Here is a 47,237-nt window from a genome sequence, read left to right as displayed (position 1 = left end):
GGAGATGGCGTTGCACACCGCGATCACCGAGGCGACCGGGCTGCCGATCTACTTTGCCGACCCGCACAGCCCCTGGCAGCGAGGCAGCAACGAGAACACCAACGGCCTGCTGCGCCAGTACTTCCCCAAGGGAACCGACCTGTCGTTTCACGGGCCGGGGATCCTGGCCAACGTGGCCGCCGAACTCAATGGCCGGCCCCGCAAACGACACGGTTGGCGCAGCCCCGCCTACAAACTCGACGAACTACTACGATCAGGACCAACCGATCCCGCTGTTGCAGCGACCGGTTGAATCCGCCTGGCGCTTCCGCAGGGTCCGGGCGCTCCTCAGGGAGCGGATAGGTGGCGCTTCCGCAGGGTCCGGGCGCTCCTCAGTGTCTGCGGCGTGGCGGACGTCGTGGCCCATGAGAGCACCGCGCGCGAGTGCGAGTGGCCGAGTTCTCGGCTCCCTGAGGGTGGCTGGATACTTCGGGTCGGTGAGCAGAGGGGCCGGCGGGTCTGTGGTTCTCTCGGATCAGAAGCGCCGTCAGTGTTCCGCGACGCGCCGGACCACGGCGGCCGCGAATTCCGCGGTGGTGGCGTCACCGCCGAGATCACGAGTTGCGGTGTGCGCGAGCGTGTCGGCGACCGCGGCGTCGATCCGGGCGCCGGCCGCGACGAGTGCCGCGTCGTCGGTCATCTGACCGTGGCGCCGGAATCCCATTGCCACCGAGGCGATCATCGCGACGGGGTTCGCGATACCGCGCCCGGCGATGTCGGGCGCCGCACCGTGGGTCGCCTGCGCCATCACCCGTGATTCCGAGCTGTTGACCGAACCGGCGATGCCCAGCGAACCGGCGAGCTCTCCGGCGAGGTCGGAGAGTACGTCGCCGAAGAGGTTCTCGGTGACGAGGACGTCGAAGTCGGCGGGACGCCGAACCAGCAGGGCCGCCATGGCATCGACGTGTTGCTCGGACACCTCGATCTCGGGGAACTCGGCGGCGACGTCCCGGCACGCGTCCCGGAACAGGCCGGTCGTCATGCGCAGCACGTTCGCCTTGTGCACGATCGTCAATTGTGGCCGGCGGCCGGAACCCGCCCGTTCGATCGCCGCGGCGCACGCGACCCGCGCGATTCGCTCCGACGCAGCGCGTGTGACGAGCCCGACCGCGAGCGCAACGTCGGGCGTCGGCATGAATTCTCCACTGCCGGCCGCCATGTTGCGATCGGCGTAGAAGCCCTCGGTGTTCTCCCGCACGATCAGTACGTCGATGTCCGGCCGGAGCGCCGGGACTCCTGTGAAGGCCCGGGCCGGACGGAGATTCGCGAACAGCTCGTAGCGTGTCCGGAGCGTCGCTCCCGGCGTCCGATCGCCGTGACCCGGCGGGTAGGCGGCCGAGTCGTGGGGTCCGACGATCCAGAATCCGAGCCCGTCGAGAGCCGACAACGTCTGCGCGGGCACCGGGTCGCCGTGGGAGGCGATGGCCGATAACCCGAAAGGCAGTTCCTGCCAGTCGATCTGGATCAACTCCGCGGCGGCGGCCGCGTCCGCGATCGCGACGGCCGCGGGCACGATCTCCGGTCCGATCCCGTCGCCGGTGAGGACGCCGAATCTTCTCTCGGACACACCCATCAGTGCGCTGCGTCGTCCCACGACCGACCGAAGCCGACCGAGACCTCCAGCGGGACCGACAGGGTGATGGCGTTGCCCATCTCTTCGCGCACAACCGCTTCGACGGCGTCCCGCTCGCCGGCGGCGACCTCGATCACGAGTTCGTCGTGGACCTGGAGAAGGGTTCGCGATGTGAGACCTTCGGCGGCGAGACGCTTGTGGACGTTGATCATCGCGACCTTGATGATGTCCGCAGCGGTGCCCTGGATGGGCGCGTTGAGCGCCATGCGCTCCGCGGACTGTCGACGCTGCCAGTTGTCGCTGTTCAGGTCGGGCAGGTAGCGACGCCTGCCGAACAGGGTCGCGGTGTACTCGTTGCGGCGGGCCTCGGCGACGACGTCGTGCAGGTAGTCGCGCACTCCGCCGAACCGAGCGAAATACGCCTCCATCTGCTCCTTGGCCTCATCGCGACTGATCTTGAGCTGGGCCGCGAGCCCGAAGGCACTGAGGCCGTAGGCGAGTCCGTACGACATGGCCTTCACGCGGTGCCGCATCTCGGTGGTGACCTCGTCGATCGGCACCCCGAAGGCGCGCGACCCGACGAAGTTGTGGAGATCCTCACCGGTGTTGAACGCCTCGATCAGGCCCGCATCCTCCGACAGATGGGCCATGATCCGCATCTCGATCTGGCTGTAGTCGGCAGTCATGAGGCAGTCGTAGGGAACACCGGTAGCGGTGTCGGCGCCGACGACGAAGCCGCGCCGGATCTCGCGACCCGCCTCCGTGCGCACCGGGATGTTCTGCAGATTCGGCTCGGTGGACGAGAGTCGCCCGGTCGCGGCGATCGTCTGATTGAACGTCGTGTGGATTCGCCCGTCGTCGGCGACCGACTTCAGCAAGCCGTCGACGGTGACCTTCAACCGTGTCGCATCGCGATGCTCGAGAAGGTGTGCGAGGAAAGGGTGTTCGGTCTTCTCGTAGAGAGACTGCAGTGCGTCGGCGTCGGTGGTGTAACCGGTCTTGGTCTTCTTCGTCTTCGGCATGTCCAGCTTGTCGAAGAGGACGGTCTGCAACTGCTTGGGTGAGCCGAGGTTGATCTGCTCCCCGATGACCTCGTACGCCGCTTCCGCCGCGGCGCGGATCCGGTCGGCGAACATCCGCTCGAGGGCGCCGAAGTGATCGACGTCGACCGCGATACCCGCCGCCTCGGCGTCGGCCAGCACGAACGACAGCGGCAACTCCATCTCGGTCAGCAGGGGCTTGGAGTCGATCCGGTCCAGTTCCGTGTCCAGCGTGTCGGCGAGCTCCTGGACCGCACGTGCCTCGAGCATGTGCTGTTCGGCGACGCGGCCGTCGGAATCGTCGTCGAGCAGGGACATCTGGCCGTCGCCCGGGCCGCCGTCGGCGCGCAGTTCGCGACGCAGGTATCGCAGGGCGAGGTCGTCGAGGTTGAAGGTGCGCTGTCCGGGCCGGACGAGGTAGGCCGCGAGCGAGGTGTCACTGGTGACACCGTCGAGCTTCCACCCGCGCGAGCGGAGTGCGTGCACGGCCCACTTCGCCTCGTGGACCGCCTTGAGTGCCGATGGGTCGGCAAACCACTCTCCCAGTGCCGCCTCGTCTTCCGGGCTCAGCGCGGTGACGTCGACATAGGCCGACGATCCGTCGGCCGCCGCGATCGCCACGCCCGTCGGGTCGGACCCGACGACGACGTGCGGCGCGGTCACGGCGAGACCGACGCGTCCGGTGCGGGCGTGGTCGGTGAGCCAACCGGCGACCTCGCCGGCGCCCAGGACCGCACCGTCGAGGTCGAAACCCGCTTCCGCCTCGGGCTCAACGGAACTCAGCGTCGAGAAGAGCCGATCCCGGAGGACCCGGAACTCCAGGTCGTCGAAGAGCTGATGGATGCGGTCGCGGTCCCACCCCACCATCGCCAGGTCGTCGGGAGACGCCGGCAGCTGCATGTCCCGGACGAGCTCGGTGAGCTGCCGATTGGTCTGCACCGACGCCAGATGCGCGCGCAACGCGTCGCCCACCTTGCCCTTGACCTCGTCGACATGGTCGACGAGCGCGGCGAGCGATCCGTATTCGCGGATCCACTTGGAGGCGGTCTTCTCGCCGACTCCGGGAATCCCGGGCAGGTTGTCGCTGGGGTCGCCGCGCAACGCCGCGTAGTCGGGGTACTGGGTGGGGGTGAGACCGTACTTCTTCTCGACCTCCTCGGGCGTGAAGCGCGTGAGGTCGGAGACTCCCTTGCGCGGGTAGAGCACGGTCGTCGAGGAATCGACGAGTTGCAGTGAGTCGCGGTCCCCGGTGACGATCAGGACCTTGTATCCGTCCTCACGCGCCCGGGTCGCCAGGGTCGCGATGATGTCGTCGGCCTCGTAGCCCTCGATGGCCAGCACCGAGACACCCAGCGCATCCAGGACCTCCTTGGTGAGATCGACCTGGCCGTTGAACTCGTCGGGCGACTTCGATCGCTGCGCCTTGTACTCGGGATACATCTCCGACCGGAAGGTCTTCCGTGAGACGTCGAAGGCGGCGGCGATATGCGTGGGCTCCTCGTCGCGCAGCAGGTTGATCAGCATCGAGGTGAAGCCGTAGACGGCGTTGGTCGTCTGGCCGGAATGCGTCTTGAAGTTCTCCGCGGGTAGCGCGAAGAACGCCCGGTAGGCGAGGGAGTGCCCGTCGAGCAGCATCAACACCGGCTGCTTGGTCTTGCCCTTGGCGCGGGGTGTCGGTGCACCCGTCGATCCGGGTGCCGTGGCGGGGGTCGTTGCCGGGGAACTCTGCGCTGGACTCACAGTCGCCGAGTCTAGTGACCGCATCCGACACGCCTGGGGCGACTCCTCACAGTCGGCCGCTCACCTGAGGGGCCGGTACATGGCCCACACCTTGGGACCGTCGAGCGGGAGCTCGAACTCCTCGGTCACCGTGAATCCGAAACGCTCGTAGAGCGGCACGTTGCGGACGTTCGAGCACTCGAGATACACGGGACCGTCGATCTGCTCGAGCCGATGACCCAGGAGCGAGGTGCCCACCCCGACCCCATGGACCGGCGCACCGATCTGGCCCAGGTACCAGTGCGGCTCTTTGGGCCGTCGCTTGCCGAACTCTTCCTCGAGCTTCATCCCGCGACTCATCCGCGACCCCATCGCCCGGAAGAACCCGACCATCGACACGACCTGCGCCGCGGCCGACACCTTGTGTCCCGGGGGATCCCATGCGGCCGCACCGACAGGTTGCCCGTCGCGCGTCGCGAGATCGAGGGTCGCGTTCGGGCCGTGGCTGTACTTGAGCAGCGTGCGGAACATGATGAGGTGTCGCGAGGTGTCCGGTTGCATCCACACCGTCACCGGGTCGTCGGCGAAGGCCTGCGCCAGGAGCGCTGCGGCGAGTTCGACGTCGGTGGTTGGCGACACGCTGACCGGGACCATCGGACCAGCGTACGACCCGGATCGGGTCTCCGACAGCACATCGCGACTTCTCGGTGTGGTCGGGCGGCGCGAGAAGTTACCTCCGGGAAACGTCGTTGTCGCCACGTGGTGACGACGCTGGCGCTAATGTCCCGCAGGATGACATCGCAACGCGCCGGCACCTCTCCGCAGACGCCGCCACGATGCGCTCTCGACGAGGGTTCCGATCTCGAGAGCCATCCCCCCGCGCCCCCTCCGTCGATGCGACGCCCGGCGATCGCGATGCTGCTGCTACTCGCCGCGTCGATCCTGTGCGGGCTGTTCGGTGCCTCCCCCGCCGTAGCCGCACCGGAGGACTCGGTTCGCGTCTTCGGGGTGTTGCGCAACGGTGCGGAGAAGGTCGAGGGTGTCGAGCTCGAGGCGAAAGACGCGTCGGGGACCGTTGTCGGCACGGCGACGTCGTCGCCCACGGGCGCGTGGTCCATCAACGTCCCGCCCGGTCAGTACACGATCGTGATCGACACCGACTCACTCCCCGACGGCGTCGAGGTCCAGAAGTCGCAGCTGCCCGTCGACGTCAGCGGGGGTACGGCGCGACCGGTCATCTTCTCCTTCGGCGATGTCCGGACCGGCACCGAGGTGTCCCCGGTCGCCGAGCTGACGCGGCTGACCATCGACGGGATCCGGTTCGGGCTGATCATCGCCATCACCGGTGTGGGTCTCAGCCTCATCTTCGGCACGACCGGACTGACCAACTTCGCCCATGGCGAGCTGGTCACCCTCGGCGCGGTGATCGCGTGGGTCATCAACGTCAAGCTCGGCGTGCAGCTCATCCCGGCGACGATCCTGGCGGTGATCGTCGGGGTCGGCATCGGGATCCTCAACGAACTCGGTCTGTGGAGACCGTTGCGACGGCGACGAACCGGGCTGATCGCCATGCTCGTCGTGTCGATCGGCCTGTCGCTGGTGCTCCGCTACCTGATCCTGATCTTCTTCTCCGACCGGGCCGAACCGTTCGACGACTATCAGGCGCAGACCCAGATCGGGTCGGGTCCGTTCGCGATCACACCGGTGAACCTCGCCTGCATCGTCATCAGCATCGTGGTCCTGCTCGGGGTCGCGCTGCTGTTGCAGCGCACCAGGATCGGCAAGGCGATGCGTGCGGTCGCCGACAACAAGGACCTCGCCGAGTCGTCGGGTATCGACGTCGACCGCGTCATCCTGTTCGTGTGGGCACTCGCCGGCGGCCTGGCGACGCTCGGCGGTGTGATGTTCGCGCTGTCCGAACTCGGCGGCCGGGTGCAGTGGGAGATGGGTTTCAAACTCCTGCTGCTGATGTTCGCGGGCATCACCCTCGGCGGACTCGGCACGGCCTACGGCGCACTGCTCGGTTGTCTCATCGTCGGCCTGCTGGTCCAGTTGTCGACCTACATCCTCAGTCCCGACCTGAAGTACATCGGCGGCCTGCTGATCCTGATCATCATCCTGACCATCCGGCCCCAGGGCATTCTCGGATCTCGAGCGAGGATCGGCTGACCCATGGACATCATCTCAGCGCTCCAGATCGCGATCGCGCAGCTGATCGGCCCGTCGGCGATCTTCTACGCCCTGCTGGCCATCGGCCTGAATCTCCACTTCGGCTACGCCGGACTGCTCAACTTCGGCCAGATCGCCTTCGCTCTGCTCGGTGGGTACGGCGTCGGCATCATGGCCGTGAACTACGACCAGCCGCTGTGGCTCGGCGCGATCATCGGCATCGCCGCGGCCGGGATGCTCGCGGTGGTGCTGGGCCTTCCGACACTGCGCCTGCGGGCGGACTACCTGGCGATCGTCACCATCGCGGCGTCAGAGATCCTCCGACTGGTCTTCCGGTCGACCTCGACCGACGACTTCACCCATTCCACCAACGGCATCTACGCATACGCGGGCAGCTTCTTCTCCATCAGCCCGTTCGACAACGGCAAGCAGTACTCGTTCTTCGGGGTGAAGTTCCTCGGCGGCGACCTGTGGTCGATGGTGGTCGGCTGGATCGTCGTCGGCCTCCTGTGCGTGATGGTCTACCTGCTCGTCCGCAGTCCGTGGGGCCGGGTGCTCAAGGCGGTCCGCGAAGACGAGGACGCCGCGCGCTCGCTGGGCAAGAACGCCTACTTCTACAAGATGCAGGCCCTCGTGCTCGGCGGCTGCATCGGCGGGCTGGCCGGTGTGTTCAATGCCTTTGCCACCCAGTCGATCAACCCCGACTTCTACTCGACCGCACAGACGTTCTTCGCGTACGGCGCCCTGATCCTCGGCGGCGCGGCGACGGTGTTCGGCCCAGTTCTCGGCGCCATGCTGTTCTGGTTCCTGCTCGCCGTTCCCGACGCGCTGCTGCGGCAGGCCACATCCGGCGACGATCCCCTGCTGCACCTGTCGGCGCAGCAGGTCGGCGCATTCCGCTACGTACTGCTCGGTCTGGCGATCATCCTGATGATGGTGTTCAGACCGCAAGGACTGCTCGGAAACAAGAGGGAGGTGCAGCTCGATGCCTGACGACTCCACACCGCGTCCGGGCCGGCATTCCGCCCCCGACGGCGACCCGGCCCCCTCTGCTGGCCGAGCAGCGTCGTCCGAGCGTGGCGAGGCCGCCGCGTCCGTCGAGGTCACCGCGTCCGTCGAGGTCACCGCCGGGCCCTCGAGCGACACAATGACCGTCCGGGCGACCCGCCGGGACCTCACCGCGCTCTCCGCGTCGGATCGGTCCCGGTTGTTCGCCGGGGTCACCGCCGAACCCGGATCACCCAAGCCCGATCCGATCATCGTGGTGGACAACATCTCCCGGACCTTCGGCGGCATCAAGGCCGTACAGGTCGATCATCTCGAGGTGCAGCGTGGCGCCATCACCGGCCTCATCGGACCCAACGGCGCGGGCAAGACCACCTTCTTCAACCTGATCACCGGGTTCGACAAACCCGACTCGGGCACGTGGTCGCTGAACGGGGACCCCCTGGGCCGGATGGTTCCCCACCAGGTGGCCCGTCGCGGCATGGTGCGCACCTTCCAGCTCACCAAGGCGCTCGCGAAACTCACCGTGCTCGACAACGTCCGGCTCGGGGCCGCCGGGCAGCGGGGCGAGCACTTCCTCGCCGCCCTCGCGCCCTGGGTGTGGCGAAAGCAGGAAGCCGAGATCACCGACCGCGCACACGAACTGCTCCGGCGCTTCAAGCTCGACGCCAAGGCCGGCGACTTCGCCGGATCGCTGTCTGGCGGGCAGCGCAAGTTGTTGGAGATGGCTCGCGCGCTGATGACCGACCCCGAGATCGTGATGCTCGACGAGCCGATGGCCGGCGTCAACCCGGCACTGACCCAGAGCCTGCTCGAGCACATCAAATCGCTGCGCGACGAAGGGGTCACGGTCGTCTTCGTCGAACACGACATGGACGTCATCCGCGACATCAGCGACTGGGTGGTCGTGATGGCCCAGGGCCAGGTCATCGCCGAGTCACTCCCGGATCGGTTGGGCGACAACGAGGCCGTCGTCGACGCGTACCTCGGCGGCCATCACGATCAGGCACTCGAGTTCGACGACCAGGGGCGCCCGGTCGGCGCCACCGCGGTACTCGCGGAGAAGGTCGAGGCGGCGATCGAGGCGACGCTCGAGGAAGGCGGTGACCTCTCGGAGGTCACCGAGTTGCCGCCGTCGGCGCCGGAGACCAAGGAGAGCGGACGATGAGCACCGAGCCCGAATCCGGCGAGCTGACACCGGCGCAGCTCGCCGCCACCGCCGAGGAACATCGCAGACTGGCCGGAAACGCACTGCTGCGAGCCGACGACATCACCGCGGGCTACCTCCCCGGCATCAACATCCTCGAGGACTGCAACTTCTACCTCGGTGACGGCGAGATCGTCGGGATCATCGGCCCCAACGGGGCCGGCAAGTCGACCCTCCTGAAGACGCTGTTCGGACTGATCCCCGTGCGCGAGGGTTCGGTCACGCTCCGCGGCGACGACATCACCTCGGCGAAGGCGCACGTCCTCGTCGACAAGGGGGTCGGTTATGTACCGCAGACGCAGAACGTCTTCCCCGCGTTGACCATCGAAGAGAATCTGGAGATGGGCGTCTATCTGCGCCCCAAGACCTTCGCCACGAGGTTCGAGTTCGTCTCGGAGCTCTTCCCGCTGCTCTCCGAACGGCGAAAGGTGAAGGCCGGCGCACTCTCCGGTGGTGAGCGACAGATGGTGGCCATGGGACGCGCCCTGATGATGGACCCCGCGGTACTGCTGCTCGACGAGCCGTCGGCGGGTCTGTCCCCGATGTTCCAGGACGAGGTGTTCATCCGCTGCAAGGCGATCAACGCCACCGGCGTCTCGATCATCATGGTCGAACAGAACGCCCGTCGCTGCCTGCAGATCTGCGACCGTGGTTACGTGCTCGATCAGGGCCGCAATGCCTACACCGACACCGGCCGCAACCTCGCCAACGACCCCAAGATCATCGAGCTGTACCTCGGCACGCTCGCAGGCAGTTCCGAGAAGAAGTGAGCCGTTCACCGGTGCCGTGACCGCTCGCGCCCGCACGGTGCGACAACGGCATGTGTGGTCGGAAACTTCTCAGCGACAACACGACCCCCGGCCGAAGCCGGGGGTCGTCTTGTCGTGGGTGGATCTACTGCGCCGCCACCGAGACGTACTTGCGCGTCGGGGTGAGCAGTGCGTTGCTGTCGTCGAATTCGAGGATGCCGTACGAACCCACGCTGGGTTCACCGGCGGCATTGAACGCCAGGTTGCCGGTCTTGCCGACGTAGGCGATCGTCTTGCCTCCGTTCAGCAATTCCAGGCAGGCCTGGTACGAATCGCAGTTCTCGTCGCCGTTGGTCACGCCGATGATGTTGGCCGCGATCGTCCGACCGTCGGTCGACTTGGCGGCCGTGGCAGCCAGTGCGCTCAACACGGCGGCGTCGTAACTCTCACCCGAGTAGTTGAAGTCGATGAGGTCGCCGTCCAGCTCCTTCAGAGCCGCCTGGAACTCACCGCTGGTCTGGGTGAGCGGCGTCGTGCCCTTCATACCCGCGAGTAGACCTGGGCCGACCGCCTCACCCAGTGCGTTGCCCATGTTGCCGTCGACGCCGTAGACCAGTTTGCCGTCACTGGGGCCGATGCCGACCTCGTGCATACGCGTGATGATCTTGGCGCTCTCCTCGAACCCGATGATCGCGATGCCGTCCGGGTCGAAGTTCTTCACCTGGTCGATCTCGGCGTTGAACGACTGGGCGTTCGGGTCGTAGATGATCTTCTGGATCTGATCGGCCGGGACGCCGGCTGCCTCGAGATCGCGAACGGTGTTGTCGGCCAGCCCTGTTCCGTACGGGTCGTTGAGCGCGAGGATCGAGACACGCTGCACGCCGTCCTCGGCCATCGTCTGCGAGAGTGCCTGCGCCTGGAGGACATCCGCCGGTGCGGTGCGGAAGTACTGGCCCTTGTCCTGGTAGCAGGTGAACTCGTCGGAGGTGTTCGCCGGCGAGAACATGACCGCGCCCGCGTTGGCCACCTTGTCGATGACCTTCAGCGACACCGAGGACGACGCGGCGCCGATGATGACCTGGGTGCCGGAGCTGAGTTCGCGGTCGACGGTGGCATTGGCCGTGTCGGTCGTGGTGTCGCCGGAGTCACCGGTGACGAGCTCGACCGGCTGGTCCAGGACCCCGCCGGCGGCGTTGATGTCCTTGACCGCGAGGTTCACGCCCGCCTCCATGGGCGGGCCGAGGAAGGCCAGCGACCCGGTCGCCGGGAGCAGGGTGCCGATCTTCAGTGCGGCCGTGCTGGCCGGGCCGGGGGTGGCCTTCGGCGGATTGCACGCCAGCTTCTGCGCGAGGCCGAGGCCCGGAGGTGCAGGTGTGGACTCCACGGCGGCGCTCGACGACGCCTCGGACCCTCCGTCGGAACCCGAATCAGAGCTGCTGCAGCCGGTGACCACGAGCGCTGCCGCCGCGGTCAGGACCACTGCCCCGCTCCTCAAAAAGCGTAAGGACATCGATGCTCTCCTTGCGTCTGGCCTGCGCGTTCGGCGTTCGGCCTGTGCGTTCGGCGTTTGTCACGGGGACGGCACATCGGAGTACGACGATCCGCGCCTCGCTGGAGAAAAGCTAGCGCGATCTTGTTGCGGCTGCGTAAAGACAGTGAAACTGACTTGCGCACAGAAACATTGCGCCGCCGGGGCGCCCGGGATCAGTCGCTGCCGAGGGTCTCCACGACAACCTGCGCAACGGCTTTCATCGTGGTCCTGCGGTCCATGGCCGCACGCTGGATCCATTTGAACGCCTCGGGCTCGGAGAGGGCCTGCTTGTCCATCAGGAGTCCCTTCGCCCGCTCCACGAGTTTGCGGGTCTCCAACCGCTCGTTCATGGTCGCGACCTCGCGCTCGAGCTGTTTGAGCTCCTGATAGCGGCTCACCGCCACCTCGATCGCGGGAACCAGATCGGCCTTCGTGAACGGTTTCACCAGGTACGCCATCGCACCCGCGTCGCGCGCCTTGTCGATGAAGTCCCGTTGACTGAACGCGGTCAGCATCACGACGGGCGCGAGGCGCTTCTCGGCGATCTCGGTCGCGGCGTCGATACCGTCCCGCACCGGCATCTTGATGTCCATGATGACGAGGTCGGGCGACAGCGACTCGGTCAGTTCCACGGCGACCTGCCCGTTCGGCGCTTCTCCGACGACGTCGTACCCCTCTTCGCGGAGCATCTCGATCAGATCCATCCGGATCAAGGAATCGTCCTCGGCCACCAGAACCCGATGCGTAGTCGTGGTCTCACCGGCCGCTGTCGTCGTACTGTCGGTCACCGTCACCATCCCCTCCTCCACGTCGCTCACGCCACGTCTGTGTGCACGCAGAGTACCGGTTGCCAGGCCGCTCGGCCGATCATCTAGAGTTGGTTCCCGGCGCGGGGCAACCCACGCACTGGCCCCCGTAGCCCAATTGGCAGAGGCAACGGATTCAAAACCCGTCCAGTGTCAGTTCGAGTCTGACCGGGGGCACCAGATAGCGGCTGTTCGTGGGCCCATCATCGGTCCTCACAATTGCCATGCAGACATCAGTGCATGGCAGTTGCATGAGATCGGGGTGTTCCCACCTGGTTCTAGTGCATTGCGTGGAGCTGCAGACACGAGAGTCGCCGCGCTGTCCGCGTTGATGCTTCAGTGGTCGAGGCCGGCGCGGCCTATCGAACCGTTCATCGCAGTCGCAGAACTCAACGGGTGGAAACGCGGCTGCGAGCTGTTCCCCTTCAGGACGCGGCTGATGACCTTGTAAGACCTCCAACACGACCGCCCGGTACAGGCCGGCTGTGGAACGCGACGCTCGGCTACACGCCCGGGGATGGTTGCGCCGCCATGAACATGGCCGGGGCTAGCTGCGGGCAGGGGGCTGTCCACCGGGTTCGCCGCCGGGCACGCCTGCGCCCATGCCGGTGGCAGCTTGCTGGGTGACACTGTCCGCGTAGTCGTTGGACGGGTCTCGATAGATCGTGTGGACGTGGCCCCAACCTGCTGTCGTGACACCGTCGACATCGGCACCAGCAGAGCCCTTTTGCGCGGCGAACTCGATGTAGACGTCGGGACCGGAGATCTGGAAGTAGATCCCGTCGCCCTTCGTCATGTCGCAGGCGGTGGCACCCGACCAGTTGATGTAGGTCGTGTCGAGGGTCGCCTCGATCTCGGACAATGCCCGGGAGGTGGTCTCCTCATCGGCCAGGCCCACCCAGTTCGCGATCACGTCGAGCAACAGGTTCTTCTGCTCTCCGGTCAGGTCGGCGCCCGAGATACCGGCGCCTGTCGGGTAGTCGCAGATACTTCCGGGAGCGCACACCATGTCCGCGACGGCCGAGCCCTGGTACAGGACCGCCCGCTGTTCATCGGTCAAGCTGTCGTAGAACGCGAATGCAGTGGTGTAGATGCCGTTGAACGGTTGGACCTCGTTGCCGTCGGAGTCTGTGTAGACCGCGGGTTGAATCCCGAGATGCGTGGGAGCGAAGGTTATTTCGTCGGTCGAACCGTCGAGTGTGGCGTTGATGCCGAGATGGTGCCCACCGAACTGGATCTCCCATGCTCCCGAATTCGACGGATCGCCGAAGAAGGCGATGTAGTACTGGCCGAGCGACTCCTCCGTCGACGTGCTCTTCTCGTGGAGATACTCATCACCGCCCATGATCCCGGTGACGGTTGCATAACCCTCGTCGCTGAGCAGCGCTTCGAGAACCTTCATCGCAGCGGCCCGTTGCTCGTCGGACAAGTCTGCGAGGTTCACCCCTGCGCGGTCGACAAAGGTGACCGGGAAGTTCGACCATGACGTCGTCTTGGTCTCGTCGTCATAGTCGTAGGTGGTTTGCTCACGCTGCTCGTCGGACAGCGTGTCCAGGAATGCCTGGGCCGCCGCCGCGGACGTCGAGATCGTCGCGGCGGTGGTCGCGTCGTCGGCGGCAATCGACGACGACACAGTTGAGGTCGAGGTCGATGCTGACGACGTGCTCGGTGCGTCGGTGGCGCATGCACCGAGGAGAAGGCCTCCGGCAAGGAGCGCCGACGCAAATGCCACACGCACACGTCGCGGAGAAAGTGGGCGGGCGGAAGTTCGCGAGTTCATACGACGAAAGGCATAGACGCGGACTGCTCCCTCCCTGGGAGAAACCTGGACGATTGCTGGGAACGGTGCGGCCCTAAGGGACGCTCATCGTCGTGCCGGGTTGATGCCAGACCTGGTTCGCACCTTGACTAGTTGCCGTTCGCAAATGTGCAAGACACTCCGAACGCGATGCACAAAAGTGGTCCACAGCACGTCGAAAAGCCATCACGACCGGAAACACACTCCGGGAAACGTGGCTTCCGGCCAACACCCCTCGTCGGTGCTACTCGGCGATCGACATCACCGCATCGAACGAAAGGTTTGAGATGACCACTTTGCAGGATTCCCCGGGGCACACCACTCTTCCCGAAAGCACGGCCACCGAACTCCTCATCGACGGGCAGTGGCGCCCCGCCCAAGACGGGGAAACGTTCGATGACCTGCACCCGGCGACCGGGCAACTGCTGGCCAGGGTCGCCGCCGCGACTGCGGCCGATGTCGATGACGCCGTTCGGGCGGCCCGGGCGCAACTCGACGGCGACTGGGGGGCCACCCCCGGCACCATCCGTGGCCAGGTCCTCAACCGAGTCGCCGAACTCATCGAACGCGACAGCGACACCCTCGCCCGGCTGGAGGCCCTCGACATCGGCAAACCGGTCGGACAGCCCAGCATGCTCGACATCCCCAATGCGGCAGCGACATTCCGGCACTTTGCGGGCTGGGCCGACAAGATCACCGGGCAGACCATCCCCACCGCCGGATATTTCGGACAGCCGACACTGTCCTACACGGTGCGCGAACCGGTCGGCGTCATCGGTGCGATCGTCCCGTGGAACACCCCCCTGATGATCGCCGCGTGGAAGCTGGCCCCGGCGCTGGCGGCCGGCAACACGCTGGTGGTCAAACCACCGGAGGACGCCCCGCTCTCGATCCTGCACCTGGGACGACTGTTGTCCGAGGCCGGAGTACCCGACGGCGTCGTCAACATCGTGCCCGGACTCGGGCAGGTCGCCGGCGACGCACTGACCAAACACCCGGGTGTCGACAAGATCAGTTTCACCGGCAGCCCACTAGTCGGCCGCATCATCGGACGGACCGCCGCGGAGAACTTCACCCGCGTCACCCTCGAACTCGGCGGCAAATCGCCCCAGATCATCCTCGCCGACGCCGACGTCGACGCCGCCATCAACGGCACCGCCATGGGGCTGTTCTTCAACCAGGGTGAAGTCTGCGCTGCGGGAACCCGTGTGCTGGTTCATCGCTCGCTGTACGACCAGGTGGTCGAAGGCCTCGCCGCCGCGGCGAACGCACAGGTGCTCGGCGACCCGCTCGCAGAGTCGACGACAATGGGTGCGCTCGTCAGTGCCAGGCAACGCGACTCCGTCATGAGCTACATCGAAGCCGGCAAGCGCGAAGGTGCACGAGTGGTCGCGGGTGGCGAACCGATCGACGGTGACGGATTCTTCGTGCGGCCCACCATCTTCGCCGATGCCAGCAATGACATGACCATCGCCCGCGAGGAGATCTTCGGCCCGGTCGGCACCGTCATCCCGTTCGACGACATCGACGAAGCCCTCGCCATCGCCAACGACACCGAATACGGTCTCGCAGCGAGCATCTGGACTCGGGACATCTCCTACGCACACACTCTCGCGGGCAAGGTCCGTGCCGGAGCGGTGTGGGTCAACGGCTGGGCGGCCATCGACCCGGCGCTGCCATGGGGCGGCATGAAGGCAAGCGGTATCGGACGCGAGCTCGGCCAGGCCGGGATCGACGCCAACACCGAAGAAAAGGTCATCACCGTCGTCCTCTGACGATGGCAGGAACACGAGAGGACTAGATATGAAGACTCAGGCTGCGGTGCTCTGGGAGCCCGGACAGGACTGGCAGATCGAGGAACTCGAGCTCGATGCACCGAAGTACGGTGAGGTCAAGATCGAGCTCGCCGCGTCGGGGATGTGCCACTCCGACGAGCACGTACGTGACGGGAGCGTGCCGGTGGGCATGTATCCCTATATCGGCGGACACGAGGGGGCGGGGGTCGTCACCGACGTCGGGCCGGGAGTGACCACCGTCGAGGTCGGCGATCACGTCGCCCTGGGGTTCATCCCGGCGTGCGGCCGTTGTCCGTCCTGCGCGACCGGCAAGTCGAGCATCTGCGATCTCGGCGCGCATCTGCTGGCCGGTGTTCAGCTCTCGGACGGCACGGCGCGGCATCACGTGAACGGCAAAGACGCCGGCCTGATGTGCCTGCTGGGCACCTTCGCGCCCGTGACTGTCGTCAACGAGGCGTCGTGCGTCAAGCTCACCAAGGACATTCCCCTCGACAAGGCCGCTCTCGTCGGCTGCGGCGTCACCACGGGTTGGGGCTCGGCGGTGTACGCGGCCAACGTGTCAGCCGGCGAAACCGTCGTCGTACTCGGCATGGGTGGCGTCGGTTGCGGCGCCGTGCAGGGCGCTACGCTCGCCGGCGCACGGCACGTCGTGCTGGTGGACCCGTCACAATTCAAGCGCAACCAGGCCAAGGTCTTCGGCGCCACGCACGCGGTGGCCACCATCGACGAGGCGCTGGAGCTTCTACAGGAGATCACTTGGGGCCAGCTTGCCGACAAGGTGCTCATCACCGTCGACGTCGCCGACGGTGCACTCATCGCCCCCGCGATGAGCCTGGTAGCCAAAGGCGGTGTGTGCGTCCAGGTCTCGGTCGGGGACCTCGCTCAGACCGATGTCAGCCTGAGCCTTTTCGATCTGACCGCCATGCGCAAGACTCTCACGGGAGCGTGGTTCGGCAACGCCAACATCCGTTTCGACATCCCCCACCTGCTGAGGCTGTACATGGAGGGTCATCTCAAGCTCGACGAGATGATCACCACCGAGTACACCCTTGATCAGGTCAACGACGGGTACGCGGCCATGCGCCGTGCCGAGAACGTGCGCGGCCTGATCCGTTACTGAAGTCGTCGACGACGCTCCCGGTGTGCCCGCCCAGCGGGCACACCGGGAGCCGTCTCGGTCGGGCACTCACACGTCGGCGAGACCGTTGACCTCCCGGAACTGCCGCGGCGACAAGCCATAGGTCTGCCGGAACAGACGTGAGAAATGCGAGGCGTCGACGAGCCCGTGCGATGCTGACACGGCGCCGATGCTGCGATGGCGCTGCGCGGGGTCGGCGAGGTCACGCCGACATCGGTCGAGCCGCCGCTGCCGGATGAACGTCGCCACCGACAATCCGTCGTAGGCGAAGAGTTTCTGCAGGTACCGGACGCTGACGTGATGGTGAGCGGCCACCACGGCCGGCGACAGTCCCGGGTCGTCGAGATTGGCCTCGATGAAGGTGCGCGCGCTGAGCAGGATGGTCTCCCCCGCACCCAGCGCCTGGATCGGTGCCGAGGATCGGATGAGCGCACTCACCAGGTCGGCGACGGCATCCTCGACGAGTGAGGCGGCGACACCGCTGCCCGCCCCTGCTGCACCGGCACGCAAGGACAGCATGAGGGGCCGTAACAACGATCCGACACCAGCGGCGGTCCCGATGGTGCGAGCGGTCGCATCCGTGAGTTCGCGGTCGGCGACGCGCAGAGCGGCCCGTGGCACCACGGCGACGAGCATGTCGAAGGAGTCGGCGAGGTCCAGGTCGTACTCGACGCTCGTGTCGTACACCGCGAGGTCGCCCGGTGTCAGCACGGCACAGCGTCCGTCCTGATGCACGGTGCTGTGCCCGCTCAGCTGCAGACCGACCTTGACGACACCGGGGTCAGCGCTGCGGATCATCGCCGGGGAGCGCCGCACGCGAGACCGGTCGCCGATGACCTCCGAGAGCTGGACGTCACCGAGCGTGGTCGAGTCGAGAGCGCCGCGAAAGGACGCCACCGGACTCTCCGGCGAGGCGATGAGCGGGACGAATGCACTCGAAATGGCCTCGCGCCAGGCGTCGAAGCCGACACTACTCACGCTCGACGGTCCGCTGGACATGGGTTCCGGCTCGGGCATCTCGGCTCCTCGGAGATCAGACCTTCGGGCGCTCAGTCCTTCGGACGGTTGTCGACCAGCCGCTTGGCCTTGCCGACCGAGCGGAACAGTGCAGCCGGCTCCACGGCGTCGACCGTGACGGTGACCCCGATACGGTTCTTGATCAACTTCTGCAGTTGGACGGCCGCGGCGCCCCGATGTTCGGCCGGTACGTCGTGACGGTACTCCACCTTGACCGTCATCTGGTCCATACGGCCGGGCCGTTCGAGAACGCACTGGAACTGTGGCGCAAGGGCCGGCACCGAGAGGATCAGTTCCTCGATCTGGGTCGGGAACAGGTTGACCCCTCGCAGGATGATCATGTCGTCGGTACGGCCGGTGATCTTCTGCATGCGCCGCATCGAGCGCGCGGTGCCGGGCAGCAGGCGGGTCAGATCGCGAGTCCGGTAGCGGACGATCGGCATCGCTTCTTTCGTCAGCGAGGTGAAGACCAACTCGCCCTCTTCCCCGTCGGGCAGCACCTCACCGGTCATCGGATCGATGACCTCCGGGTAGAAATGGTCCTCCCAGATGTGCAGGCCGTCCTTGGCCTCCACACATTCCATTGCCACGCCGGGGCCCATCACCTCCGACAGGCCGTAGATGTCGACCGCGTCCATTCCGAGTTGGACCTCGAGTTCGGTGCGCATTTGCTCGGTCCAGGGTTCGGCCCCGAACACGCCGGTGCGCAACGAGGTCTGCGCCGGGTCGATCCCGGCTGTCAGCATCGCGTCGACGATGGTGAGCATGTACGACGGGGTGACCATGATCGCGTCGGGGCGGAAGTCCTGGATCAGCTGAATCTGCCGCTCGGTCATCCCGCCCGACATCGGGATCACCGTGGCGCCCAGGCGTTCCGCGCCGTAGTGTGCACCCAGACCACCGGTGAACAACCCATAACCGTAGGCCACGTGCACCTTGTCACCGCGACGGACGCCGGCGGCGCTCAGGCTCCGCGCGACGAGATCGGCCCAGTTGCTGACATCGTTCGCGGTGTACCCGACCACAGTCGGCCGGCCCGTGGTGCCCGACGACGCGTGGACACGCGAGACCTGGTCCTGCGGCACGGCGAGCATCCCGAACGGGTAGTTCTCGCGCAGATCGGCTTTCGCGGTGAACGGAAAGAGTTTGATGTCGCCCAGGGACTGCAGGTCCTCCGGGTGCACGCCACGCTCATCGAAGGCTTTCCGGTAATGCGGCACGTTCTCGTAGGCGTGACGCAGTGACCACTGCAGCCGCGAGAGCTGGGTGGCGGCTATCTCGTCGCGCGAGGCGTATTCGAGATTCTTCTCGGCTCCGTCGGCGGCCGGGCGGGGCAGGGTGCTGGTCATGTCGTACTCCGGTGATCGTGGGCTGGTGGTGTGCCGTCAGGCGTCGAAGTCCACGGTGACGGCGTCACCGAGGGGGAAGGTCTGGCAGGTGAGGACGAAACCGTCGGCCACCTCGGACTCTTCGAGCGCATAGTTGCGCCGCATGTCCGCGTCTCCGCTGGTGATCTTGGCTCGGCAGGTTCCGCACACCCCGCCCTTACATGCGAACGGCAGGTCGGACCGCAGTTGTTCGGCCGCATCGAGGATCGACTCGTCCTGCGGCAGAGTGCCGGTGACCGATCGACCGTCGAGCACGATGGTGACCTCGCTGCTCGGGCCCTCGATGCCGGGCTCGCGCTGCTTCTTGTCCGGCGGCGGGCCGTCATCGACATAGAACAGCTCGTGGTGAATCCGCTCGGCCGGGACGCCGCGTTCGGCGAGCACGGTCTGTGCGTCGGTGACCATTCCGAAAGGACCGCACAGCCAGAAGTGGTCGATGTCGGGAACCGGGACCACCGCGGCGAAGATGTCGCGCAATCGGTCGGCATCGAGTCGCCCGGAGAACAGCTGCACCTCTCGCGGCTCCCGCGACAACACGTGGATCACGTCGAACCGCGCGCCGTATCGGTCCTTGAGGTCGGCGATCTCCTCGGCGAACATCACCGACCGGGTCCGCTTGTTGCCATACAGCAGAACGACTTCGGTGTCCGGGTGGGCCAGTACCGAGGCCGCGATGGAGAGCATCGGAGTGATCCCGGATCCCGCGGCGATGAGCACGTGCCTCCCCCCGGCATCGGGGTCCGCGGCGAAAGTACCGGCCGGGGTCTGTACGTCGATCTGGTCGCCGGGGCGCACGTCGTGGACCAGCCAGGTCGAGAAGAGGCCGTCGGCGACCTCCCGGACCCCGACGCGGGGCGCTGCGCCCGCCGGAGCGCAGATCGAGTACGAACGGCGATGCTCGACGCCATCGACGTTGCGACGCAGCATGAGTGACTGCCCCGGTCGAAAGGTGAAGCTCTCGGCGAGGTCGTCGGGCACGTCGAACCGGACGGCGACCGCATCGTCGCAGAGAGCCTCGACATCGGCGACCCGGAGGGTGTGGAAGGGACGGTTGCGCAGGGACACCGCCGCCTGCGGATCGACGGTGGGACGAGTGTCGGACTGGGCTGTGGTCATCGCTGTTCAGATCTCCTTCACATGGTCGAACGGCTCCGAGCAGCTCAGGCAGCGGTAGTGCGCCTTGCAGAGCGTCGCGCCGAACTCCGAAACCAACTGTGTTGCGCCCGAACCACAGCGGGGGCAGGTCAACGACCTCGGGCGGGGGATGAGCGTCAGCGGAACGGGACCGGGCACGGCGGGCGATGCCGGTCCGGGGGTCGAGTATCCGCTTTCGGCCAGTTTGCGGAGTCCCTCGTCGGTGATCCAGTCGGTGGACCACGCCGGGTCCAGCTGCGTCCGCACCTCTACCGAGTCGTACCCATGTCGTGTCAGCGTGTGCTCGATGTCGTCGCGCATCGTCGCGATGGCCGGGCATCCCGAGTAGGTGGGTGTGATGGTCACGGTCACTCCGCCGCGGTCGTCGACCTGGATGTCACGCAGTACGCCGAGATCGGCGAGCGTGAGCATCGGCATCTCCGGGTCGGTCACCGACGCGACGAGTTCGCGGGCGGCGTTGCTTCGGGTCGGCGTCGCCATGGTCACCACACCCCCTCCGGATGAGCGCGGGCCACGCTCTGCATCTCGGCGAGCAGCAGTCCCATCGATTCGGTGTGCAGTCCGTGCCGGCCGCCACGGCCGCCGACGGTCCCGACCGAGCCGACCCGCGGCACCTCGAGTTCGGCGGCGTGGAACACCTGGTCCACTACGGAGTCGAACTCCTCGCGCACGGTCCGCGGGTCGACACCCACCGACACATGGGCCAGTTCGATCTCCTCGGTAGTGGGCCGGAACAGTTCATCGACATACGGCCACACCCGCGTCAGCGCAGTGGTCACACGTCGACGGGACTCCGCGGTCCCGCACCCCAGCGTGACCACCCAGCGTGCGGCGTAGTCGCGGTGATAGGTGAGCTCCTTGACGCCCTTGGCGGCGACGGCGGCGAGTACCGGGTCCCGGGAGTCGCGCAATCGGGTGAAGACAGCCAGTCGGAACGTGGCGAAGACGAGAAGCCGGACCATGGACGCCGCGAAATCGCCGTTCTCGAACTCGACCAACCGCACGTTGCGGAAGTCCGCCTCGACGCGGAAGAACGCCAGGGCGTCTTCGGCTGGGACAGGAGACGTCTCCGAGATCCACGGAACCACCGAGCTGTCGGCCGCAGCGGCACGGGCGAGCAGGAGCCGGGCCTGCCCGAGAAGGTCGAGGCCGACGTTGGCGAGTGCCACCTCTTCCTCGAGTTCCGGTGCGCGGGTGCTCCATTGGGCCAGGCGCTGCGAACTCACGAGGGCATCGTCGCCCAGCATCAGGCAGTACGCGGCGAGCGCGGCGAGGTCGACGTCATCGGGCACGGTGGTGTCGACGCCGGCCAGCGGGTCGTCGAAACTGGTGCCGAATGCCCACTGCCCGTGCGAATCCTCGTCTACCAAGCCCTCATAGGCATTGTCGTGATCGGTCATCATCGGCCTCACATGTGGGGAACGTCGTCGGGGATGTCGTAGAACGTGGGGTGCCGGTAGACCTTGTCGCCGCTGGGCGCGAAGAACGGATCCTTCTCGGCGGGACTGGACGCGACGATCGCGGCGGACGCGATGACCCAGATGCTCACGCCCTCGTTGCGTCGCGTGTACACGTCGCGAGCGTGTCGCAATGCCATCTCATCGTCCGCCGCGTGCAGCGATCCGACGTGGACGTGGTTGAGTCCGCGCTTGCCCCGGAGGAAGACCTCGTACAGCGGCCAGTCCGCGCGAACCTGCGCGCGTTCGGGTTCGACGGGGATGCCGGTGGTCGGCACCGCGCCGTGTCCACCTTCTGCGGTCATGTCGGTCATCGGTTGGTCTCCTCGTTCCGGGCCGCGAAGGCCATGGCGGCCTCACGCACCCATACGCCGTCCTCGTGTGCGGCACGACGGTTCGCGATGCGTTCGGCATTGGCGGCACCGTTGCCCGTGATCACCTCGGTGAACTCGTTCCAGTCCGGTTCCCCGAAGTCATAGGAGCCGCGTTCCTCGTTCCAGGCGAGGTCCGGGTCGGGGAAGGTGACACCGAGCGCCTTGGCCTGCGGCATGCTCATGTCCACGAACCGCTGGCGAAGTTCGTCGTTGGTGTGTCGCTTGATCTTCCACTGCATGGACTGCTCGGTGTTCGGCGACTTGTCGTCGGGGGGGCCGAACATCATGAGCGCGGGCCACCACCAGCGGTTCACCGACTCCTGGACCATGGCGCGCTGCTCGTCGGTGCCGCGCATCATGGTCGCGAGCAGTTCGTAACCCTGGCGCTGGTGGAACGACTCCTCCTTGCACACACGGATCATCGCTCGCGCATACGGACCGAAGGAGCTGCGGCACAACGGAACCTGGTTGCAGATCGCCGCCCCGTCGACGAGCCACCCGATGGTCCCCACATCTGCGTAGGTCAATGTCGGGTAGTTGAAGATCGACGAGTACTTCTGCTTGCCCTCGATCAACTTCACGGTCAGGTCAGCGCGGTCGGCACCCAGGGTCTCTGCTGCCGAGTAGAGGTACAGGCCGTGGCCGGCCTCGTCCTGCACCTTGGCCATCAGTATGGCCTTGCGCCGGAGCGACGGCGCGCGGGTCAGCCAGTTGCCTTCCGGCTGCATACCGATGATCTCGGAATGCGCGTGCTGCGCGACCTGACGGATCAGGGTCTTGCGGTAACCGTCGGGCATCCAGTCGCGCGGCTCAATCCGCGCATCGTCGGCGATCGTCCGGTCGAAGAGATGCTCGAGGTCGGCCTCGCTGACCCCGGCGGGCTGTGACGTGGTCATTCGTCCTACTTTCAATACCGACTATTCGGTTGGTAATAGTATGCGCGAGAGTGAGCCGGAACACAACCGGCCCGACGTCAGCGGCCGGTGAAGACCGGCTTCTCCTTCGCGAGGAAGGCGGCGACCGCCGCTTTGTGGTCGGCAGTCTGGCCGAGTGCGACCTGAGCATCACGTTCACGGTCGAGCGCAGCGTCCAGGCCTGCTGCCGAGGCGCCGACGAGCGACTTCACCTCGCCATAGGCGGCTGTGGGCCCGCTCGCCAAACGCTGCGCGATGTCCAGCGCAGCGGCTCGCACATCGTCGTCGGCGACCACCCGGTGCACCAGACCCCACTCGAGGGCCTGGGCGGCGGTCACCTTGTCGCCGAGCAGGAGCAGGGCGCCGGCCCGACTCGCACCGAGATTCTGCACCAGCGAGTGACTCAGACCCGAGTCACTGGCCAGCCCGATCCCGCTGAACGCCGTCGCGAAGGACGTCCGCTCCCCCGCGACCCGGATGTCGCCGGCCAACGCGATACCCCACCCCGCCCCCACACAGGCGCCGGGAATCGCGACCACCACCGGCACCCGCAGCGCGGCCAACGCACGGATGAGCGGATTGTAGTGTTCGGCGACGGTCTCCATCGCGGTGGCCGGGTCGGCATCGAGGGCCGCGACGTGATCGCCGAGATCCTGTCCGACGCAGAAGTTCTTGCCCTCGGCGGTCAGCAGCACCGCGCGAATCTCGGGCGACGCCGCGGCCTTGCCGACCGCGTCGAGGAACGCCGTCTTCATGCCCGCGTCCAGTGCATTGTGTGCAGCCGGACGGGCCAGTGTGATCGTGGCCAGCCCGCCGCTGATGTCAAGCGTGACAGTCATGATGTGAGACCTTCCCATTCGTAGAATCCCCGGCCGGTCTTGCGACCGAGCTCTCCGCGGGAAACCTTGTCCCGCAGCAGTTGTGGTGGGTCAAATCGAGGCCCGAGGGTCGAGGCGAGATGCTCGGCGATCGCCAACCGGATGTCGAGACCGACGAGGTCGGTGGAGCGCAGCGGTCCCATCGGGTGGCGGTACCCCAGTTCCATTGCACGGTCGATGGAGTCGGCGTCGGCGACCCCCTCCTCCAGCATGCGGATCGCCTCCAGGCCGAGGCACACCCCGAGTCGGCTGGTGGCGAACCCCGGCGAGTCGTTGACCAGGATGTCGGACTTGCCGAGCGAGCCCACCCATCCGCGCACCCCGTCGACGACGGTGTCGGAGGTCGCCGGCGTCCGGACGATCTCCACCAGCACCGAGGCAGGCACCGGGTTGAAGAAGTGCATGCCGATGAATCTGGACGGATCATTCAGCGCCGCCCCGAGTTCGGCGATCGACAGGGAACTGGTGTTGGTGGCGACGACGGTGGAATCGCCCACCGCCTTCTCGATCTCGGCGAGAACCTCCACCTTCAGCGCGGGGATCTCGGGGACCGCCTCGACGACGAGGGCGAGGTCGGCGGGCAGATCGGCAGGGGCAGCGACCGTTGTCACCCGCGCGAGCACGGCGTCGACCGACTGACCGTCGAGCTTGCCGCGCTCGTCGGCGCGCCGAAGTCCGGTGGCCACACGGCCGAGGGCGGCAGACTGGTCGGCAGCCTCGGCCACCGTGACGGTAGAACCGAGTGTCGCGAACACCTGGGCTATCCCTGCGCCCATCCGTCCGCCGCCGACAACTGCGACGTGTGCGGGGGTGTCGATCATCGTCTCCTCTCCAAGAACGCGGTCATACGCTCGCGTTTGTCGTCGGTCTCGAACAGCACCGCCTGGGCGATGTCGTCGACCCACGGCTGACTGCCGGGCGCGTCGACGATGGTCTTCGTCAGCCGCAGGGCCAGCGCCGATTGGCGGCCGATCCGGTCGACGACACGGTGGGCCGCGGCGAGGTGATCCTCGGTGATCTCCAGGACGAGGCCGGCGGCCAACGCCGTGTCGGCGTCCAGGGTCCGGCCCGCCAGCAGGACCTGCTTGGCCACCGACCGGCCGACCAGGTCGGGCAGCCGGTAGCTGGCGCCCGCGGCCGCGAGAATGCCGAGGCCGGGCTCCGGATTGCCGAACACCGCGGTCGGTGTCGCGATCCTGATGTCACAGGCGTAGGTCAGTTCGGCACCTCCACCGAGTGCGAAACCGCTGACCGCGGCGACGGTCGGCAGCGGCAGCGCCGCGACGCGGTCGAACAGCGTGCGGTTGATCCCGGCCAGCGCTTCGTCGCGACGTCGTTCGCGCAGCTCGGCGATGTCTGCACCGCCGGCGAAATGGTCGCCGCGACCGACCAGGATCACCGGCTTGGGATCGGCCTCGACCCGCGCGCACACGTCGTGCAGCTCGCGGATCATCGCCGCGTTGATCGCGTTTCGCTGCTCCGGGCGGTTGAGCACGACGACGAACCGGTCATCATGCTCCTCGAACTCGGTGGCGCTCATCTCGACGGTGTTCATACAGCCTCGATCAGCATCGAGACACCCTGTCCCACACCGACGCACAAGGTGGCGAGACCACGTCGGGCATTCTCGCGCTCCATCCGGCCGAGGAGAGTCAGCACGATTCGCGCGCCCGAGGCCCCGAGCGGATGCCCGAGTGCGATGGCGCCACCGTCGCTGTTGACGGTGTCCTCGTCGAGCTTCAGTTGCCGGATGACGCCGAGCGATTGAGCGGCGAACGCCTCGTTGAGCTCGACGGCGTCCAGGTCGTCGATGCCCCACCCAGCCCGCCCGAGGACCTTCTGGGTCGCCGGAACCGGGCCGAGGCCCATCACATTGGGCGCCATGCAGGCAGATGCGCTTCCCACGATCCGGGCCCGGACCCGCAACCCGTGTTCACGGACGGCCGACTCGCTCGCGACGACCAGCGCAGCGGCACCGTCGGTCAGCGGGGACGAGCTCCCGGCCGTCACGATTCCCCCGTCGCGGAAGATGGTGGGCAGGCCGGCGAGCCGGTCCATCGTGGTATCCGGGCGTGAGGTCTCATCGACCACGACGTCACCGCCGCGACGTCGCGGGACGGGCACGATCTCGCCGTCGAAGCGCCCCGCATCTAGAGCCGCCGCGGCGCGTTGCTGGCTGCGCAGTGCGAAGGCGTCGCTCTCCTCGCGGCTGATCCCCTCCAGCACGGCCACCTCCTCGGCGGTCTCGCCCATGGCGAGCGTGATCCGCCGGTGTTCCGGGGACGCCGGCACCGGGGCCGTCCGATCGTGTTCGGCGAATCGCGGATTGGTGAATCGCCATCCCAGCGCGGTGTCGGCGGTTTCGCCGGGCTTCGCCCACGCACGCGACGGCTTCGCGGTGACCCACGGCGCGCGGGTCATCGACTCGACGCCGCCGGCGACGACGATGTCGGCCTCGCCCGCGCGGATGGTGGTCGCCACACTCGCAAGGGCGGTGAGACCGCTCGCGCACAGCCGGTTCACGGTGTAGCCCGGAACGGTGTCGGGCAGCCCGGCCAGCAGCACAGCCATCCGTGCCACGTTGCGATTGTCGTCGCCGGCCTGATTGGCGGCGCCGAGTACGACCTCGTCCACCCGATCGGCGGGTACACCGGCTCGTCGTACCGCCTCGGCCACCACCAGGCCGGCCAGATCGTCGGCGCGCACCTCCGCCAGTGCACCGCCGTACCGGCCCTGTGGGGTCCGGGCACCGTCCACCAGATAGACCTCGGCCACTGCTCACTCCTCGTCTCGTCCGGCACGTCACACGGTCGCGTGGCGTGCGGACACCTCGACACAGTAACCAACCTTTCGGTCGGTATTCAAGACCCGTCGGACACCACCTTCGCGGATGACGCCGGGGGCGGGTGTCAAGATGGAAGCCATGACCACCGCACGCACCCCACGACGCACCGGGCGTCCCGGCCGCCCCGGATACGACCTCGACTCCCTGCTGGCGGTTGCGGTGAAGGTGTTCAACGACAAGGGCTACGACGGCGCCAGCATGGATGTGCTGGCCGAACGACTCGGAATCAGCAAGTCGTCGATCTACCACCACGTCTCGGGCAAGCAGGAACTACTCGAGCTCGCGCTCAACCGTGCACTCAACGCACTCTTCGCGGTGACCACCGAGGCCGGTGCCACCGAGGGTCCCTCGATCGATCGACTCGAATACCTGGTCAGACGCAGTGTCGACATTCTGGTGAGCGAACTGCCCTATGTCACGCTGCTCCTCCGAGTCCGCGGCAACTCCGCCGTCGAACGTCGCGCACTCGCCCGCAGACGGGAGTTCGACGAGTTCGTGTCCGGACTGGTCGTCGCCGCGGCCGCCGAGGGCGACCTCCGCGGAGACACCGACCCCCACCTGGTGGCTCGACTCCTCTTCGGCACCGTCAACTCCCTCATCGAGTGGTATCGGCCGCGGTCCGGCGGCTCGTCCGCCGAACTCGGCGACGCGCTGGTCGCGCTGACCTTCGACGGCCTCCGCCGACCCTGACCCAGGGGCACTCCCACTCCCGGTCCTTGACATTGAACCACTACCGCGGCGATGGTAATTACCGACCGAACGTACGGTGGGATGGAGTAGATGTGAGCAGACTATTGGAGAGCTACGCGGCAGGGCGTTGGTTCGCCGCGGAGGACACCGGCACGCCACTGATGAGCGCCGTGGACGGCAGCGAGGTCGCTCGCATCTCGTCCACCGGACTCGACGTGGCCGGGATGGTCGAGTACGCGCGCACGGTGGGCGGGCCCGCGCTGCGGGCGTTGACCTTCCACGAGCGGGCCGCCCTCCTCAAGCAGCTCGGACTGACGCTGATGGCAGGAAAGGACGAGTTCTACCGCCTCTCCGCGTCGACCGGTGCGACGGCCCGCGACTCCGCGGTCGACATCGACGGCGGCATCGGCACGGTGTTGAGTTATGCGAGCAAGGCACGTCGCGAATTGCCCAACGACACCGTGTATCTCGACGGTGCGGTCGAGCAACTCGGCAAGAAGGGGACCTTCCTCGGGCAGCACATCTACACCCCACGCCACGGGGTGGCCGTACAGATCAATGCGTTCAACTTCCCGGTGTGGGGGTTCCTGGAGAAGCTCGCACCAGCCTTCGTCGCCGGTGTGCCCTCGATCATCAAACCGGCCAGCCAGACTGCCTACCTGACCGAGCTCGTGGTCCGCCGGATCGTCGAGACTGGAATTCTGCCCGAGGGCTCGGTACAGCTCATCTCGGGCAGCGCACGCGATCTGCTCGACCATCTGGGCGGCCAGGATTCCGTCGCGTTCACCGGATCCGCCGACACCGCGGCGCTGCTGCGGTCCCATCCGAGCGTCCTCGACGACGGTGTGCACTTCAACGCCGAAGCCGACTCCCTCAACGCATCGATCCTCGGCCCCGACGTCACCCCCGATGACCCGGAGTTCGAGCTCTTCGTCAAGCAGCTCGTCTCCGAGATGACGGTCAAGGCCGGCCAGAAGTGCACCGCCATCCGCCGTGCCCTGGTTCCCAGGACACAGATGGACGCGGTGATCGAGGCGACGACTGCGCGACTGGCGAAGATCGTCGTCGGCAACCCCGACTCCGAGGCGGTACGGATGGGCGCGCTGGCCAGCCTCGAACAACGCGACGAAGTCCTCAGATCCGTTCGCGGACTGACCAAGTCGGCGCAGATCGTCTTCGGCGACCCGGATCGGGTCGAGGTCGTCGACGCCGACGCCGCCACCGGCGCCTTCCTGTCCCCTATTCTGTTGCGCGCCGATGACAGGGACGCGAACGAACCGCACGAGATCGAGGCCTTCGGACCGGTGTCGACGGTGATCGGATATGACGACACTGCCGACGCGATCGAGCTCGCCGCACGCGGCAAGGGCAGCCTCGTCGCCTCGGTGGTCACCAAGGACGCCGGGATCGCCCGTGAGATCGTGCTGGGACTCGCGCCCTTCCACGGTCGGGTGCTCGTGCTCGACAGCGACGACGCCAAGGAATCGACGGGTCACGGCTCTCCATTGCCGGTGCTCGTCCACGGCGGGCCCGGACGGGCGGGCGGTGGCGAGGAACTCGGCGGGATTCGCGGAGTCCTGCATCATATGCAGCGCACCGCCGTTCAGGGGTCACCCGAGGTGCTCACCGCGGTCGGCAACACGTGGTTCACCGGTGCACGACGCAACCACGATGGTGTTCATCCGTTCCGGAAGAGTCTGGCGGAGCTGCGGATCGGCGACACGATCGTCGGCGGACCGCGTCAGGTCACCCGAGCCGACATCGATCACTTCGCCGAGTTCACCGGCGACACGTTCTACGCACACACCGATCCAAAGGCTGCAGCGGCCAATCCGCTCTTCGGGGGGATCGTCGCGCATGGATATCTCGTCGTGTCCCTCGCCGCAGGGCTTTTCGTCGATCCGGCACCGGGTCCCGTACTGGCGAACTTCGGAGTCGACGGCCTGCGGTTCCTCACGCCGGTCAAGGCCGAGGACAGCCTCACCGTGACCCTCACGGCGAAGAAGGTCACCCCACGTCAGAGCGCCGACTACGGCGAGGTGCGGTGGGATGCGGTGGTGACCAACCAGAACTACGACCCGGTCGCGACCTACGACGTCCTGACCCTGGTCGCGAAGGAGCAATCAGCATGAGTCTTCGGATCTCAGTGTGCTACGGAAAGCCCACCGATGAAGCAGCTTTCGATGAGCATTACGCCCGCGTACACATCCCACTAGCGAAGGCGGTTCCCGGGTTGACCCGCTTCACCTGCGGCAAGGTGTCGTCACTGGACGGTACCGAACCCCCTTACTATGCGGTCGCCGGTCTGTACTTCGCGGATGAGGAGACGATGCAGACTGCGCTCAGGTCTCCCGAGATGCGCGCCGCAGGAGGCGATGTGGCGAACTTTGCCACCGGCGGTGCGACAATGTACGTCACCGACGAGCACGAGGTGGGACTGTGAGCGCCCCCGCCGCCGAACGGTCCGGCCGCCCGCGCGATCATGCAATCGCGCGGGCGATGCTCGATGCGGATGCCGCGTCGAAGGCCGTCGGTATCGATCTGCTCGACCTCGGACCCGGACGAGCCCAGACCACCATGACCGTCACCGAGACGATGGTCAACGGTCACGGCATCACGCACGGCGGATACGTCTTCCTGGTCGCCGACACCACGTTTGCCCTCGCCTGCAACAGTCACGACGACCACGCGGTAGCCGCTCGGGCCGACATCCGGTACCTGCGGACGACTCGTCTGGGCGACGTTCTGGTCGCCACCGCTGTCGAACGGGGACGCTTCGGCCGCAATGGTATCTACGATGTCACGGTCACCGTCGACAACGCGGTCGTCGCCGAGTTCCGTGGTGACAGCCGGGTCATCCCACCACCTCCTACGCTCTGACATCACTCTGGCGGGACCCGATCTGCGCCCATGCACACGCGCCGAGCGAGTCGCTGGAAGTCAACTGACCGGTGTCCGACACGTTTCAGTCGGCATGTGGCCCACCGGCTTCATTGAACGGGATCGCCCGGTCGCGCAAGAGTCTTCCAAGAACGACAGTGGTCCCGGCGCGTCGTCGCGCCGGGACCACTGTCCATCTACGTACCCAATTTACTCGACCCGCTGGCGACTCGGACTGTCAGCGCCTCCGAATAGAGCTCACGCTCAGTGGTTCTCACTGTGGTACGCCATACTTCTCGATAATCGGCGCCAGCAGCTCTGCCGCCCGGGAACTGGTGATCACGTCGTCATTGCTGACCTTGGTGACCTTCTTGGACTCGGAGTCCTCGTAGACATGTTCACCGAGCATCAGGCCGTTCTCATCGTAGGGCCACACAAAGGCGAGCGTACGTCGCACGAGGTAGTAGGAGCTGGCATCGTAGTCCGACGAATCAGCCGCGGGGTCGTTGTTCATGGAACCGAAGACGTTGTCGCCGAGTAGCGCACCCGGAACGAACTGACTGAACTCGGCCTCGCCGGCGAACCCCCAGTCGTGCACGGCCATCTTCTGCCTGCCCGTCCACATGACCAGCATGTCCATCTCGGCAAGCTGCTGATAGAACGCCCGCACCGTCTCCATACCGTCCAAGATCGTTCCCTGGCCGCCTTCGAAAAGCCGGTAGTGGGGATGGGCGACGGTCATATTCGGCGCGAGCAGTTCATCGTAACGGCCAGACACCTCGAGAAGTCCGTGCCGCCGGTAGTTGATGAGGATCTTGCGGTGAAGTGGGTTCGTGAGGGTGTCGATGAGAACATCGACGTCGTCCATCATGTGGACGAACTCCTCCTCGTAGGTCGTACGGGTGGTGATGGGAGCGTGGGCTGTGCTCATGGCTGTTCTCTCTCCTTACAGATACTTGCTGAGGTCTGGGTAGCTGCCGATCTCGTACCCGCCGTCGACGACGAGGCTCGCTCCGGTGATGTAGCTGGCGGCACCGGACGCCAGGAAGACCGCGGGCGCAGCCAGTTCTGCCGGACGGGCCGGACGCTTGAGAACTGCGTTCGCATTGAACTCGGCCATGATCCCCTCGTTGCCGAGAATGAAGTCGGCCATCGGGGTGTCGACGAGACCAGGAAGTACGGAATTCACCCGGATACCGTGCCGCCCCAGTTCGAGTGCAGCATTCTTGGCGAACATGTCTGCCCCGGCCTTGCCTGCGGCATAGGCACTTCCGCCATACAGCGGGATGTGCGCATTCACTGACGAGACGACGACGATGGATCCGGGCGTACCGGAACGGATCATGCTCTGCGCCGCGAACTTGGTGCAGAGGAAGACTCCGCTCATCACCACATCGACGGTGAAGTCCCACGTGTCCTTGTCCAGATCAGCGATCTGGCCGGGACGTATCGCGCCCGCCACGTTGAACAGGCTGTCGAGGCCGCCCAGGTCAGACTCGGCGCGTCGGACCACCGACTGGACCTCGTCGGCGTCGGTGACACTCCCGGGGTGTGGAATGTATCTGTCGCCGAGCTGTTTTGCCGCGTCATCAAGGCGCCCGGAGTCGAGGTCGAATGCGACCACCGAGCCCCCGTCGGAGATGAGCTGTTCGGCGATCGCGTAACCGATGCCGGAGGCGGCGCCGGTCACGATCGATCGTGTGGGTGATGAAGAGGTGGTGGACATGGTTTCCCGTCTTGCGAGTGATGAGACGTGGACCGCGGACGAATCGGCCCGATGATCGGGCAGTCTGTCCGCTGCCGAAGTGCGGAGATCGAGTCGTTGACCGAGCTCGATCCCGACGAGTTCAGCTTGTCTCGACGCCGCTGTGACGTCCATTACATAGTTCGGACGAGGCGTTAACCAAAGCCCTAACATTGCAGCTCATGGCGCTACTGGGAGGTGATTCCAGTCACATTTGATGCTAACCTCGCGGGTATGAGCCTCAATCTCCGGCTGGTGAGGTACTTGATCGCTGTCGTGGACGAGGGTCACTTCGGACGCGCCGCCGACCGCCTCTATGTCAGCACCCCGGCGCTCAGCCAGCAGATCCGTAAGTTGGAACGTTCCCTCGGCATAGAGCTCCTCGACCGCTCCGCCCACCCGGTCCGACCGACCCCGGCGGGAGAGAGGTTTCTGACGGAGGCACGAGAGGCCTTGGCCGCCGCCGATCGAGCGATCGCAGCCGTGGACAGCTACCGGCGAGAAGTCGCCCATACTGTGCGAATCGGATTCATGACAGCATCGACAGGCCCCCAGACGCGGGAGATCCTGGATGACCTACGTCGTCGAGTGCCGAATGTGACCATCCAGATGGTCGAGCTGCAATGGTCGCAACAGACCTCCGCTGTACGCGACGGCAAGGTCGATGCAGCACTGGTGCGCCCGCCCTTCGCCGATTCGACCGGACTTCGGCTCGACGTCATCCGGCACGAGTCGAGAGTGGTCGCACTGGCGAGAGCCCATCCGCTCGCCGATCGTTCGGAGGTCCACCTCAACGAGCTGGATGACGACCTTCATGTCACCAACGACGACGCGGACCCGGTGTGGGTTCGTTGGTGGGCTTGCGACCCCCGGCCGAGCGGAGTGACGGTGAGATACGGACCGTCCGTCCGCACCATCGACGAACTACTCGAGGTCGTCGCGGCTGGCCAAGCGGTGTCCATCACCGGAGGATTCGTCGCCGACAGCCATCGCAACCCTGGAGTGGTCTTCGTGCCGGTCGCCGATGTGCCGCTGTGCCCGCTGTCGCTATGCACGCGCATCTCCGACGCGTCGGCCGTCATCGCGGAGCTACGCGAGGCCGTCTTGTCCTCGGGCCCGGGCTCTCGTTTGGGACGCGACGCCAGTCCCTCAACGTTCGATGGGTCAGTGCATGAGTTCGGCAGGGTGGTGACGGGCACGTGAGTCGAGACCTACGCTCATACTCGGGAGTTCGAGGTGCTACCTGCGGCACGACCGCAGGTGTCCACGTCGTTGAAGCCGATCTGCAGTGCTGTAGGCCTACCGACTTGTACTGACAGCACATGTAGCGCGTCAGTTCCAGCCGGCGGCACCGAATGAATGCGGCCGGCGAGTCACCACCGTCGGCGGTCGGCCGGGCAACTACTCTCTGCAGAATCCTGATCGAGATGTGCTGCGCGGCCGCCACTGAGTCCGGACATAGAGTCTGGTCGGCGATGTGGTCGTCGAGGAAGCTACTGATCGTCATTCTCAGTACCGTCGGGTCGCCTGCGGGCGACGCCCCCGTATTGGCTGATGCGGCAAGCGCGGTGAGCAGGGCGACAATCGAATCTGCGAGCGCCGGGTCCTCGAGGGATCGGCCGGGGAGGCAGGCTCGATCGCGTCAGCCAGCGCTTTCAACGCCCGCAACGGCGGGCTGCCGGCATCGGCCGGCGATGAGATCTGTGAACCGGCTTCCGATGCGCGGGATCTGCCGCATCGAAACCGAGTTCCCCGACTGGCGGTGGGCCATCCGCACCCCGCCCCCTATCAGACACAGCAGAGGCAACGGGTTCAAAACCCGTCCAGTGTCAGTTCGAGTCTGACCGGGGGCACCAGTCACACCCGAGCACGAGGCCGAGCACCCGCCGCTCCACGATGCGCGCACCGACCCCTGCGCCACACTCACCAGGACAGCGCAGGTTCGTGGACTCCGACGACGATCTCGACTTCACTGTGGCGCACTCTCCGGACCCCGAACAACCGGCCGAGCAGCTCGTCGGCGCCGAGGTCGGTACGCGCCGCCCAGCGTCGGACCCGGTGCCGTGCACGAGACGACGCAACCGTCACCGACGCCGACGGTGACCCGTCGAAGTCCACCGTCACCCGGCCGCACTCCCCCGGCGCGACCTCGGCAGTCAACCGCGCGAGAGAGTCATCGGAGAAGACCACGGGTCCGGTGACCTCGACGACAAACCTGCACCGTGACAGCGTCGATGTGTCCGGCGTCCCGGTCCGGATACGCGAATCATGCACGGCCAGCCGGAGCAGCAGCGCGTCGGCGGTTTCTCCGACGAGCCAGACGGCCGCGTCCACCCCGCGCAGCGCGCCGGCGATGGTGTGTATCAGCGACGCCGCGGTGTGTCCGTCCGTTGACACGAGCACCACGATGTCCGGTATCGAGTACCGCAGTCCGGCGGTCCGGGCCGCCGGATCGGTGATGAGCGGTGCGAGTGCGAGAGCTTCGGCATTCTTCTCCGAGATCCGTTCGGGCACCGGCCGTTCGGCCCAGTCGGGACCATCGTGCCAGGCGAGGGCGTCGGGTTCGTGTGCGAAGACCGCGCCCATCATGAACGCCCGGTTCGCGAGCTCCCAGTCCTCACCGCCGTACCGGATGAACGACGGATCGAATCCGCCCACGTCGTCGAACAAGTCACGGCTGCAGGACATCACCGCACTGATCAGGTACTTGTAGCCGTCCCAGCCCGGGGTGAGGAGATCGGACGTGCGGTCATACGCGTCGACCAGCCATCCGGGTTCGCAGTCATGTGAGGGGTGGAGCCGCCGCTGCTCGGACAACCACTCGACCACCGAGTCCGGGGCGACCCGGCTCAGGTCGGCGTGCTTGCGCCGCCCGACCACGAGCGCGTCCGGCGCCGTGGCGGGCAATCTGACCGCACGCCGGATGTAGTCGGGTGTCGGAACCGTGTCCGCGTCGAGGAAACACAGGACCGAGCCGCTCGATGCCGCGGCGCCCAGATTGCGGGCGGCCGCCGCTCGAAAGCCCTTGTCCTCCTGGGTCACGACAGTGATGTCGAGGCGCGACGTCCACGCGCTCACGTCCGGTGGACACGTCGAACCGTCGTCGGCGACCACCACCTCGAGACGATCCCGCGGGTGGGTCTGGGCGGTCAACGCCTCGAGGACCAACGCGAGTTGGTGGGGTTGGTTGTAATGCGGGATCACGACACTCACCAGTGGCGTCGTCGTCGGAGCGTCGCCGACCAGATCCCAGCGATTGTCGGGCACCACGGTCCGACCGTCGTCGAGCTCGACGACGGTCACGCGCTCCACCGCCGCAACAGTCGCTCGTGAGTCCGGCCGACGTCGGCGGCCGTCGGCGACGGCGTCACGGCCGAATCGATCCACGTACTCGCAGGGTTCGCGAACGCACTCTCGATGGCGGCTCGAAGCGCGAGGTCGTCGTTCGCGTGCATCGTCAGCACACCCGGGGAACGCGCAGCGAGTTCGTCGGTATAGGCGGTGCGCGGGACCAGCGGCCGTCGTCCGGCGGAGATCCAGGAGTTGATCGACCCGGACGCCGACATGTGCCGGTGATAGGCGACCGGGACCGTCACCTCGGCCGACGCCCGACGCAATTCGTCGTCGGTCAGAAATCCGGTGATCGTGCACCGCCTCCCCATGTCCGCGGCGATCTTGGCGAGGTCGTCGGCCAGGTCCTCGTGGCCGGGCGACGGGGTGCCGAGCGCCATGAAGCCGATCGACGGATCCAGGTCGGACATCGCCTGCAGCGTCTCCAGGTGCCCCTTCCCGGGGTACAGGTAGCCGAGCACTCCGACGGTCGATTCCGCTGACGCCGAGGGCTTGTCGACGCGGACGGTGTCGAACAGCAGCGGAACGACCTCCACGTCGATCGACGCATCGACGTACTCGGCGAAGAGCGACGCCTCGTGGCGGCTCGACACGATCACACCCGTCGCGGATCGGGCCACCGAACGAAAGAAGTCGATGCGTGCATGCATCGCTCGTCCGTCGGAGGGTTGGGGCAGGTCGTGCAGGGTCACCGAGACCGGACGCCGAAGCGCAGCGATCATGGCGAGCACGTTGTCGCGAGCCTGCGATGGCGTGCGCCCGAACAGGCGATCGGTCACGTGCACATGCACGAGCGCGCACTCGGCCAGTCCCGATGCGACACCGGCACCGAGTGTGCGCATGTGCGCGAGCCGATGATCCGCGCTCTCGACGCTCACCGCGTCGAAGACCGATTTCGCGTACCGCACCACACCGTGCGACCGGGGGCCGACCATGAGGTGTCCGATCGGTCCCGTCACGGCAGACCCAAGATCTCGAGGAGGTCGTCGTAGCGGTCCAGCACTGCGTCGATGAACTCGGGATGTTCGGCGTACCAGCGCATCTGGCGGCGCCGGATGTCGTCGTCGGTGCGGGCTTCGCCATCGACGTCCCAGGACGCCCGCGGGGACGCCTCGATACCGAGCGCGTCGATCACCCGTCGTTCCAGGGGTGCTCGGATGTTGCCGAGCAGGTCGCGTGCCGGCGGAACCGGTGCCGCCGCCCCGAGCGAGTCGAGGATCCGGCCACCGAGAGCCAGCAACACCCGATTTCCGGGATGGTTGATCGTGTGCGCGGCGTCGGCCCCGAAACCGAGCAGGATGTCGGAGACCCCGATGTCACAGTGGCGACGCTCGCGGACCTCGAGCTGGTCCACACTCCAGCGCGCCGCCTCCCGGAAACGCTCGGCGGCGACATCGACGTCCCAGTCGTCGAAGCGGCCGCGGCCCGCTCTGATAGCGAGGACCGTTCTCAGATCGTGGTACGGAACACCGGCGGGCACTGCGGACGGCTGCGCTGGATGTCGGGCGATGACCTGGAACGGGTACAGCCCGCCATAGCGGATGACCGGCCATACGAGGACGGACGACGACGGCGCGATGTCGGCCAGGTCCGGACCACCGATGGGGAGTCCCCGGTATCCGGCACGCACCGGCTGGGAGACGATGACCGCGGTTCGACGGAGGAGGCGTTCGACATGGGCGATGTCGGAGGACTCGAGTTCGTGAACCGGTGGGACGCGAACGGTGCGGAACGGAAGGTCCGGGGAACTCGACAGCACGATCCGTAACGCCTCGGCCTGGCAGTTCCCCCAGACGACGAGTGGCTGCCTGTCATCGTTCGCCGGAGCCTCGGTGACGCCGTAGAACTCGCCGTAGTGCCGGGTCCGCCCGTCCACCAGCGCGTTGTCACTCGACGACATGTGCGCTTCGCTGTGGTCGAGCGACCTGGTGGTGTGCTGTCATCGTCTGTACTGACTCCCCTCGCGGACAACCGGCCGACTCCAGCTCCTCGTATAACCGTTCGTCCCGCTGACGAATCATCGGCTTGGTCACAATGCCCCGGTTCTCCAGACATTCGGAACGCACCGGAAACCGGACGGGTGTGCGACGGCCCCGGTGATCAGATCACCGGGGCCGCCTGCCGAACGAGAGAGGTTTTCCGTCACAACGTCCGGGCGATGATCTCTTTCATGATCTCGTTGGTGCCCGCGTAGATCTTCTGCACGCGGTTGTCGGCCCACAGGCGGGCAATCGGGTACTCGTTCATGTATCCATAGCCGCCGAAGAGCTGGAGGCATTCGTCGGCGACCACCATGGCGCGGTCGCTGGTCCACCACTTCGCCATCGCGACGGTCGGGATGTCGAGTTCGCCCTTGATGTGCTTGGTGATGCAGTCGTCGACGAACACGCGCGCGATCCGCGCCTCGGTCGCCGCCTCGGCGAGTTTGAACTTGGTGTTCTGGAAGCTGAAGATCGGCCGGCCGAAGGCGGTGCGGTCCTTGGTGTAGGCGATGGTCTCGGAAACCGCCTTCTCCATGCCGGCCACCGATGCCAGCGCGATGATCAGTCGCTCCTGCGGGAGCTGCATCATCAGCTGGACGAACCCCTGCCCCTCTTCGGCGCCGAGGAGGTTCGAGGTGGGGACGCGTACGCCGTCGAAGAACAACTCCGAGGTGTCCTGTCCGCGCTGGCCGATCTTGTCGAGCACCCGGCCACGGCGGAAGCCCTCTCGCTCGGCCTCGACCAGGATGAGCGAGATGCCCTTGGCGCCTTCGGACACGTCGGTCTTGGCGACGACGATGATGATGTCGGCCTGACCACCGTTGGTGATGAAGGTCTTGGAACCGTCGATGACGTACTCGTCGCCCTGCTTGATCGCCTTCGTCTTGACGTTCTGCAGGTCCGATCCGGTGCCCGGTTCGGTCATTGCGATGGCCCCGACCGCCTCGCCGCTGGCCATCTTGGGCAGCCAGGTCTTCTTCTGCTCTTCGGAGCCGTACTCCAGGATGTAGTGCGCGACGATGCCGTTGTGCAGGCTGACGCCCCACGAGCTGTCGGCGACGCGCGCCTGCTCCTCGATGAGGACCGCCTCGTGCGCGAAGGTGCCCCCGCCGCCCCCGTACTCCTCGGGGATCGACATACAGAGCAGGCCGAGGTCACCGGCTTTGTTCCACAGGTCCCGGTCGACGTGGTGCTGCTCGATGAACTTCTCGGTGTTCGGCTGGATCTCCTTCTCACAGAAGCTGCGTGCGAGATCGCGCAGCGCGGTGAGGTCGTCGTCTTCCCAGGAGGACCGTTCGGCCATGGTGTACATACCTATCCACGAGTGACAATGTCAACGGCGAGCGTAACAGTGAGTGTTGGTAACGTCGCGCGCGCATGACTCGTGGTCGCCCCACGCACTCGAGTTCCTACGACGCCGCATCCGATTTCGCGAAGCACTGCGCACGCATCGCAGCGACGGTCGCCCGTGCCGCGCGGTCGGCCGCAAGGTCGTCGAGAGGTGTTGTCATCGTGAGGAACTGGTAGTACAGGGGCGCGGACAGATGCCGCACGACAGCGATGGGATCGGTGTTCGGGGGGACCTCTCCCCGTTCGATCGCGTCGATGATCGGCAATGACCACTCCTCGACGCGCCGGCGGAAGAACTCGGCCAGGGCCGCCTTGGTGTCGCGGTCGTGGGTCGACGCCGCGATGAGCGCGGCGAACAGGCGGCCCTGCCGCGGGTGGGTGAGCGTCCGGACGACCAGCTCGGCGTTGGCACGCAGGTCGGCGTCCAGATTTCCGGTCCGCGTCGCGGTCACCGACCGTGCGGCCATGTCGTCCAGCAGATCGGCGACGACACACTGGGGAGTTCCCCACCGGCGGTAGATCGTGGTCTTACCGACTCCGGCAGCCCGCGCCAGGGACGACAGGTCGATCCCGGCGAATCCGTGCTCGATCAGCGCGTCTTCGGTCGCGGACAGCACCGATCCGCGGACCGCGGCGGTTCGGCCACCGGGACGAGCCACACCGGCTTGCGGGACGACCGGGCGGGATGAGGCGTCGGACATGCGCACATCCTAAGACCCCGCGCAGTCGTTATCGGGAACTCAGTTCCATTTGGTTCGATTCTGGGCTACGGTTACTAACGGATCTACAGTTCCCTTAAGGAGAGACATGGACTATCGTCAGGTTGGCCGATCGGGTCTGACCGTTTCTGAATTCGGTTTCGGCGCTGCCACATTCGGCGGCCGCGGAGAGTTCTTCGGCGCCTGGGGCAGCACGGATGTCGCTGCCGCGCGTCGACTCGTCGACCTCTGCATCGACGCCGGGGTGACGCTGTTCGACACCGCCGATGTGTACTCCGACGGCGCCTCCGAGGAGGTCTTGGGCGCAGCACTCCGCGGTCGTCGGGATCGCGTGGTGGTGTCGACGAAGGCCGCGTTGCCCATCGGAGACGGCCCATCCGACCGCGGCACGTCGCGTTCTCGACTCATCCGGGCCGTCGAAGCGGCACTGCGGAGACTCGACACCGACTGGATCGACCTGTTCCAGCTCCACGCCTACGATGCCGCGACCCCGCTCGACGAAGTCGTCGACACGCTGGACGTCTTGGTGCGCAGCGGCAAGATCCGCTACACGGGCGTCTCCAACTTCTCCGGCTGGCAACTGATGAGCTCGCTGGCAACGGCTGATCGACGTGGTGCCCCGCGTCATGTCGCGCACCAGGTCTACTACTCGCTGATCGGCCGCGACTACGAGTGGGAGCTGATGCCGTTGGCCGCCGAAGAAGGAGTCGGTGCACTCGTATGGAGCCCCCTGGGCTGGGGGCGCCTGACCGGGCGGGTGCGCCGCGACACACCCCTGCCGACGACGAGTCGTCTGCACTCGACCGCTGCTGCCGGACCGCCCGTCGACGACGAGCACCTCTACACCGTCGTCGACGCACTCGATCAGATCGCGCGCGAGACCGGCCGGACCGTGGCGCAGGTCGCACTCAACTGGCTGAGCCGTCGACCCACCGTGTCGAGCGTCATCATCGGGGCGCGTGACGAAGCGCAACTACGCGACAACCTCGGCGCGAGCGGATGGTCCCTGACTCCCGAGCAGATCCGAATCCTGGATGCGGCGTCGCAGGTGGAAGCCCCCTACCCGTACTTCCCCTACCGGCGGCAGGAAGGCTTCGCACTGCTCAATCCCCCGGCCGTCTGAGACCGGGGTCGGCACCCTGTAGATGTAGTGAGTCGTTGCGCTGGGCGCAACGTTGCGCGACGTCTACCGCCGAAAGAGCTTGTTGCCCAGCCACACCAGCGGGTCATAGTGCCGGTCGGCGACGCGCTCCTTCATCGGGATCAATGCGTTGTCGGTGATCTTGATCTGCTCGGGACAGACATCGGTACAGCACTTGGTGATGTTGCACAGTCCCAGCCCGTGTTCGGTGCGGGCCGAGTCGCGGCGTTCGGCCACGTCGAGGGGATGCATGTCGAGTTCGGCGACGCGCATCAGGAAGCGCGGCCCGGCGAAGTTCTGCTTGTTCTCCTCGTGATCCCGCACGACGTGGCAGGTGTCCTGGCACAGGAAACACTCGATGCACTTGCGGAACTCCTGTGAACGCTGCACGTCGATCTGCTTCATCCGGTACTCCCCCGGCGCGAGACCCTCGGGCGGCGTGAACGACTGGATCTCCCGCGCTTTCGCGTAGTTGAACGAGACATCGGTGACCAGGTCACGGATGACCGGGAACGTCCGCATCGGGGTCACCGTGACGACCTCGTCCTCGGTGAAGGTGGACATCCTGGTCATACACAGCAACTTCGGGCGCCCGTTGACCTCTGCCGAGCACGAGCCGCATTTGCCCGCCTTGCAGTTCCACCGGACCGCCAGGTCGGGCGCCTGCGTCGCCTGCAGCCGGTGGATGATGTCGAGCACCACCTCGCCCTCGTTGACAGTTACGGTGTAGTCCTCGAGACCACCGGCGTCGGTGTCCCCGCGCCAGATCCGGAACTTCGCGTCATATCCCATGTCAGTCCTCCGAATGCCCTTCGGCTCGCTCGCCCCCGGCGCCGGGGTGCCCGGCGATCTCGGCGGCGGTGTAGTACTTCTCGACCTCCGGGAACTCGAACAGCTCCAACAGGTCCGGACGCATGGGGGTCTGCTCCGTGCGCACGACGCTGACCTCCGGGACCGGGCCGTCCCCGTCGAGATCGGCGGTGCAGACCAACAGAGCGTTACGCCAGTTCGAGTCCATCGACGGGTGATCATCGCGGGTGTGCCCGCCACGGCTCTCCGTGCGCATGAGTGCAGCCTTCGCGACGCATTCGCAGACCAGCAGCATGTTGCGCAGGTCGACCGCGAGATGCCAGCCCGGATTGAACTGCCGGTGCCCTTCGACCTGCATGCCGCCCAACCGGTTTCGCAGGTCGGCCAGGACACCGAGCGCCTCCTGCATCTCGGCCTCTTTCCGGATGATCCCGACCAGATCGTTCATGGCCTGCTGCAGGTCGGTGTGCAGGGTGTACGGGTTCTCCGGTTTGCCCTCGGCCGGCGGATCGAAGGGCGCCAGAGCCGATGCCGCCGCCCGGTCGATGTCGTCGGCCGAGACCGCGGGCCGCGTCGTCAGTGATTCGACGTACGCCGCCGCGCCGAGTCCGGCACGTCGCCCGAACACCAGCAGGTCGGACAGCGAGTTGCCGCCCAGCCGATTCGAGCCGTGCATCCCGCCGGAACACTCACCCGCCGCGAACAGCCCCGGGACCCGTGAGGCAGCCGTGTCCGGATCCACCTCGATCCCGCCCATCACGTAGTGACAGGTGGGCCCGACCTCCATCGGTTCGGCGGTGATGTCGACATCGGCGAGTTCTTTGAACTGATGATGCATCGACGGCAGTCGGCGCATGATCTCCCCGGCGGGCATCCGGGACGCGATGTCGAGGTACACACCGCCGTGTTCGGTCCCGCGCCCGGCCTTCACCTCCTCGTTGATCGCCCGGGCGACCTCATCTCTCGGCAACAGGTCCGGCGTCCGGCGTGCGCTGTCGTTGTCGGCCAGCCACTCGTCGGCCTCCTCCTCGGTCTCCGCGTACTGACCTTTGAAAACCGGTGGGATGTAGTCGAACATGAACCGCTTGCCGTCGGTGTTCTTGAGCACACCGCCGTCGCCGCGGACACCCTCGGTCACCAGGATGCCCTTGACGCTGGGCGGCCAGACCATCCCGGTCGGGTGGAACTGGACGAACTCCATGTTGATCAGGCTCGCCCCGGCCCGGAGGGCGAGCGCGTGGCCGTCGCCGGTGTACTCCCACGAATTGGAGGTCACCTTGAACGACTTGCCGATCCCCCCGGTCGCCAGGACCACCGCCGGCGCCTCGAACAGGATGAAGCGGCCGGACTCACGCCAGTACCCGAACGCGCCGGCAATGGCGTCGCCGTCCTTGAGCAGATCGGTGATGGTGCATTCGGCGAACACCTTGATGCGCGACTCGTAGTCGCCGGTGGCGGCGAAGTCCTCCTGTTGAAGGGAGACGATCTTCTGTTGCATCGTCCGGATCAGTTCCAACCCGGTGCGGTCGCCGACGTGCGCGAGCCGCGGATAGGTGTGCCCGCCGAAGTTGCGCTGCGATATCCGGCCGTCATCGGTGCGGTCGAACAGGGCGCCGTAGGTTTCGAGCTCCCAGACCCGGTCCGGGGCCTCCTTGGCATGCAACTCGGCCATGCGCCAGTTGTTCAGGAACTTGCCGCCACGCATCGTGTCCTGGAAGTGCGTCTGCCAGTTGTCCTTCGAGTTGGCGTTACCCATCGACGCGGCGCACCCGCCCTCCGCCATGACCGTGTGGGCCTTGCCGAACAGTGACTTGCACACCACCGCAACCGAGTATCCCCGTTCGCGGGCCTCGATGACCGCCCGCAACCCGGCACCGCCCGCACCGATGACAACGACGTCGTACTCGTAGCGTTCCGGCTCGGTCATCTAGCGGGACTCCCAACGTTGAAAACGGCTGCACAACAGGCGTTGTGTGGTCAATCGGTCAACCCACGAACCTCAGGTCCGAGATGGTGTCGCTGGCAACCAACATGATGTAGAAGTCGGTGAGCACCAACGTGCCGAGCGTGATCCAGGCGAACTGCATGTGCCGTGTGTTCAGCTTGGAGACCTGAGTCCAGATGCGGTACCGCACCGGGTGTTTCGAGAAGTGCTTGAGACGGCCACCGGTCACGTGACGACACGAGTGACACGAGATCGTATAGGTCCAGAGCAGTAGCACGTTCCCGACGAGGATGACGTTGCCCAGACCGAAGCCGAACCCGCCGTCGGCGCCGTGGAACGCGATGACGGCGTCGTAGGTGTTGATCACCGAGATGATCACCGCTGCATAGAAGAAGTACCGGTGTGAATTCTGGATGATCAGCGGCAGCCGCGTCTCCCCGGTGTATCGGCTGTGGGGTTCGGCGACCGCGCATGCCGGCGGGGACAACCAGACCGACCGATAGTAGGCCTTGCGGTAGTAGTAGCAGGTCAACCGGAACCCGAGCAGGAACGGTAGCGACAAGAACGCCAACGGAATCCACATCGGGAGTTCGGGAAACGGCGTCCCGAAATGACTCGCGCCGGGGACACACGACTCGCTGAGACACGGCGAGTAGAACGGCGACAGGTAGTGGTACTCCGCCGAGTAGTAGGCGGTACGCACGAACGAACGTATGGTCGCGTAGATGACGAAGGCCGCGAGACCGGCGATCGTCAGCAGCGGCGCCAGCCACCACCTGTCCCGGCGGAGTGTTCGTGCCAGGATTCGCGCGCGACCGGGAGAGAAGACCCCGACTGCGTCCCGCTCAGTCGCGGGGGCACTCACTTCGTGCGCTCACGCGAATGAAAGCCCAGCCCTTCGTCTTGCGCACCCAGCCAGGCCGACTCGTCCGACTTGCTGTCGGGCACATAGATCACCTGGTCCCGTCCGAGCTTCGCCTGCAGGAGCGGCGGGGGCGCATGCTCGAAGTCGTGGAGGTCGATCTCCAGACGGTCCAGGTCGTTGGACATCCGTCGGACGGCGTCGACATCGCCGTACTGGGTCTGCAGTGTGGTCATGTGATGGCGTAAGGCCCCTATGCTGCGATGCAGATCCCTGATCTCGGTCGGTATCATGGCACATCCCTTCCTGCCTATGTGATGAAGAACACAGTACCGGCCGGGCACGTCGAGTCAACGGTCTTGACCGAACGTGTCGGGGCCCTCGACCGGAGGCTGCCGGATGAGCGACGACGACCGCGGTCCCGGGGAGAACCTGCCCCGCGCCGAGCAACGATGGACTGCATCGGCGTTCGTGCTGGTCGCGATGGCGATCCCGTTCCTGCTCCCGGCGCGCTACGCCGCCGGCACCGCATGGCTGCTACCCGCGATCGAGGGAGTGGTGCTGCTGACACTGATCGCGGTGGATCCCGGGCGGATCGACCGGCCCGGACGATGGGTTCGAGCACTGTCCGTGGGTCTTGTCGTCGCCATCGCCGCGGGTGCGGCGTGGGGTGCGGGACGACTCGTGTGGGATCTCCTGCACGGCGATCCGCAGACCGAGGCGGCGAACCAGTTGTTGGTCGCCGGTGCGCTCGTCTGGCTGCAGACCGTCATCGCGTTCGCGTTTCTCTACTGGGAACTCGACGGCGGCGGTCCGGTCAACCGACACCTGAACCCTGCCGAGCACCCGGATCTCGCATTTCCGCAGCAACTCGAACCGCGGTTGGCAGCGCCGGGTTGGCGGCCGGTGTTCTTCGACTATCTCTACCTGGCCTTGACCAACGCGACGGCGTTCAGTCCCACCGATGTGATGCCCCTGGCGCGGCGCGCGAAGCTCGCGATGGCGTCGCAGGCACTGCTGTCGATCGTCATCCTCAGCCTGGTCGTGGCCAACGCGGTCAACCTCCTCGACTAGCCCGGCGCCGGCACCGGCCGGAATAGCGTCGGCGAGGCAACGGTTGAGTCGGCGGAGTTCCCCGGAGCAGATCGGAGTCGACGATGAGTGAGACAGGAGCCGCGACCGTGGCCTCGCGGCAGGTCATTCGAGGCACCGATCGGCACATCTTCCGAAGCGAGTGGCTCGATTCCCGCCAGTCGTTTCCGGTCACCGGCAACTTCGACCTGACCGCGAATGCACACGGGGTCCTGCTCGTGCACAACGATGATCGCGTCGACGCGGGCGAGGGCTTCGACGCCCATTTCCACCGCGACGCCGAGATCATCACATGGGTGCTCGAAGGTGCTGTCGCTCATCGTGATTCGTTCGGCAACACCGGCGTGATCACTCCCGGTGTCGCTCAGCGGATGAGTGCGGGCCGCGGGATCACCCACACCGAGGCAAACGCTTCTCGCCGTAGCGAAGACCGTGACCTGCGCGTCATCCAGATGTGGGTGGCTCCCGAACACGCCGGAGGTGAACCCGGTTACGCGGAGCGCGATTTCACCGGAGCCCTCGCGGCCGGCGGCCTCGTGACCGTCGCCTCCGGCATGCCCGAGCACGCTGCCACCACAGCGATCTCGATCGACAACCAGCATGCGGCACTCCATGTCGCGCGACTCGGATCCGGACAGTCGGTCACTCTTCCGCCGGCACCGTTCGGACATCTGTACGTGGCGCGGGGCGGTGTCGAGCTGGACGACGGCATCCGACTCGTCGAGGGTGATGCCCTGCGGACCACCGCACACGGAACCGTCGCCGTCTCCGCGACGACGGATACCGAGATCCTCTTCTGGGAGATGCACACGACGTTTCGCCGCTGACCGACCCGAGGACAGCCCTCGTCCACCTCGTCTTCACTGACCTGTAGACGATTTGCCATAATGCTGCCGGTTCACTGCGACACCGCTACTGTGTGAGCCACTCGAAGGGTGAGGCACTTCGCGCGCCTCGACGGTCAGGTCACCCAGCGAAAGGACGTCCATGCCTTCTCCGTCACCCGCGGCACGACTCGCGGCTGAGTTCTTCGGCACATTCTGGTTGGTCTTCGGTGGATGCGGCAGCGCCATCTATGCCGCCAAGCAGATCGCTCAATCCGAGGACGGCCAGGACACCTTCCAGGTCGGAATCGGCTTCCTCGGAGTCTCTCTGGCGTTCGGCCTGACCGTGGTCACGATGGCCTACGCGGTCGGACACGTCTCGGGAGCACACTTCAACCCCGCGATCACGCTGGGCGCCGCCGTCAGCGGTCGACTCTCCTGGAAAGAGCTGCCCACCTACTGGATCGCGCAGGTCGTGGGTGGTCTGCTCGCCGGCCTGATGCTCTTCCTGATCGCGAAAGGCCAGCCCGGGTTCGTGGCCGAGGGCAACATGGCCGCCAACGGATACGGGGAACACTCTCCCGGCAACTACTCGCTCACCGCGGTCCTCATCGCGGAGATCCTGTTGACGGCCTTCTTCCTCATCGTGGTTCTGGGTGCGACCGACGGGCGCGCTCCCGCTGGCTTCGGCCCGCTGGCCATCGGCCTGTGCCTCACCCTCATCCATCTGATCTCGATCCCGATCAGCAACACCTCGGTCAACCCGGCCCGCTCGACCGCGGTCGCCTTCTTCAACGGCAACGGTGCACCCGGCCAGCTGTGGGCCTTCTGGCTCGCCCCGTTGATCGGTGGTCTGATCGGCGGTCTCCTCTACCCCCTGCTGTTCCAGAACGGGAAGCGCACGGCGCCCGAGCCGACCCGGGCCGAGACAGCCGACGCCTGAGCGGATCCGCGGCCTGGCGGCAACTCACCCGGTGGCGGTCCTGCGCACATGACGCAGATCGGAACCCGCACGAGCGCGAGTGGCCGAATCGTCTGCTCCCTGAGGTGCGAGCGAAGCGAGCCACGAAGGGTCTCGCAAGGCGTCTCACCAGACCCTTCGAGGCTCGTCGCTTGCGCTCCTCACACCTCAGGGGGCGGGGACGGTCGTCGCTTGCGCTCCTCACACCTCAGGGGGCGGGGACGGTCGTCGCTTGCGCTCCTCACACCTCAGGGGGCGGGGACGGTCGTCGTTTGCGCTCCTCACACC

44 protein-coding genes and 2 tRNA genes are annotated in these 47,237 nt (G+C 66.4%); 18 read left to right on the top strand and 28 right to left on the bottom strand.

Features of this window, described 5'->3' with window-relative positions; genetic code table 11:
* On the top strand, positions 1–292 hold a 292-nt coding region (locus CA982_RS22605; RefSeq protein ID WP_144066094.1), incomplete at its 5' end, for an IS30 family transposase.
* A gap of 234 nt (positions 293–526) precedes the next feature.
* Here CA982_RS22605 and CA982_RS22600 read toward each other — a convergent pair.
* Genes CA982_RS22600 through CA982_RS22590 form a run of 3 tightly spaced genes read right to left on the bottom strand, consistent with a single transcriptional unit; the run spans position 527 to position 5,025 of the window.
* On the bottom strand, positions 527–1,612 hold the full coding sequence (locus CA982_RS22600) for an isocitrate/isopropylmalate dehydrogenase family protein (protein ID WP_086537415.1): 1,086 nt from the start codon (positions 1,610–1,612) through the stop codon (positions 527–529).
* Positions 1,612–4,392, bottom strand: a complete 2,781-nt coding sequence (polA, locus tag CA982_RS22595; protein WP_086537426.1) for a DNA polymerase I — start codon at positions 4,390–4,392, stop codon at positions 1,612–1,614. Before polA ends, CA982_RS22600 begins: the two co-directional genes overlap by 1 nt.
* A gap of 60 nt (positions 4,393–4,452) precedes the next feature.
* Entirely contained in the window at positions 4,453–5,025 is a 573-nt protein-coding gene (locus CA982_RS22590; RefSeq protein WP_086537425.1) for a GNAT family N-acetyltransferase, read from the bottom strand.
* Between the two features lie 261 nt (positions 5,026–5,286).
* Between CA982_RS22590 and CA982_RS22585 the strand changes: the two genes are divergently transcribed.
* From CA982_RS22585 to CA982_RS22570, 4 genes are read left to right on the top strand one after another with little or no spacing between them, the layout of a single operon-like run.
* Positions 5,287–6,540 carry a branched-chain amino acid ABC transporter permease gene (locus CA982_RS22585; protein ID WP_086537424.1) on the top strand — a complete coding sequence of 418 codons (1,254 nt, stop codon included), beginning with the start codon at positions 5,287–5,289 and terminating at the stop codon, positions 6,538–6,540.
* 3 nt (positions 6,541–6,543) lie between these two features.
* Positions 6,544–7,533 (top strand): branched-chain amino acid ABC transporter permease, encoded by a 990-nt coding sequence (locus tag CA982_RS22580; RefSeq protein ID WP_086537414.1) that lies wholly within the window; start codon positions 6,544–6,546, stop codon positions 7,531–7,533.
* A complete protein-coding gene (locus tag CA982_RS22575) occupies positions 7,526–8,713 on the top strand; it encodes an ABC transporter ATP-binding protein (RefSeq protein ID WP_086537413.1) in 1,188 nt (395 codons plus the stop codon). The genes CA982_RS22580 and CA982_RS22575 overlap by 8 nt, the downstream gene beginning before the upstream one ends.
* Positions 8,710–9,522: an ABC transporter ATP-binding protein gene (locus CA982_RS22570; protein WP_086537412.1), complete on the top strand. Its 813-nt coding sequence runs from the start codon at positions 8,710–8,712 to the stop codon at positions 9,520–9,522. The genes CA982_RS22575 and CA982_RS22570 overlap by 4 nt, the downstream gene beginning before the upstream one ends.
* A 124-nt stretch (positions 9,523–9,646) precedes the next feature.
* Here CA982_RS22570 and CA982_RS22565 read toward each other — a convergent pair whose 3' ends face one another.
* Both CA982_RS22565 and CA982_RS22560 read right to left on the bottom strand, forming a co-directional pair.
* Positions 9,647–11,011, bottom strand: a complete 1,365-nt coding sequence (locus CA982_RS22565) for an ABC transporter substrate-binding protein (protein ID WP_086537411.1) — start codon at positions 11,009–11,011, stop codon at positions 9,647–9,649.
* 194 nt (positions 11,012–11,205) lie between these two features.
* Complete coding sequence (locus tag CA982_RS22560) at positions 11,206–11,829, bottom strand: ANTAR domain-containing response regulator (RefSeq protein ID WP_086537410.1); 624 nt, start codon at positions 11,827–11,829, stop codon at positions 11,206–11,208.
* A gap of 112 nt (positions 11,830–11,941) precedes the next feature.
* Between CA982_RS22560 and CA982_RS22555 the strand changes: the two genes are divergently transcribed.
* Positions 11,942–12,018: transfer RNA gene (locus CA982_RS22555), tRNA-Leu, on the top strand.
* A gap of 367 nt (positions 12,019–12,385) precedes the next feature.
* Here the strand turns inward: CA982_RS22555 and CA982_RS22550 are convergent.
* On the bottom strand, positions 12,386–13,618 hold the full coding sequence (locus CA982_RS22550; RefSeq protein WP_086537409.1) for a DUF3500 domain-containing protein: 1,233 nt from the start codon (positions 13,616–13,618) through the stop codon (positions 12,386–12,388).
* Between the two features lie 305 nt (positions 13,619–13,923).
* Between CA982_RS22550 and styD the strand changes: the two genes are divergently transcribed.
* Positions 13,924–15,411 (top strand): phenylacetaldehyde dehydrogenase StyD, encoded by a 1,488-nt coding sequence (gene styD, locus CA982_RS22545; protein WP_086537408.1) that lies wholly within the window; start codon positions 13,924–13,926, stop codon positions 15,409–15,411.
* Between the two features lie 28 nt (positions 15,412–15,439).
* A complete protein-coding gene (locus tag CA982_RS22540; RefSeq protein WP_086537407.1) occupies positions 15,440–16,552 on the top strand; it encodes an NDMA-dependent alcohol dehydrogenase in 1,113 nt (370 codons plus the stop codon).
* Between the two features lie 66 nt (positions 16,553–16,618).
* Here the strand turns inward: CA982_RS22540 and CA982_RS22535 are convergent, their stop codons facing one another.
* From CA982_RS22535 to CA982_RS22485, 11 genes are all read right to left on the bottom strand, one after another.
* Positions 16,619–17,587 carry an AraC-like ligand-binding domain-containing protein gene (locus tag CA982_RS22535; RefSeq protein WP_244176439.1) on the bottom strand — a complete coding sequence of 323 codons (969 nt, stop codon included), beginning with the start codon at positions 17,585–17,587 and terminating at the stop codon, positions 16,619–16,621.
* A 32-nt stretch (positions 17,588–17,619) separates the two neighbouring features.
* Positions 17,620–18,936 (bottom strand): phenylacetate--CoA ligase PaaK, encoded by a 1,317-nt coding sequence (gene paaK, locus CA982_RS22530; RefSeq protein WP_086537406.1) that lies wholly within the window; start codon positions 18,934–18,936, stop codon positions 17,620–17,622.
* A 36-nt stretch (positions 18,937–18,972) separates the two neighbouring features.
* The gene (paaE, locus tag CA982_RS22525; RefSeq protein ID WP_086537405.1) at positions 18,973–20,091 is read right to left on the bottom strand and encodes a 1,2-phenylacetyl-CoA epoxidase subunit PaaE; all 1,119 of its coding nucleotides are present in this window, start codon (positions 20,089–20,091) and stop codon (positions 18,973–18,975) included.
* 6 nt (positions 20,092–20,097) lie between these two features.
* Positions 20,098–20,610, bottom strand: a complete 513-nt coding sequence (gene paaD, locus CA982_RS22520) for a 1,2-phenylacetyl-CoA epoxidase subunit PaaD (RefSeq protein ID WP_086537404.1) — start codon at positions 20,608–20,610, stop codon at positions 20,098–20,100.
* A gap of 2 nt (positions 20,611–20,612) precedes the next feature.
* Positions 20,613–21,530: a 1,2-phenylacetyl-CoA epoxidase subunit PaaC gene (gene paaC, locus CA982_RS22515; RefSeq protein WP_086537422.1), complete on the bottom strand. Its 918-nt coding sequence runs from the start codon at positions 21,528–21,530 to the stop codon at positions 20,613–20,615.
* Between the two features lie 8 nt (positions 21,531–21,538).
* On the bottom strand, positions 21,539–21,892 hold the full coding sequence (gene paaB, locus CA982_RS22510; protein ID WP_425269101.1) for a 1,2-phenylacetyl-CoA epoxidase subunit PaaB: 354 nt from the start codon (positions 21,890–21,892) through the stop codon (positions 21,539–21,541).
* Between the two features lie 5 nt (positions 21,893–21,897).
* Positions 21,898–22,857 carry a 1,2-phenylacetyl-CoA epoxidase subunit PaaA gene (gene paaA, locus CA982_RS22505; protein ID WP_086537402.1) on the bottom strand — a complete coding sequence of 320 codons (960 nt, stop codon included), beginning with the start codon at positions 22,855–22,857 and terminating at the stop codon, positions 21,898–21,900.
* 77 nt (positions 22,858–22,934) lie between these two features.
* Entirely contained in the window at positions 22,935–23,714 is a 780-nt protein-coding gene (locus CA982_RS22500) for an enoyl-CoA hydratase-related protein (protein ID WP_086537401.1), read from the bottom strand.
* Positions 23,711–24,574, bottom strand: coding sequence for a 3-hydroxyacyl-CoA dehydrogenase family protein (locus CA982_RS22495; protein ID WP_086537400.1), 864 nt, complete (start codon positions 24,572–24,574; stop codon positions 23,711–23,713). Before CA982_RS22495 ends, CA982_RS22500 begins: the two co-directional genes overlap by 4 nt.
* A complete protein-coding gene (locus CA982_RS22490) occupies positions 24,571–25,308 on the bottom strand; it encodes an enoyl-CoA hydratase/isomerase family protein (RefSeq protein WP_425269100.1) in 738 nt (245 codons plus the stop codon). Before CA982_RS22490 ends, CA982_RS22495 begins: the two co-directional genes overlap by 4 nt.
* On the bottom strand, positions 25,305–26,528 hold the full coding sequence (locus CA982_RS22485) for a thiolase family protein (protein WP_086537399.1): 1,224 nt from the start codon (positions 26,526–26,528) through the stop codon (positions 25,305–25,307). The genes CA982_RS22490 and CA982_RS22485 overlap by 4 nt, the downstream gene beginning before the upstream one ends.
* 148 nt (positions 26,529–26,676) lie before the next feature.
* Here CA982_RS22485 and CA982_RS22480 point away from each other — a divergent pair, with 148 nt between their 5' ends.
* From CA982_RS22480 to paaI, 4 genes are all read left to right on the top strand, one after another.
* Positions 26,677–27,288 (top strand): TetR/AcrR family transcriptional regulator, encoded by a 612-nt coding sequence (locus tag CA982_RS22480; protein ID WP_086537420.1) that lies wholly within the window; start codon positions 26,677–26,679, stop codon positions 27,286–27,288.
* 92 nt (positions 27,289–27,380) lie between these two features.
* Positions 27,381–29,420, top strand: coding sequence for a phenylacetic acid degradation bifunctional protein PaaZ (gene paaZ, locus CA982_RS22475; protein WP_086537398.1), 2,040 nt, complete (start codon positions 27,381–27,383; stop codon positions 29,418–29,420).
* Positions 29,417–29,731, top strand: coding sequence for an EthD family reductase (locus tag CA982_RS22470; protein WP_086537397.1), 315 nt, complete (start codon positions 29,417–29,419; stop codon positions 29,729–29,731). The genes paaZ and CA982_RS22470 overlap by 4 nt, the downstream gene beginning before the upstream one ends.
* A 56-nt stretch (positions 29,732–29,787) precedes the next feature.
* Positions 29,788–30,168, top strand: a complete 381-nt coding sequence (gene paaI, locus CA982_RS22465) for a hydroxyphenylacetyl-CoA thioesterase PaaI (RefSeq protein ID WP_086537419.1) — start codon at positions 29,788–29,790, stop codon at positions 30,166–30,168.
* A 274-nt stretch (positions 30,169–30,442) separates the two neighbouring features.
* Here paaI and CA982_RS22460 read toward each other — a convergent pair whose 3' ends face one another.
* Both CA982_RS22460 and CA982_RS22455 read right to left on the bottom strand, forming a co-directional pair.
* Positions 30,443–31,099 carry a hypothetical protein gene (locus tag CA982_RS22460; protein WP_086537396.1) on the bottom strand — a complete coding sequence of 219 codons (657 nt, stop codon included), beginning with the start codon at positions 31,097–31,099 and terminating at the stop codon, positions 30,443–30,445.
* Positions 31,100–31,114: 15 nt separating this feature from the next.
* Positions 31,115–31,894 carry an SDR family NAD(P)-dependent oxidoreductase gene (locus CA982_RS22455; RefSeq protein WP_086537418.1) on the bottom strand — a complete coding sequence of 260 codons (780 nt, stop codon included), beginning with the start codon at positions 31,892–31,894 and terminating at the stop codon, positions 31,115–31,117.
* A gap of 252 nt (positions 31,895–32,146) precedes the next feature.
* On the opposite strand from CA982_RS22455, the gene CA982_RS22450 reads away from it, so the two are divergent.
* On the top strand, positions 32,147–33,115 hold the full coding sequence (locus CA982_RS22450; protein ID WP_086537395.1) for a LysR family transcriptional regulator: 969 nt from the start codon (positions 32,147–32,149) through the stop codon (positions 33,113–33,115).
* Between the two features lie 577 nt (positions 33,116–33,692).
* Positions 33,693–33,768: transfer RNA gene (locus tag CA982_RS26595), tRNA-Leu, on the top strand.
* 67 nt (positions 33,769–33,835) lie between these two features.
* Here the strand turns inward: CA982_RS26595 and CA982_RS22445 are convergent.
* The 5 genes from CA982_RS22445 to CA982_RS22425 all read right to left on the bottom strand — a co-directional run bounded on the left by CA982_RS22445 (position 33,836) and on the right by CA982_RS22425 (position 39,296).
* A complete protein-coding gene (locus CA982_RS22445) occupies positions 33,836–35,215 on the bottom strand; it encodes a glycosyltransferase family 2 protein (RefSeq protein ID WP_086537417.1) in 1,380 nt (459 codons plus the stop codon).
* On the bottom strand, positions 35,212–36,222 hold the full coding sequence (locus CA982_RS22440; protein ID WP_086537394.1) for a glycosyltransferase family protein: 1,011 nt from the start codon (positions 36,220–36,222) through the stop codon (positions 35,212–35,214). The genes CA982_RS22445 and CA982_RS22440 overlap by 4 nt, the downstream gene beginning before the upstream one ends.
* Positions 36,219–37,163 (bottom strand): WcbI family polysaccharide biosynthesis putative acetyltransferase, encoded by a 945-nt coding sequence (locus tag CA982_RS22435; protein ID WP_086537393.1) that lies wholly within the window; start codon positions 37,161–37,163, stop codon positions 36,219–36,221. The genes CA982_RS22440 and CA982_RS22435 overlap by 4 nt, the downstream gene beginning before the upstream one ends.
* 242 nt (positions 37,164–37,405) lie before the next feature.
* A complete protein-coding gene (locus CA982_RS22430; protein ID WP_086537416.1) occupies positions 37,406–38,548 on the bottom strand; it encodes an acyl-CoA dehydrogenase family protein in 1,143 nt (380 codons plus the stop codon).
* Between the two features lie 106 nt (positions 38,549–38,654).
* Positions 38,655–39,296, bottom strand: a complete 642-nt coding sequence (locus CA982_RS22425; RefSeq protein ID WP_086537392.1) for a TetR/AcrR family transcriptional regulator — start codon at positions 39,294–39,296, stop codon at positions 38,655–38,657.
* 106 nt (positions 39,297–39,402) lie between these two features.
* On the opposite strand from CA982_RS22425, the gene CA982_RS22420 reads away from it, so the two are divergent.
* Positions 39,403–40,437: an aldo/keto reductase gene (locus CA982_RS22420; RefSeq protein WP_086537391.1), complete on the top strand. Its 1,035-nt coding sequence runs from the start codon at positions 39,403–39,405 to the stop codon at positions 40,435–40,437.
* Positions 40,438–40,500: 63 nt separating this feature from the next.
* On the opposite strand, the gene CA982_RS22415 is transcribed toward CA982_RS22420, so the two are convergent.
* Genes CA982_RS22415 through CA982_RS22400 form a run of 4 tightly spaced genes read right to left on the bottom strand, consistent with a single transcriptional unit; the run spans position 40,501 to position 44,365 of the window.
* A complete protein-coding gene (locus tag CA982_RS22415) occupies positions 40,501–41,247 on the bottom strand; it encodes a succinate dehydrogenase/fumarate reductase iron-sulfur subunit (protein ID WP_086537390.1) in 747 nt (248 codons plus the stop codon).
* A 1-nt stretch (position 41,248) separates the two neighbouring features.
* Positions 41,249–43,192, bottom strand: coding sequence for a fumarate reductase/succinate dehydrogenase flavoprotein subunit (locus CA982_RS22410; protein WP_086537389.1), 1,944 nt, complete (start codon positions 43,190–43,192; stop codon positions 41,249–41,251).
* A gap of 58 nt (positions 43,193–43,250) precedes the next feature.
* Positions 43,251–44,075 (bottom strand): hypothetical protein, encoded by an 825-nt coding sequence (locus CA982_RS22405; RefSeq protein ID WP_086537388.1) that lies wholly within the window; start codon positions 44,073–44,075, stop codon positions 43,251–43,253.
* On the bottom strand, positions 44,072–44,365 hold the full coding sequence (locus CA982_RS22400; protein WP_004019878.1) for a hypothetical protein: 294 nt from the start codon (positions 44,363–44,365) through the stop codon (positions 44,072–44,074). Before CA982_RS22400 ends, CA982_RS22405 begins: the two co-directional genes overlap by 4 nt.
* Positions 44,366–44,471: 106 nt before the next feature.
* Here CA982_RS22400 and CA982_RS22395 point away from each other — a divergent pair, with 106 nt between their 5' ends.
* The 3 genes from CA982_RS22395 to aqpZ all read left to right on the top strand — a co-directional run bounded on the left by CA982_RS22395 (position 44,472) and on the right by aqpZ (position 46,931).
* Positions 44,472–45,146 carry a DUF1345 domain-containing protein gene (locus tag CA982_RS22395; RefSeq protein ID WP_086537387.1) on the top strand — a complete coding sequence of 225 codons (675 nt, stop codon included), beginning with the start codon at positions 44,472–44,474 and terminating at the stop codon, positions 45,144–45,146.
* Between the two features lie 83 nt (positions 45,147–45,229).
* On the top strand, positions 45,230–45,991 hold the full coding sequence (locus CA982_RS22390) for a pirin family protein (RefSeq protein ID WP_086537386.1): 762 nt from the start codon (positions 45,230–45,232) through the stop codon (positions 45,989–45,991).
* 160 nt (positions 45,992–46,151) lie between these two features.
* On the top strand, positions 46,152–46,931 hold the full coding sequence (gene aqpZ / locus CA982_RS22385) for an aquaporin Z (RefSeq protein WP_086537385.1): 780 nt from the start codon (positions 46,152–46,154) through the stop codon (positions 46,929–46,931).
* The last annotated feature ends 306 nt before the right edge of the window (positions 46,932–47,237 follow it).

Origin of the sequence: Gordonia lacunae (assembly GCF_002149015.1) — a bacterium.
GTDB classification, from domain to species: domain Bacteria; phylum Actinomycetota; class Actinomycetes; order Mycobacteriales; family Mycobacteriaceae; genus Gordonia; species Gordonia lacunae.
Note: the sequence above shows the minus strand (reverse complement) of the source record. Positions and strands in the feature narration are given on the sequence as shown.

Coding starts and splice junctions, on each gene's coding strand:
- paaB (WP_425269101.1), bottom strand. CDS start 21,892: ATGACCGCAGAAGGTGGACACGGCGCGGTGCCGACCACCGGCATCCCC.
- CA982_RS22580 (WP_086537414.1), top strand. CDS start 6,544: ATGGACATCATCTCAGCGCTCCAGATCGCGATCGCGCAGCTGATCGGC.
- CA982_RS22450 (WP_086537395.1), top strand. CDS start 32,147: ATGAGCCTCAATCTCCGGCTGGTGAGGTACTTGATCGCTGTCGTGGAC.
- CA982_RS22495 (WP_086537400.1), bottom strand. CDS start 24,574: ATGATCGACACCCCCGCACACGTCGCAGTTGTCGGCGGCGGACGGATG.
- CA982_RS22585 (WP_086537424.1), top strand. CDS start 5,287: ATGCTGCTGCTACTCGCCGCGTCGATCCTGTGCGGGCTGTTCGGTGCC.
- CA982_RS22535 (WP_244176439.1), bottom strand. CDS start 17,587: ATGCCCGAGCCGGAACCCATGTCCAGCGGACCGTCGAGCGTGAGTAGT.
- CA982_RS22565 (WP_086537411.1), bottom strand. CDS start 11,011: ATGTCCTTACGCTTTTTGAGGAGCGGGGCAGTGGTCCTGACCGCGGCG.
- CA982_RS22430 (WP_086537416.1), bottom strand. CDS start 38,548: ATGGCCGAACGGTCCTCCTGGGAAGACGACGACCTCACCGCGCTGCGC.
- CA982_RS22600 (WP_086537415.1), bottom strand. CDS start 1,612: ATGGGTGTGTCCGAGAGAAGATTCGGCGTCCTCACCGGCGACGGGATC.
- CA982_RS22400 (WP_004019878.1), bottom strand. CDS start 44,365: ATGATACCGACCGAGATCAGGGATCTGCATCGCAGCATAGGGGCCTTA.
- CA982_RS22560 (WP_086537410.1), bottom strand. CDS start 11,829: ATGGTGACGGTGACCGACAGTACGACGACAGCGGCCGGTGAGACCACG.
- CA982_RS22575 (WP_086537413.1), top strand. CDS start 7,526: ATGCCTGACGACTCCACACCGCGTCCGGGCCGGCATTCCGCCCCCGAC.
- paaD (WP_086537404.1), bottom strand. CDS start 20,610: ATGGCGACGCCGACCCGAAGCAACGCCGCCCGCGAACTCGTCGCGTCG.
- CA982_RS22415 (WP_086537390.1), bottom strand. CDS start 41,247: ATGGGATATGACGCGAAGTTCCGGATCTGGCGCGGGGACACCGACGCC.
- CA982_RS22590 (WP_086537425.1), bottom strand. CDS start 5,025: ATGGTCCCGGTCAGCGTGTCGCCAACCACCGACGTCGAACTCGCCGCA.
- paaA (WP_086537402.1), bottom strand. CDS start 22,857: ATGACCACGTCACAGCCCGCCGGGGTCAGCGAGGCCGACCTCGAGCAT.
- CA982_RS22490 (WP_425269100.1), bottom strand. CDS start 25,308: ATGAACACCGTCGAGATGAGCGCCACCGAGTTCGAGGAGCATGATGAC.
- CA982_RS22550 (WP_086537409.1), bottom strand. CDS start 13,618: ATGAACTCGCGAACTTCCGCCCGCCCACTTTCTCCGCGACGTGTGCGT.
- aqpZ (WP_086537385.1), top strand. CDS start 46,152: ATGCCTTCTCCGTCACCCGCGGCACGACTCGCGGCTGAGTTCTTCGGC.
- CA982_RS22435 (WP_086537393.1), bottom strand. CDS start 37,163: ATGTCGTCGAGTGACAACGCGCTGGTGGACGGGCGGACCCGGCACTAC.
- CA982_RS22390 (WP_086537386.1), top strand. CDS start 45,230: ATGAGTGAGACAGGAGCCGCGACCGTGGCCTCGCGGCAGGTCATTCGA.
- styD (WP_086537408.1), top strand. CDS start 13,924: ATGACCACTTTGCAGGATTCCCCGGGGCACACCACTCTTCCCGAAAGC.
- paaK (WP_086537406.1), bottom strand. CDS start 18,936: ATGACCAGCACCCTGCCCCGCCCGGCCGCCGACGGAGCCGAGAAGAAT.
- CA982_RS22480 (WP_086537420.1), top strand. CDS start 26,677: ATGACCACCGCACGCACCCCACGACGCACCGGGCGTCCCGGCCGCCCC.
- CA982_RS22410 (WP_086537389.1), bottom strand. CDS start 43,192: ATGACCGAGCCGGAACGCTACGAGTACGACGTCGTTGTCATCGGTGCG.
- CA982_RS22460 (WP_086537396.1), bottom strand. CDS start 31,099: ATGAGCACAGCCCACGCTCCCATCACCACCCGTACGACCTACGAGGAG.
- CA982_RS22455 (WP_086537418.1), bottom strand. CDS start 31,894: ATGTCCACCACCTCTTCATCACCCACACGATCGATCGTGACCGGCGCC.
- CA982_RS22425 (WP_086537392.1), bottom strand. CDS start 39,296: ATGTCCGACGCCTCATCCCGCCCGGTCGTCCCGCAAGCCGGTGTGGCT.
- CA982_RS22500 (WP_086537401.1), bottom strand. CDS start 23,714: ATGACTGTCACGCTTGACATCAGCGGCGGGCTGGCCACGATCACACTG.
- paaC (WP_086537422.1), bottom strand. CDS start 21,530: ATGACCGATCACGACAATGCCTATGAGGGCTTGGTAGACGAGGATTCG.
- CA982_RS22395 (WP_086537387.1), top strand. CDS start 44,472: ATGAGCGACGACGACCGCGGTCCCGGGGAGAACCTGCCCCGCGCCGAG.
- CA982_RS22420 (WP_086537391.1), top strand. CDS start 39,403: ATGGACTATCGTCAGGTTGGCCGATCGGGTCTGACCGTTTCTGAATTC.
- paaI (WP_086537419.1), top strand. CDS start 29,788: ATGCTCGATGCGGATGCCGCGTCGAAGGCCGTCGGTATCGATCTGCTC.
- CA982_RS22570 (WP_086537412.1), top strand. CDS start 8,710: ATGAGCACCGAGCCCGAATCCGGCGAGCTGACACCGGCGCAGCTCGCC.
- paaE (WP_086537405.1), bottom strand. CDS start 20,091: ATGACCACAGCCCAGTCCGACACTCGTCCCACCGTCGATCCGCAGGCG.
- CA982_RS22470 (WP_086537397.1), top strand. CDS start 29,417: ATGAGTCTTCGGATCTCAGTGTGCTACGGAAAGCCCACCGATGAAGCA.
- CA982_RS22540 (WP_086537407.1), top strand. CDS start 15,440: ATGAAGACTCAGGCTGCGGTGCTCTGGGAGCCCGGACAGGACTGGCAG.